This window comes from Halobacterium salinarum DSM 3754 (genome assembly GCF_008124605.1).
Taxonomy (GTDB): domain Archaea; phylum Halobacteriota; class Halobacteria; order Halobacteriales; family Halobacteriaceae; genus Halobacterium; species Halobacterium salinarum.
This window is the reverse complement of sequence record NZ_VRYN01000008.1, coordinates 1-47084: the sequence shown is the minus strand read 5'-3', so window position 1 is coordinate 47084 and position 47084 is coordinate 1. Positions and strand designations below refer to the sequence as shown.

General features: G+C 64.7%; 56 protein-coding genes and 3 pseudogenes. 30 read left to right on the top strand and 29 right to left on the bottom strand.

Annotated features, from left to right (window positions below):
- Positions 1-236 (bottom strand): annotated as a pseudogene (locus APQ99_RS10795) (IS5/IS1182 family transposase); the annotation flags it as partial.
- A 105-nt stretch (positions 237-341) separates the two neighbouring features.
- On the opposite strand from APQ99_RS10795, the gene APQ99_RS10790 reads away from it, so the two are divergent.
- Positions 342-674 carry an orc / cell division control protein 6 gene (locus tag APQ99_RS10790; protein WP_010904067.1) on the top strand — a complete coding sequence of 111 codons (333 nt, stop codon included), beginning with the start codon at positions 342-344 and terminating at the stop codon, positions 672-674.
- 491 nt (positions 675-1165) lie between these two features.
- Here the strand turns inward: APQ99_RS10790 and APQ99_RS10785 are convergent, their stop codons facing one another.
- A complete protein-coding gene (locus APQ99_RS10785; RefSeq protein ID WP_010904068.1) occupies positions 1166-1489 on the bottom strand; it encodes a hypothetical protein in 324 nt (107 codons plus the stop codon).
- 129 nt (positions 1490-1618) lie between these two features.
- On the opposite strand from APQ99_RS10785, the gene APQ99_RS10780 reads away from it, so the two are divergent.
- Positions 1619-2407, top strand: coding sequence for an outer membrane protein assembly factor BamB family protein (locus APQ99_RS10780; RefSeq protein ID WP_010904069.1), 789 nt, complete (start codon positions 1619-1621; stop codon positions 2405-2407).
- Here APQ99_RS10780 and APQ99_RS10775 read toward each other — a convergent pair whose 3' ends face one another.
- A complete protein-coding gene (locus tag APQ99_RS10775) occupies positions 2408-2677 on the bottom strand; it encodes a type II toxin-antitoxin system RelE family toxin (protein WP_010904070.1) in 270 nt (89 codons plus the stop codon).
- Positions 2670-2948, bottom strand: coding sequence for a ribbon-helix-helix domain-containing protein (locus APQ99_RS10770; protein WP_010904071.1), 279 nt, complete (start codon positions 2946-2948; stop codon positions 2670-2672). Before APQ99_RS10770 ends, APQ99_RS10775 begins: the two co-directional genes overlap by 8 nt.
- A gap of 122 nt (positions 2949-3070) precedes the next feature.
- Here APQ99_RS10770 and APQ99_RS12650 point away from each other — a divergent pair, with 122 nt between their 5' ends.
- The gene (locus tag APQ99_RS12650; RefSeq protein ID WP_010904072.1) at positions 3071-3223 is read left to right on the top strand and encodes a DUF7557 family protein; all 153 of its coding nucleotides are present in this window, start codon (positions 3071-3073) and stop codon (positions 3221-3223) included.
- On the opposite strand, the gene APQ99_RS13095 is transcribed toward APQ99_RS12650, so the two are convergent.
- The gene (locus APQ99_RS13095; RefSeq protein WP_010904073.1) at positions 3224-3505 is read right to left on the bottom strand and encodes a DUF7577 domain-containing protein; all 282 of its coding nucleotides are present in this window, start codon (positions 3503-3505) and stop codon (positions 3224-3226) included.
- A 96-nt stretch (positions 3506-3601) separates the two neighbouring features.
- On the opposite strand from APQ99_RS13095, the gene APQ99_RS10760 reads away from it, so the two are divergent.
- Together APQ99_RS10760 and APQ99_RS12645 are read left to right on the top strand one after the other, a co-directional pair.
- A complete protein-coding gene (locus APQ99_RS10760; protein WP_010904074.1) occupies positions 3602-4348 on the top strand; it encodes an inorganic phosphate transporter in 747 nt (248 codons plus the stop codon).
- A 594-nt stretch (positions 4349-4942) separates the two neighbouring features.
- Positions 4943-5110, top strand: a complete 168-nt coding sequence (locus APQ99_RS12645) for a hypothetical protein (protein ID WP_010904076.1) — start codon at positions 4943-4945, stop codon at positions 5108-5110.
- A gap of 16 nt (positions 5111-5126) precedes the next feature.
- Here the strand turns inward: APQ99_RS12645 and APQ99_RS10755 are convergent, their stop codons facing one another.
- The 4 genes and pseudogenes from APQ99_RS10755 to APQ99_RS13090 form a co-directional block, all read right to left on the bottom strand.
- A complete protein-coding gene (locus APQ99_RS10755) occupies positions 5127-7340 on the bottom strand; it encodes a CDC48 family AAA ATPase (protein WP_010904077.1) in 2214 nt (737 codons plus the stop codon).
- Between the two features lie 65 nt (positions 7341-7405).
- Positions 7406-7777, bottom strand: a complete 372-nt coding sequence (locus APQ99_RS10750; RefSeq protein WP_010904078.1) for an Hsp20/alpha crystallin family protein — start codon at positions 7775-7777, stop codon at positions 7406-7408.
- Between the two features lie 57 nt (positions 7778-7834).
- Complete coding sequence (locus APQ99_RS12865) at positions 7835-8185, bottom strand: DUF6166 domain-containing protein (protein WP_227970951.1); 351 nt, start codon at positions 8183-8185, stop codon at positions 7835-7837.
- Positions 8186-8521: 336 nt separating this feature from the next.
- A pseudogene (locus APQ99_RS13090) lies at positions 8522-8638 on the bottom strand (primase-associated protein); the annotation flags it as partial.
- 161 nt (positions 8639-8799) lie between these two features.
- Here APQ99_RS13090 and APQ99_RS10735 point away from each other — a divergent pair.
- The 10 genes from APQ99_RS10735 to APQ99_RS10695 all read left to right on the top strand — a co-directional run bounded on the left by APQ99_RS10735 (position 8800) and on the right by APQ99_RS10695 (position 20428).
- Positions 8800-9219 (top strand): universal stress protein, encoded by a 420-nt coding sequence (locus APQ99_RS10735; protein WP_010904081.1) that lies wholly within the window; start codon positions 8800-8802, stop codon positions 9217-9219.
- A 162-nt stretch (positions 9220-9381) separates the two neighbouring features.
- On the top strand, positions 9382-10155 hold the full coding sequence (locus APQ99_RS10730; protein WP_227970952.1) for a hypothetical protein: 774 nt from the start codon (positions 9382-9384) through the stop codon (positions 10153-10155).
- 261 nt (positions 10156-10416) lie between these two features.
- Complete coding sequence (locus APQ99_RS10725) at positions 10417-11256, top strand: prohibitin family protein (RefSeq protein ID WP_157849929.1); 840 nt, start codon at positions 10417-10419, stop codon at positions 11254-11256.
- Positions 11256-11399 (top strand): hypothetical protein, encoded by a 144-nt coding sequence (locus APQ99_RS12640; protein ID WP_010904084.1) that lies wholly within the window; start codon positions 11256-11258, stop codon positions 11397-11399. Before APQ99_RS10725 ends, APQ99_RS12640 begins: the two co-directional genes overlap by 1 nt.
- Positions 11400-11689: 290 nt before the next feature.
- Positions 11690-13048: a diaminobutyrate--2-oxoglutarate transaminase family protein gene (locus APQ99_RS10720; RefSeq protein ID WP_012289622.1), complete on the top strand. Its 1359-nt coding sequence runs from the start codon at positions 11690-11692 to the stop codon at positions 13046-13048.
- 110 nt (positions 13049-13158) lie between these two features.
- The gene (locus tag APQ99_RS10715; protein ID WP_010904086.1) at positions 13159-14619 is read left to right on the top strand and encodes a pyridoxal phosphate-dependent decarboxylase family protein; all 1461 of its coding nucleotides are present in this window, start codon (positions 13159-13161) and stop codon (positions 14617-14619) included.
- Positions 14616-16439, top strand: a complete 1824-nt coding sequence (locus APQ99_RS10710; protein ID WP_010904087.1) for an IucA/IucC family protein — start codon at positions 14616-14618, stop codon at positions 16437-16439. Before APQ99_RS10715 ends, APQ99_RS10710 begins: the two co-directional genes overlap by 4 nt.
- Positions 16436-17146: a GNAT family N-acetyltransferase gene (locus tag APQ99_RS10705; protein ID WP_010904088.1), complete on the top strand. Its 711-nt coding sequence runs from the start codon at positions 16436-16438 to the stop codon at positions 17144-17146. Before APQ99_RS10710 ends, APQ99_RS10705 begins: the two co-directional genes overlap by 4 nt.
- Positions 17143-18576 carry a lysine N(6)-hydroxylase/L-ornithine N(5)-oxygenase family protein gene (locus tag APQ99_RS10700; RefSeq protein WP_010904089.1) on the top strand — a complete coding sequence of 478 codons (1434 nt, stop codon included), beginning with the start codon at positions 17143-17145 and terminating at the stop codon, positions 18574-18576. Before APQ99_RS10705 ends, APQ99_RS10700 begins: the two co-directional genes overlap by 4 nt.
- Before the next feature lie 25 nt (positions 18577-18601).
- A complete protein-coding gene (locus APQ99_RS10695) occupies positions 18602-20428 on the top strand; it encodes an IucA/IucC family protein (protein WP_010904090.1) in 1827 nt (608 codons plus the stop codon).
- On the opposite strand, the gene APQ99_RS10690 is transcribed toward APQ99_RS10695, so the two are convergent.
- The 4 genes and pseudogenes from APQ99_RS10690 to tnpA all read right to left on the bottom strand — a co-directional run bounded on the left by APQ99_RS10690 (position 20429) and on the right by tnpA (position 24385).
- Positions 20429-21082: a potassium channel family protein gene (locus tag APQ99_RS10690; RefSeq protein ID WP_010904091.1), complete on the bottom strand. Its 654-nt coding sequence runs from the start codon at positions 21080-21082 to the stop codon at positions 20429-20431.
- On the bottom strand, positions 21072-22535 hold the full coding sequence (locus tag APQ99_RS10685) for an APC family permease (protein ID WP_010904092.1): 1464 nt from the start codon (positions 22533-22535) through the stop codon (positions 21072-21074). The genes APQ99_RS10690 and APQ99_RS10685 overlap by 11 nt, the downstream gene beginning before the upstream one ends.
- A 196-nt stretch (positions 22536-22731) precedes the next feature.
- Complete coding sequence (locus APQ99_RS10680; protein ID WP_012289623.1) at positions 22732-23991, bottom strand: RNA-guided endonuclease TnpB family protein; 1260 nt, start codon at positions 23989-23991, stop codon at positions 22732-22734.
- 1 nt (position 23992) lies between these two features.
- Positions 23993-24385: pseudogene (gene tnpA, locus APQ99_RS10675) on the bottom strand (IS200/IS605 family transposase).
- Positions 24386-24565: 180 nt separating this feature from the next.
- On the opposite strand from tnpA, the gene APQ99_RS10670 reads away from it, so the two are divergent.
- The 3 genes from APQ99_RS10670 to APQ99_RS10660 all read left to right on the top strand — a co-directional run bounded on the left by APQ99_RS10670 (position 24566) and on the right by APQ99_RS10660 (position 27038).
- Positions 24566-25219 (top strand): potassium channel family protein, encoded by a 654-nt coding sequence (locus APQ99_RS10670; protein WP_010904095.1) that lies wholly within the window; start codon positions 24566-24568, stop codon positions 25217-25219.
- 428 nt (positions 25220-25647) lie between these two features.
- Positions 25648-26640, top strand: a complete 993-nt coding sequence (locus APQ99_RS10665; protein WP_010904097.1) for a ParA family protein — start codon at positions 25648-25650, stop codon at positions 26638-26640.
- Positions 26640-27038, top strand: a complete 399-nt coding sequence (locus tag APQ99_RS10660) for a hypothetical protein (protein WP_010904098.1) — start codon at positions 26640-26642, stop codon at positions 27036-27038. The genes APQ99_RS10665 and APQ99_RS10660 overlap by 1 nt, the downstream gene beginning before the upstream one ends.
- Positions 27039-27044: 6 nt before the next feature.
- Here the strand turns inward: APQ99_RS10660 and gvpM are convergent, their stop codons facing one another.
- The 10 genes from gvpM to gvpD are packed head-to-tail and all read right to left on the bottom strand — an operon-like array spanning position 27045 to position 32530.
- On the bottom strand, positions 27045-27266 hold the full coding sequence (gene gvpM / locus APQ99_RS10655; protein WP_012289625.1) for a gas vesicle protein GvpM: 222 nt from the start codon (positions 27264-27266) through the stop codon (positions 27045-27047).
- The gene (gene gvpL / locus APQ99_RS10650; RefSeq protein ID WP_012289626.1) at positions 27247-28086 is read right to left on the bottom strand and encodes a gas vesicle protein GvpL; all 840 of its coding nucleotides are present in this window, start codon (positions 28084-28086) and stop codon (positions 27247-27249) included. The genes gvpM and gvpL overlap by 20 nt, the downstream gene beginning before the upstream one ends.
- Positions 28083-28442, bottom strand: coding sequence for a gas vesicle protein K (locus APQ99_RS10645; RefSeq protein ID WP_010904100.1), 360 nt, complete (start codon positions 28440-28442; stop codon positions 28083-28085). The genes gvpL and APQ99_RS10645 overlap by 4 nt, the downstream gene beginning before the upstream one ends.
- Before the next feature lies 1 nt (position 28443).
- On the bottom strand, positions 28444-28740 hold the full coding sequence (gvpJ, locus tag APQ99_RS10640) for a gas vesicle protein GvpJ (RefSeq protein WP_010904101.1): 297 nt from the start codon (positions 28738-28740) through the stop codon (positions 28444-28446).
- Positions 28737-29078, bottom strand: coding sequence for a gas vesicle protein GvpI (gene gvpI / locus APQ99_RS10635; protein ID WP_010904102.1), 342 nt, complete (start codon positions 29076-29078; stop codon positions 28737-28739). Before gvpI ends, gvpJ begins: the two co-directional genes overlap by 4 nt.
- Entirely contained in the window at positions 29075-29566 is a 492-nt protein-coding gene (gene gvpH, locus APQ99_RS10630; RefSeq protein ID WP_010904103.1) for a gas vesicle protein GvpH, read from the bottom strand. Before gvpH ends, gvpI begins: the two co-directional genes overlap by 4 nt.
- On the bottom strand, positions 29566-29817 hold the full coding sequence (gene gvpG, locus APQ99_RS10625; RefSeq protein ID WP_012289627.1) for a gas vesicle protein GvpG: 252 nt from the start codon (positions 29815-29817) through the stop codon (positions 29566-29568). The genes gvpH and gvpG overlap by 1 nt, the downstream gene beginning before the upstream one ends.
- A 2-nt stretch (positions 29818-29819) precedes the next feature.
- Positions 29820-30473, bottom strand: a complete 654-nt coding sequence (gene gvpF / locus APQ99_RS10620; protein ID WP_010904105.1) for a gas vesicle protein GvpF — start codon at positions 30471-30473, stop codon at positions 29820-29822.
- Positions 30466-31047: a gas vesicle transcriptional activator GvpE gene (gvpE, locus tag APQ99_RS10615; RefSeq protein WP_010904106.1), complete on the bottom strand. Its 582-nt coding sequence runs from the start codon at positions 31045-31047 to the stop codon at positions 30466-30468. Before gvpE ends, gvpF begins: the two co-directional genes overlap by 8 nt.
- Before the next feature lie 4 nt (positions 31048-31051).
- A complete protein-coding gene (gene gvpD, locus APQ99_RS10610) occupies positions 31052-32530 on the bottom strand; it encodes a gas vesicle protein GvpD (protein ID WP_010904107.1) in 1479 nt (492 codons plus the stop codon).
- A gap of 268 nt (positions 32531-32798) precedes the next feature.
- On the opposite strand from gvpD, the gene gvpA reads away from it, so the two are divergent.
- From gvpA to APQ99_RS10575, 7 genes are all read left to right on the top strand, one after another.
- A complete protein-coding gene (gvpA, locus tag APQ99_RS10605) occupies positions 32799-33038 on the top strand; it encodes a gas vesicle protein GvpA (RefSeq protein ID WP_010904108.1) in 240 nt (79 codons plus the stop codon).
- 84 nt (positions 33039-33122) lie between these two features.
- Positions 33123-33980, top strand: coding sequence for a gas vesicle protein GvpC (gene gvpC, locus APQ99_RS10600; protein WP_012289628.1), 858 nt, complete (start codon positions 33123-33125; stop codon positions 33978-33980).
- Positions 33977-35011: a gas vesicle protein GvpN gene (gvpN, locus tag APQ99_RS10595; RefSeq protein ID WP_010904110.1), complete on the top strand. Its 1035-nt coding sequence runs from the start codon at positions 33977-33979 to the stop codon at positions 35009-35011. Before gvpC ends, gvpN begins: the two co-directional genes overlap by 4 nt.
- Before the next feature lie 22 nt (positions 35012-35033).
- Positions 35034-35369: a gas vesicle protein GvpO gene (gene gvpO / locus APQ99_RS10590; protein WP_010904111.1), complete on the top strand. Its 336-nt coding sequence runs from the start codon at positions 35034-35036 to the stop codon at positions 35367-35369.
- A 90-nt stretch (positions 35370-35459) separates the two neighbouring features.
- Positions 35460-36158, top strand: a complete 699-nt coding sequence (locus tag APQ99_RS10585) for a potassium channel family protein (protein WP_010904112.1) — start codon at positions 35460-35462, stop codon at positions 36156-36158.
- A gap of 91 nt (positions 36159-36249) precedes the next feature.
- Entirely contained in the window at positions 36250-37443 is a 1194-nt protein-coding gene (locus tag APQ99_RS10580; RefSeq protein WP_010904113.1) for an inorganic phosphate transporter, read from the top strand.
- A gap of 113 nt (positions 37444-37556) precedes the next feature.
- Complete coding sequence (locus APQ99_RS10575) at positions 37557-37871, top strand: SHOCT domain-containing protein (RefSeq protein WP_010904114.1); 315 nt, start codon at positions 37557-37559, stop codon at positions 37869-37871.
- 34 nt (positions 37872-37905) lie between these two features.
- Here the strand turns inward: APQ99_RS10575 and APQ99_RS10570 are convergent, their stop codons facing one another.
- A complete protein-coding gene (locus APQ99_RS10570; protein WP_010904115.1) occupies positions 37906-38211 on the bottom strand; it encodes a putative quinol monooxygenase in 306 nt (101 codons plus the stop codon).
- Positions 38212-38323: 112 nt separating this feature from the next.
- On the opposite strand from APQ99_RS10570, the gene APQ99_RS10565 reads away from it, so the two are divergent.
- Both APQ99_RS10565 and APQ99_RS10560 read left to right on the top strand, forming a co-directional pair.
- Entirely contained in the window at positions 38324-38593 is a 270-nt protein-coding gene (locus APQ99_RS10565; RefSeq protein ID WP_010904116.1) for a hypothetical protein, read from the top strand.
- A complete protein-coding gene (locus tag APQ99_RS10560; RefSeq protein ID WP_012289629.1) occupies positions 38590-39336 on the top strand; it encodes a lipoate--protein ligase family protein in 747 nt (248 codons plus the stop codon). The genes APQ99_RS10565 and APQ99_RS10560 overlap by 4 nt, the downstream gene beginning before the upstream one ends.
- A 14-nt stretch (positions 39337-39350) precedes the next feature.
- On the opposite strand, the gene APQ99_RS10555 is transcribed toward APQ99_RS10560, so the two are convergent.
- Positions 39351-40370 (bottom strand): amidohydrolase family protein, encoded by a 1020-nt coding sequence (locus APQ99_RS10555; protein ID WP_012289630.1) that lies wholly within the window; start codon positions 40368-40370, stop codon positions 39351-39353.
- Positions 40371-40491: 121 nt separating this feature from the next.
- On the opposite strand from APQ99_RS10555, the gene APQ99_RS10550 reads away from it, so the two are divergent.
- Entirely contained in the window at positions 40492-41577 is a 1086-nt protein-coding gene (locus APQ99_RS10550) for a tubulin/FtsZ family protein (RefSeq protein WP_010904119.1), read from the top strand.
- Positions 41578-41650: 73 nt separating this feature from the next.
- Complete coding sequence (locus tag APQ99_RS10545; RefSeq protein ID WP_012289631.1) at positions 41651-43042, top strand: sodium-dependent transporter; 1392 nt, start codon at positions 41651-41653, stop codon at positions 43040-43042.
- 35 nt (positions 43043-43077) lie between these two features.
- On the opposite strand, the gene APQ99_RS10540 is transcribed toward APQ99_RS10545, so the two are convergent.
- From APQ99_RS10540 to APQ99_RS10525, 4 genes are all read right to left on the bottom strand, one after another.
- Positions 43078-44082, bottom strand: a complete 1005-nt coding sequence (locus tag APQ99_RS10540) for a metal ABC transporter permease (RefSeq protein ID WP_010904121.1) — start codon at positions 44080-44082, stop codon at positions 43078-43080.
- Positions 44082-44858 carry a metal ABC transporter ATP-binding protein gene (locus APQ99_RS10535; protein WP_010904122.1) on the bottom strand — a complete coding sequence of 259 codons (777 nt, stop codon included), beginning with the start codon at positions 44856-44858 and terminating at the stop codon, positions 44082-44084. Before APQ99_RS10535 ends, APQ99_RS10540 begins: the two co-directional genes overlap by 1 nt.
- Complete coding sequence (locus APQ99_RS10530; protein WP_010904123.1) at positions 44840-45889, bottom strand: metal ABC transporter substrate-binding protein; 1050 nt, start codon at positions 45887-45889, stop codon at positions 44840-44842. The genes APQ99_RS10535 and APQ99_RS10530 overlap by 19 nt, the downstream gene beginning before the upstream one ends.
- A 450-nt stretch (positions 45890-46339) precedes the next feature.
- Positions 46340-46720 carry a hypothetical protein gene (locus tag APQ99_RS10525; protein WP_136361701.1) on the bottom strand — a complete coding sequence of 127 codons (381 nt, stop codon included), beginning with the start codon at positions 46718-46720 and terminating at the stop codon, positions 46340-46342.
- 98 nt (positions 46721-46818) lie between these two features.
- Between APQ99_RS10525 and APQ99_RS12635 the strand changes: the two genes are divergently transcribed.
- On the top strand, positions 46819-46992 hold the full coding sequence (locus tag APQ99_RS12635) for a hypothetical protein (RefSeq protein ID WP_168731177.1): 174 nt from the start codon (positions 46819-46821) through the stop codon (positions 46990-46992).
- The last annotated feature ends 92 nt before the right edge of the window (positions 46993-47084 follow it).

Sequence of the window (47084 nt, the reverse complement as noted above, 5' to 3'; positions counted from 1 at the left end):
CTGTAGTGTGGTGCTTCGTCAAGTCCAAACACGGCAAGAACACCGGGCATCTCGTTGAGGTAGTCCTCGGATTCACGGAGGCTCTTTTCCAGTTCGACACGGTACAGAATCAACGCGATCTGCACCCACTCGGCGTACCCGCCCGCGCCGGACGGCGCGGCGGGTACGTCCGGATCGTCAACGTGCTGTTTGGCAAGGTTTCGACACATCCAAGCAAGCCGTCTGAGCGATGCCATATCGCCAGACGGCGTCCAATTCCTGGTTAGCTTGACGGAATCTTCCCGGGAGAGAGTCTGAAACTTCCCTCAATCGGTGGCAAAACAAGGCAACTCTTTATCGAGATGGTGAAAGGGACTCCGCTGTCAGGGAAATCACTCCTGTTTGCTCTCACGCGTCTTGACCGGAATAACCCGGAGAAAGAATGGTTCCGGACGTCAGAGATTCACGAGGTTTACCAAACAGTAGCACGGGACGTCGAAGTAGAGCCCAAGGGGTACAATCGTGCGCTTGAGCTTCTGAACAAGCACGTAACGACAGGAGTTCTCGAATCGAAAAAGAAGGAACGCGGAGATCAGGGGAAGTTCAGATCGTATTCGCTCCAAGGAGACGTTGAGAGCACACGAACTGGACTGATCAACTCGACGCCGGAACTCCAGACGTTGATGGGATGGTGACACCCTCACCCCTCGGTGTGAATGGTCCCCCATAGAATACGACGGTTGTAGTGATAGAGCGAGAGTTGAAGAACCTAGTGCGGCACGGAGAGCGGCTTACACGTTCTGCCACGGTGGCTGACCCGACCCGCTACTGCACCGCACCTGTAGTTATCTTTATTATACCTCAGTCTAAACAGTCCTTTGAGCAAGTACATTTTGAAAGGCAAGGCCTTGTGCCGAAGGTTCGCCACTGAGTCGACAGCTTCCCTACGGCATGAGGACTTCTGCTGTTAAGGGCTTCTTAATCACGGTACCCTGGGTGGTGGACCATTCACACTGAGGGGTGTGGGGGTAAACGAGGCGTAATCTATCCGCGTGTTGCTCTGTCTTCTCTCGGTGTGAAGTCTCGTCAGAGAGTGGCGGTTGGTAGCCATTCACACGCTGGGGGGTGTCATCTGCTGCGCTCCGAATCACGTTGAAACGAATATCAGGCTACAGTTCCATCTCGTCTACTCGTCGGGATTCACCGGCTCTCTGTACTTCGACGTCACCGAATCACCTTCCCGCCACTGCCAGTAGTAGTAGCGATTGTCGTTGATCTCCTTGATCGTGATCGCCGCCTTCGCCGGCACGTCGTCTGGGAGGTCATCGGGGCGTTCCTCGACGTCGGCATCGTCCGCTTCCTCCTCGAGACGAGCTTCACGCTCCTTGTATTCGGCCAACGCCTCGGCGTAGCTGGCAGCGTCCCGAAGATGCTCCGATGTGGCTTCGTTGAGCGTGTTGACGATCTCCGTTGGGAGGTTCGCCGGTGGGGACGGTGGTTCGGAGGACATCGACTCTCTCTGTGTTAACCAACACGGACTCTCTATCCATAGTTTTGTTGGTTAAGGCGGTGGGGCAAGCTCTTGTCCCTCTCGGTCTGTAACATTACTCGAAGCTTCTTTATACACAAGTTTCGTTCTATGTTACACTGTGCTCCGGCGCATCGAACTCGAGGTCCTCACCACGGTCGACCCCTAACCACCGTACAACTCGATGACGGGTCCTCCGATACGACCCACGAACTCAATCGGCGTCCAACTGGGCCACCAGCCCTCGCGGATCCGATCGCCGTTACGCCCGTACTTGGCGACTATACCGAGCCATCGACCGACGGGCTCGTCGCACTCGACACCGATAGCTGGACGACGACTTGGACACACAATACAGCTGGCAGACCCAATCCACCGACTGTCGCTGACGACCTCCTTGTCGCCACGAGCGATCAGGGCGATGTAACTGCGCTTGCGGCGTCCACTGGTGACACGCCGTGGATGCGGACGTTTAGTGACGATCATCAGCGTGCAAGTATCCCTGCCCCGCCAGCCATCGATGCCGATTCCGTGTATATCACCGCAGATGGCGCTGCCGCTCAGGGAATCTACGCGCTGGACCGTGAGACGGGTGAGACACAGTGGGAAATTCCTGGGCCAAATATTCCGGGTCCGTTAGTTCGGACGGAGGATGTCGTCCTCGCGAGCTACGACCGCTATGAACTCGTGGCGTTCGATGCTGGGAGTGGAGACCGGCAGTGGTCAAAGGAGATGTATGATGGTGGTCCGTTCTCACCAGCAATCGGAGATAGCCGCGTTTTCAGTGCAGATACCAACACCGCGTCCGAGGCCATCGTTCCCTTCCTAGTGATGGTTGTCGGTGGCTATGCGGGAATCACACTTGCAGACATCCTGTGGGAACAGTTCTTCACTAACTGATCAGCGACTCTCCCTCTGGAATAGCGCTCTCATCGGACTCGACGGAAACCTTCTGCTCGTGGAGGACGTGGTCGACACGGCATTCGATCCTGTCGTCGCTCGGTAGTCGCCGGCGCGGAGCTTGTAGTACGGGTAGCCGGTGAGCTTTTCGAGGCGGTGAGAGGTCCAGTCTTTCGCCTCGTCGAGTTTCTTGACCAGTCGCTCTTGGGCTTCGATGTCGAGTCCGTCTAGCAAATCGAGTGCTTTTGATGTCCACTCGACTTTAGTCATCGATGCGCAGGCGGTCCTTCACGTCGTCTTGGGACACCGTCTCACCCTGCTCTCGCTGTTCGCGGCTCTCTGCCAGGTGCTTGAGCGCTTCCTCGGACAGCTGCGTGGGGGGATTGACCGCATCCCGGAGGGCATCGCGGATGAATTCGGACTTGGTCGCGTAGCCACGCTCTTCCCATACTTCGTCGACCTGTGCCAGCAGCGACTGCGGTACCCGGACGTTGATCTTCTCCATCTCGCCGTCGCCACCGCCGTCGCTGTCAGTGCTCATACGATGTGATACGCTTGTATCACGTAGGTAGCTTCGGTTGAGTGACTGGGCTGTGCTCCCCAGCACTTCTTCAGTCAATCCGCTTCGTGAGTTTTACGAACAACAGACCCCAGACTCCGAATATGCCGGAGATTGATCTTAATGAGGAGACAGTCAACCGACTCGACAATCTACGAGTCGACGACGAATCCTATGACGAAATCACCAATGAACTCATCAATATCTACGAGGCAGAAGAACTGACTCTTTCGTTTGCCGGAGATCGGCTGGAGTAATCAGAGAATCTGTCGACCGACAGGCGCGGTTGGCATTCTGCCGATATTGCCTCCGCCAGGGAGTTCTGACACGCAGTTCGCACAGTACCTGTATTCCCGTTCGTTGGTTGTCCCACACTCCGGGCAATCGACTTCTTTTGTCTGTACTGATTTTTTAGTGCTGTCCGCAGGTTCCACGCCACCGTCGGAGCTCTGCTTGGACCAATACGCATAGAGGACAGCCAGCACGTGGAACCCTCCGACGACTACGACGAGCGTGTACAGCCAAGGCTGGAGGGTCATGCCTATCAGGACATAGTGTCGGCGTTCACTTAGCCCTTACTCGTCGGTTCAGGAAATCAATATTCTTTTGCGGAATTATGTCCGGTATCCGATTGTATGGCGCTGTCGGTGGTGTTCGTCGTCGGCGTAGCAGCGGCCATCTTCGTCGGCGTGAATATCGGGGGCTCATCGACCGGCGTGGCATTCGGCCCCGCGACTGGAAGCGACGCTCTGTCGATGCGACAGGCATCCGGGTTGATGGCCGTGTTCGTGCTGCTCGGTGGATTCACCATCGGCACGAATGTCGTCGACGCCCTGGGGGCGGATTTCATCCCAGCGGAGTATTTCACGCTGGGCGCGTCGATCGGCGTCCTCCTGTTCATCGGGCTCGGCATCCTGATCGGAAACGTCCTCAACGTGTCGACCAGCACCAGCCAGACGGCGGTTGCCGCTGTCGTCGCGATGGGCGCGGCGCTCGGTGTCCTCGACTGGCGCACCGTCGGTGTCGTCGGTATGTGGTGGGTACTCTCGACGACCCTCGCCTTCTGGATCTGTGCGTTTGTTGGGCGGTACTTCTACGACGCGATCGTGAATCTGCTCAGTTTCGAATCCGACGACACCGGCCGCTTCGCGGAGCTCGTCGTGATCGGGATCGGCTGTTACATGGGGTTCTCGACAGGGGCCTCCAACGTCGCCAGCGCCGTCGCGCCCCTCGTTGGTTCCAGGCAGCTCGAGATGACATCTGGGGTGGCTATCGGCGGCGTGGCGATCGGGGTCGGTGCCTTCGCTATCGGTCCCCGGACGATGGAGACCGTCGGTGAAGATATCACGGACCTATCGCTGGAAGCGTCCCCTGATCGCTGAGACGATCGCGGCCTCGATCCTCACCGGTCTGAGCTGAGCCGGAATCCCCGCGAGTCTCGCCGTCGTGCTCACCGCGTGCGTCATCGGACTCGGGTGGGGCGGGAGAGCCGTCGGGTGCCTCTTCACGCAATCGTCCGACCTGACGGGCTTTCAACTGCTGAACGGTCGGACTGGGCCGCTGACCAGCTCGATCTGTTCAATCCCTCGGCGACGAAACGGATCGTGACGACGTGGATCGCTACCCCGACTGTTGCCGGTGTTATCGCCTTCGTTACGTTCGAGGCAGCCGAGCGATTCCACCGTCTCACCTGAGCAGGTCACACCAGGATGTTATCGGAGCGGAAGCCGTGCCTCTACTCAGACGAACTCCCAAGTCAGGCTTTTCGATACGAGACTCGAAGATAAGAAACAACGATGTCGCTGAGTTCGCTCAGTGGTCGCTTCCGAGGAAGACAGACGCAATTTCACATCGAACTCGTGTACGGCATCCTCTTTATTGCCGGCTTTGCTTTTCTCGTCTTCCGCGTCGATCCCCGGGTGGCAGCGTTCGAAGGAGGTCTCGTCATTGGTTACTTATTGAGAATTTAGGGGAAAATGTCAATCTACGAGTGGATCCTTGAAGAGACGATTTCAAGCGAGGCCGAACGACAGGTCGAGGCCGAGGTCGTGGATATAGATGAACAGATTGACCAACGTGTGACCGAACAACTCGAAGAAGCCGGTGAACCTCGATCGGATCAAGCCGACGATTCAACTACGTAAGGGAGAGTCACCAGTGCTACACGGCTTCAGCTGGCTTTTCGAACGCCTGCGTTTCGGATCCAGCGTTTGAGTCGACCTCTTCGAGCGCCTGCTCGAAGTGCTCTATTGACAGCTCGATTTCGTCGACGTTGGCCGATTCGGCACTCGCAGTCGCACGGACGTATTCGCGGACGGCGACCGTCGCAGCCTCGCGGCAGACCGCCTCGATATCGGCACCGACGTAGCCGTCAGTCCGCTCGACGAGTTCGTCGACGTCGACATCTTCGGCCAGCGGCTTGTCCTCGGTGTGGATCTCGAAGATCTCACGCCGTGCCGCTTCGTCGGGCTCGTCGACTGCGACGTGACGGTCGAGCCGTCCCGGTCGGAGCAAGGCATCGTCGATGAGGTCTGGGCGGTTCGTCGTGGCGATCACTACGATGTCCTCGAGTTCTTCGAGACCGTCGAGTTCGGTCAGCAGCTGTGAGACCACGCGTTCGCCGACGTTCGAGTCGCCAACGCCCTGGCCACGTTCCGAGGCGATCGCGTCGATCTCGTCGAAGAACACCACCGTGGGGGCGTTCTCGCGGGCCTTCGAGAACACTTCACGAACGCCCCTCTCGGACTCGCCGACGTACTTGTTGAACAGCTCAGGCCCCTTGATCGAGATGAAGTTCGAGTTCGCCTCGTTAGCAACGGCCTTCGCAAGCAGCGTCTTCCCGGTGCCGGGCGGCCCGTAGAGCAAGACGCCCTTCGCCGGTTCGAGTGCGACTTGCTCGTAGGCGTCGGCGTGTTCGAGGGGCCACTGGACGGTCTCCTGGAGGCGTTCCTTCGCATCATCGAGACCACCGACGTGGTCCCAGGTGACATCGGGGACCTCGACGAATACCTCTCGCAGCGCGGAGGGTTCGATGCCCCTCAGCGCCTCTTTGAAGTCGTTCTCGGTCACCTCTATCGAGTCGAGGATGTCGGCGGGGATCTCTTCTTCGTCGAGATCCAGATCGGGCCGAATCCGGCGAAGCGCGTGCATCGCGCTCTCTTTCACGAGGTTCTCGAGATCTGCGCCGACGAAACCTTGAGTATTCTCAGCGTACCGGTCGAGATCGACGCCGTCGCCGAGAGGCATCCCGCGCGTGTGGATCTGAAGGATCTTTTCGCGCCCGTCATGGTCGGGGACGCCGATCTCGATTTCACGATCGAACCGACCGGGACGGCGGAGCGCCGGATCCACGGCATCGACGCGGTTGGTCGTGCCGATAACCGTGAGCTGGCCGCGCTCTTCGAGGCCGTCCATCAGCGAGAGCAACTGGGCGACGACCCGGCGTTCGACATCGCCACTGACGTCTTCGCGCTTGGGCGCGATGGAGTCGAGTTCGTCAATGAAGACGATCGCGGGCGCGTTCTCCTCGGCCTCCTCGAACACGTCGCGAAGCTGCTCTTCGCTCTCGCCGTAGTACTTGCTCATGATCTCCGGGCCAGAGATCGTCTGGAAGTGAGCGTCGATTTCGTTGGCGACGGCCTTGGCGATCAGGGTCTTCCCCGTCCCGGGAGGACCGTGGAGGAGAACGCCCTTCGGCGGTTCGATGCCGAGCGTCCCGAACAGCTCGGGGTGGCGCATCGGCAACTCGATCATCTCCCGAACCTGCTCGAGTTCGTCGTCGAGGCCGCCGATGTCCTCGTACGTGAGGGCTGGAGCGGTCGTATTTTCCGGTTCTCCCGATTCGACGGAGACCTCCTGGGCGCTCTGGTCGGCGATCTCGATCTCGGTCGTGTTCTGCACGACGACCGTCCCGCTGGGCTGCGTATCGACCACCCGTAGGGGAATGCGTCGACCAGACCGACCGGAGAACATACCAAACCCGATCGGGAACGCGACCGTCTGTCCTGCCCTCACCGCCTGGTCGACGAGATGTTCGCGGAGGTGCGAGCCGAGATCTCCTCTGATCTGAAGATTCTGTGGTAGGGAGACGGTAACTCGGTCCGCCGGCTCGACCTCCGTTTTCTCGACCTCGACGCGGTCGTCGATGCTGACGTTCGCTGCCTGTCGGAGCTGGCCGTCGATTCGGATGATACCGCGACCCGCGTCGCTCGTGTTACTAGGCCAGACGCGGGCGACCGTTCGTCCGCCGTTGCGGCCCTCGATCGCGACGAAGTCGCCACTGCTGACGCCGATCTCCTGAAGCGCATCGCGGTCGATGACGGCCATACCGCTCCCTGGATCGCGGTTCTTGAGTTGTTTGACCGTAAGTCGCATGGCTCTCACCTCGATTACTCACGGAAGAAAGCGGCTGTCGGTCAGTACTCCTGTCCGAGGCGATGTCAGGCCTGGACCTCGATCTGCTTGCCGCGGGTGGTGGCACCCGTCAGTACCGGCAGCCGGACTTCGAGGATCCCGTTATTGTACTGGGCCTCGATATCGTCGTCCTCGACGTTCTTTGGGAAGCGGAAGCGACGGTGGTAGGTCTTGCGCTGGCTCCGCGTCTCATCCTCGTGTTCGGCGGCGATGTTGAGGACACCCTCGTCCCAGGAAACGGTGATCTCCTCGGGATCGAAGCCCGGCATCTCGACGCTCAGGACGAACTCGTCGTCCTCCTCGTACAGTTCGTAGTCGTTGCGACCGGTTTCGAACAGTCGGCTCGGGAATCCGGAGTTCTGTAGCCACGAACTGGTTGAACCTGTCGGAAGGGGCATGGCTAATCACCTTGACTCCAGCCAAAACTATGTCCGCATTTCGTAAAAAATTTTCTATCAAAACACAAATATGTATGTATTATTACATTGGTGTGGCGTGGCATAAACGGGGTGATTTGTTGTCGGAATCGAAAGGAATCGATGGATCGAGCAGCGTAGAATATATTTTGAAACAACCTGTAGTTTACTCGTATAGTGCTCGAGCGCGATGTTCTTCGTCGACGAATCGGCCAGTAGTGCAATTGCGAGCTGATCGATACGGGCCTCATCGGTCTCCGATCCCCAGTCGAACCCACCAGGGACGCGGCGCAGGACGTGGAGATGCCTGTCTAGGAGGTCGCCGTCGGGCGTGTAGACCAGCTGTCCACCCATGCAGCGTTCACCACGGTACGCTTGGCCGCTGGTCATCGGTACTCTTCCTCCCGATGGCCCCAGCCCCGTGATCGCGCCGGGGGCTGGCAGGGCGGGGAATTCGACGGTCGACAGGCTGTGTCTGGACTGCGCCCAGTCCCCCACTCGCTCGTGCTCGCGGCCTGCTGGTCGAGGACCGACGTACATCGGCTTTCGTGCTTGACTCCGCTCCGTGACGACCTCCCGATGGAGCATCGTACAGAGCTCCATGACACTCTCTGCGAGGGTGAACGCCGCGGCTCGCGACCGCAGGTCGTGCTGGCTGAAGAGGATCGTCTCATCGGCCCGGTCGACCCGGGCCAGCCACTCCGAGGTCTGCTGGACGTGGCAAAGAACGGTCTTCGAGAACTCGTAGCGAACCTGGTACTCGGTCTCTTGCTCGTCGTACCACGGCCACCGGGAGAAGACCTCCTTGAGGTCCGCAACGATTTCGTCGAGGCCGCTGTCCTGATCTTCAGCGTCGTACGCCGCACCCGCTCGGTGTCGCTCACGAGGGCCGCCGGTTTGTTCTCGCCGGGAACTGCCTGGTCGTCAGGCCCCCACAACGCGGAGTGACTGGGCGCTGGTCACACAACAGCGCGTTTTATGTGGAGTGCTCGGCGAGGGTGCGTATGGCAGTTCTTGTCCCCTACGACGGATCGAGTCCCGCACACGACGCCGTCGAACACGCCGTTGAGACGCACGACACCGACGAACTCGTGCTCCTGCACGTCACCGAGCTCGCGGACGGGATGCTCGACGCCGGCGTGGACATCGTCCAAGAGCAGCTGAAAGGCCTCCAGAATCCGGCCAGCAGCGAGGGACTCACCGAGGAGACCCAGGCCCTCCTGGAGGACGCGGCGCTCTCGTTCCGGATGGAGACGACAGTGGGGAACCCGGCGCGTGAGATCGTCTCGTTCGCGGAGGACAACGACATCACCGAGATCGTCATGGGGAGCCACGGGCGGCGTGGTGTCTCCCGTGTGCTGCTTGGGAGCGTCGCCGAAACGGTGGTGCGGCGCGCCCCGACGACCGTGACAGTCGTTCGGTGAGGGCGGCTCACAGGTGAGAGGGGATCCGTGCTGTGGGGTCGGATGTAGCCGGACGCCCCACCATCGATGTGTAACGGCGGGTCCATCGGTCAAGCACTGGCAGCCGTTGTGGCGAGAGGTTTTTATGCAGCGATCTCTGATTCCACAGTGTCGTGTGAGACAATGTCACGCAATAAAATCGCGCTGACGGGCCCCTACGACGGGCTAGAGGAGGCACGACGGGCGTGCACAGCGGACCTCAAAGAAACGTCCCCGGAGCTATACGACGCCTGCAACGGGTACACTGAATCACTTATCGCGGAGGTTTCAGCGTCAGGGAACGCGATTCCCGGAAGCGCACTCACAGACGACAAAGACCTCGCCGTGTTCCGCCAGTTCATCAAGCAACAACACACCGAGTACTGGTTCGCGGACCTCAACGGCCGCGGCAGCACCGCCGACCTCGGGTGGGATGCATTCCGGTCGCTGGTCGTGCGATACGCCGAACACGCGTACCTGAATGCGTTCGGCGCGTACCGGGCTGCGACCGAGCAGCTGTCACAGATAGAGCGCAGCCGCCAGGAGGTGAGCGAGTTACTCGCGGAGATCGAGGGACGACTTGATGGAGACAGCGCGGCAGTCATCGCCGACGGGGAGGCCACGCCACAGGAGCTGCTGACAAGCGCGAAACGAACGGTGGCAACGGCGACCCAACAGCTCGACACGGCACAGACGGAGATCAGCAACGCGCACGCCTACCACGCAGTCGGGGACTGTTATCAGACCGAGTACGACATCGAGTCGGAGTCGTTTAGCGACGTTTCGCTGGCGGACGACGCCGACTGGTTCCTGCAGGACCTGCGGCACCGGCGGGACCGGTTGCGGACGCGGGCCCGGTGGATGCGAAACGATGTCTCGGCTCTGAAGTCGAGACCCGCGGTCCGCGACAGTGCGTGAGTGGGCCATGGGTAGCCGGCAGGGCGTTGTCGACGGGAGTCCGTGCGGAGCGAAGACGCGCCGCCGGGGATTACACGTCACACGGACCAGTATTTTTAATACCGTGGTGTGGCACAGTGGGGTACAGCATACAGAGGTCGCGCTCCGAGGTGCTCCGGCTGGTCGTGCGAGACGTCGCCGTGAGCGTGCCTCGCGGGTCGGACTGCGGTCTGCGTGCTAAACACAACGGTTATGAAATCGTTACAACTCAAAGTCGGCGCAGTGGTCGGTGCATTCGTTTTGGTGACCGTGCTCGTTGGCGGTGGACTGGCGTGGAATCCAGTCCAGGAGGGGAACATCGAGGTGGTGAAAGAGTGGGGTGCAAGCACCGGTGAAACCCTGGAACCGGGTGCAAACGTGATCGTGCCGATCAAACAGTCGACGGCGGTCGTGCCGGTCCGGCCCCAGGAGTACACGATGGCGAACGAAAAACAGGAGGGCGCCGAAGCGCGCGACGATTCCGTTGAGGTGCTCACGAACGACGGGGTGAGCGTCAACGTTGACGTGACGATCCGGTATCGTGTGAACAAGACGGAGGCCGCGACGTTCTACGACGAGTACAAGGACGTGAGCCAGGCCGAGGCGCGGTTGATTCGGCCGACCACCCAGGACGTGTTGCGGACGGAGGGTGGGGACATCGACACGACCGAGATCTACACCGGCGCGGGCCAAAAGCAGATGGCGGCCGCGGTAAAGAAGGCGCTCGAGACGGAGGCCGTGGGCAGCGGGCTGATCATCGAGGCCGTCCAGATCCGGAACATCAAACTCCCGGGCCAGTACGCTGACGCCGTCGAGAAGAAGGAAGTCGAGAAGCAGAACATCGAGAAAAAGCAGAACTCCATCCAGGTCGCGAAGGCTGAGGCGGAGCGCAAGCGCGTGCAGGCCAAGGGTGAGGCAGAGGCCAACGAGATCGTTGCGGAGTCACTCAAGGACAACCCGGAGCTCATCAAGATCCGGTATATCGAGGCGCTGAACCAGGACAACAGCACGATCTACGTCGGCGCTGGCTCGCAGGCCGGGATCACGTTGACCAAGGACGTCGACGAGGAGAACAAGAGCTGATGGCTGGGCGCCTGATCGTGTTCGGGTTGTTGTGGTTGGGGGCGATCGCGTTGGTGACGGTCGGCGCGTTCAGGTATTTCAGCGAGCGCCAGCGGCTCAGCCACGAGGAGAGAATGTACGACAAGCGCCACGACGACGAGTAGGCTGTCAGCTGGAGGCGTCGTGGAGCGAGCGGTGGGTCGTCGAGTGTGAGTGGTCGATGAAGGCATGGGTCGAGAACTGAAACCGCCGGATGTTTTATTTCGTGTGGTCGTGTACGAAAGCGACGAGGAGAGAGTGTGTATCCACACACTGCGGCCGACGAGCCGTTGCAACGTCACCCCCAGTTTTAGGCCAGCCTAATAGCGGTAGTTTTATTTATTTTTAGGCTAGCCTAAAAATTGCGTATGTCAGAAGAAACCCAAGACGGAGACACCCGGAGAGGCCGGTCATCGTGACTGACCACGACGACACGTCGAACGCTGCCCTCCTCGAAAGCCAACGCCGACGCGAATCGAACGCACGCACCTACCCGCGCTCGCTGCCGATGGCGGTGACACACGCCGAGGGCATCGAGGTGACCGACGCCGGCGGCACCACCTACCTCGACTGCCTGGCCGGCGCGGGCACGCTCGCGCTCGGCCACAACCATCCCGCAGTGACCGCGGAGCTGGAGCGATTGCTCGCCGAGGACCGCCCGCTGCACACGCTCGACATCACCACACCCGAGAAGGAGGCGTTCGTCGACGCGTTGTTCGACAGTCTGCCGGCCTCGTTCGCGAACACGGCGAAGGTGCAGTTCTGCTCGCCGGCCGGCACCGACGCCATCGAAGCCGCGCTGAAGCTCACGAAGACCGCCACCGGGAACCGGAGCGTGCTCGCGTTCCACGGCGGCTACCACGGCATGACCGCGGGCGCGCTCAGCCTCATGGGCGACATCGACGCCAAAGAGCCGGTTTCGGGGCTGATGCCGAACGTCCACCACCTCCCGTATCCCGACCAGTACCGCCACCCGTTCGGCCTGCCGGCGGGCGAACACGAATCCATCCACACGTACATCGAGCACGCCATTAGCAGCCCCGAGCGCGGGTTCACGGAGCCCGCTGCGGTCGTGCTCGAACTCGTACAGGGAGAAGGAGGGGTCAATCCCGCACCGGACGCCTGGGTGCAGGAGCTCAGGCGCATCACTCGGGAACACGACATCCCGCTGGTCGTCGACGAGATCCAGACCGGCCTCGGACGCACCGGTGAGACGTGGTCGTTCGAGCACGCCGGCATCGAGCCCGATGTCGTCACGTGCTCGAAGGCTGTCGGCGGCGGTCTCCCGCTGGCGGTCGTCCTCTACAACGAGGGCCTCGACGTCTGGGAGCCGGGCGCACACGCCGGCACCTTCCGCGGGAACCAGCTCGCGATGGCGGCTGGCCGCGTCACCATCGAGCACGTTATCGAACAAGACCTCCCCGCCCACGCCGACAAAACGGGGGCGCGGCTCCGCAGCGCGCTCACCGACCTCGAAGCCGACTTCGACGTCGTCGGCGACGTTCGCGGCCGCGGGCTCATGCTCGGCGTGGAGTTCGTCGCTCCGGACGCAGCGGGCGACGAACGCCCGCCGCCGGACGGCGACCTCGCGGCGGCGGTGAAACAGGCGTGCTTCGAGCGCGGACTCATCATCGAGACCGGCGGCCGGGATTCCGCGGTCGCGCGGTTCCTGCCGCCGTTGATCGTCTCCAGCCACCAGATCGACGAGATCGCGGCCCGGTTCAGCGACGCGGTCACGGCCGTGCTCTCGTCGTCAGCCGAGGTGTCGGCGTGAGCCCGCCGCGCAGCGCCGGCGCGAACGCGTCCACGGACACTGACCCTGTGGCGCTCGCCGACCGGCTGTTCCTCGGGAGCGACGCCGGCAACGATGCATACGCCGACGCCATGGAAGCCGCCTGCGACGCCGTCCTGGACGTGATCGGGGGCGCTCACGGGCCGTACTCGGGAGCGAGTTACGACCGCCTCCGCGACCGGCTTGCGGACACCACGGCGCTGCCCGCGGAGGGACACCCGCTTGAGGACGTGCTCGCGGCCGTTCGGGAGGACGTGCTTGCCAACGCGGTGCATCCGAGCGACGAGACCTGTGTCGCGCACCTCCAGTGTCCGCCCATGGTGCCGGCGCTCGCTGCCGAGGCGCTGCTCACCGCGAGCAACCAGTCGCTTGACTCCTTCGACCAAGCCCCCGCGGCGACTGTCGTCGAGGAGCGGTTGATCGCCGACCTCACGGCGCTCTACGAGCTTGGCCCGGCCGCCGACGGCGTGGTCACCGGCGGCGGGACGGAGTCCAACCACCAAGCGCTCCTGCTCGCGCGCGACGACTACGTGGAGACCGTGTTCGGGCAGTCGGTTCGTGAACACGGCCTCCCGCCGGCGGCCCAAGACCTGCGAATCCTGTGTTCGGCCGACGCGCACTTCACGGCCGCGCAGTCGGCTGCTCTGCTTGGGTTGGGCGAGGACGCCGTCGTCACGATCCCGACGGACGGCCGCCACCGCATGGACGCCACCGCGCTCAGGGAGACCGTCGAGCGCCTCAACGACGCCGGCAAACACCCGTTCGCGGTCGTCGGAACCGCGGGCACGACCGACTTCGGGAGTATCGATCCCCTGTCGGCGGTGGCCGACGTGGCGGCGACCCATGACCTCTGGGTCCACGTGGACGCCGCGTTCGGCGGTGCCCTCGCAGTCAGCGACCAGCACAGCGAGCGCCTGTCGGGCATCGACCGCGCGGACTCGGTGGCCGTGGACTTCCACAAACTGTTCTTCCAGCCGATCGCCTGCGGGGCGCTCCTGGTCGCTGACGGGGAATCTTTCGAGCTCATGAGCCGCAACGCGGCGTACCTCAATCCGGCGGGCGACGCCGTCCCCAATCTCGTGGCGAAGTCCACGCGCACGACCCGGCGGTTCGACGCGCTGAAGCCGTACGTCGCGTTCCGGACGCTCGGTCGGGACGGACTCGGGGCGCTCGTGGATCGAACGCTCGCGCTCGCCGACGACGTGGCGGGCCTGCTGCGTGCTGACCCGGCGTTCGAGCTGGCGTGCGAGCCGACACTGAACGCGGTGACGTTTCGCTACCGGCCGGTCCGCGAGCACGCCCACTGTGATCCCGGCCCGTGGGCCGATCACGTCACCGAGGCCGCCCGCGAACAGCTGTTCGACGCCGGCACCGCCGTGGTCGCGCGAACGACCGTCGACGACCGCGCGCACGTGAAATTCACGCTCATGAACCCGCGCACAACCGTCGCCGACATCCAGTCGGTACTCGTTGCGTTCAAAGGACACGCCGCGACGATCGAGGCGGCCGACCGGACCGCTCCGATCACGACCGCCGCCGGGGGCGACCAATGACCGGTGTCGGTGCGGTGGCGGACACGCCGGCCGCGCACGCCGAGTCCGCCACCCTGCACGCGTTCCTCAACTGCTACCTCAGGGAGACCGACGCCGGCGAGGTCGTCTCCCCGAGGGCTGTCCCCGACGGCGTGCCGGCCGGCGCACAGCGGGCCGACCGCCGGGTCGTCCGCGTGCCGTTCCCAGCCCAGTCGACGACCGTGTTCGCCCCGTTGCGGTACGCGTCGGCCACTGGCCGCCACCTGTTCGCGGTGCCGGCGTACGCCCGCCCCGGCGTGCCTGACGCGCCGGCCGGGACGCCGTCCCCGATCGACGCGGCGGGCGTCGCGTCGCTGGCGCGCCGCGAGCTCGCGCTCGATGGCGACGACCCGACCGCGGGCCGGGACCTCTTGGAGCGCGTGTTGGCCTCACAGACCGCGACCGAGCGCTTCGTTGCCGCCCGGGATACGCCACGCGACCACGAGCGGCTGTACGACACGACGGTGTCGTTCCGGGACGCCGAGCAGTCGCTGGTGTACGGCCACCACATGCATCCGACGCCGAACAGCCGTACCGGGATCCCGCCACACGAGCAGTCGCGGTACGCGCCGGAGCTGCGAGCCGGCTTCCAGTTGCGGGTTTTCGCCGCTGATCCGGCGCTCGTGGAGACGTGGGCCGCCGGGGACGCGTCCGCGACGGAGTGGCTCCGGTCGGTGGTGGCCGACGCCACCACCGTGCCCCCCGAGTCGGAGGCCACGCTGGTGCCTGTCCATCCGTGGCAGGCCGACTACCTGCACGCACAGCCACACGTCGCGGCGGCGATAGCGCGCGACGAACTCCGTGACCTGGGCGCGTTCGGCCCGACGTTCTACCCCACGTCGTCGGTGCGGACGCTGTGGAGCCCGGACGCCCCGTTCATGTACAAGGGGTCACTGGCGGTGGAGATCACCAACGCCGAGCGAACCAACAAGCGCCCGGAGCTGGCGCGCGGGGTCGCCGTCTCGGAGCTGCTCGCGACCGGGTTCGGGGACGCCTTCGCCGACCGGTTCCCCGCGTTCTCGATCATCGAGGACCCCGCCGCGATCACGCTCACACTGGGCGACGGCGCTGAGTCCGGGTTCGAGGCCGTGCTGCGCGAGAACCCCTTCGCCGGCGATGACACGGACAACGTCACCCCGGTCGCGGCGCTCTGCCAGGACGGCCTGGACGGCCCCGCACGGGCGGCCCGCATCGTGTCGCGGATCGCCACGCGTGAGGGGCGCACCGAGAGCGCGGTCGCCCGCGAGTGGTTCGAGCAGTACCTCGCGCACACGGTCCGGCCGGTCGTCTGGCTGTACTTCCAGCAGGGCGTCGGCTTGGAAGCCCACCAGCAGAACACGCTCGTTCGGCTCGACGACGACGGCCGCCCGACGGCCGGGTTCTACCGGGACAACCAGGGGTACTACTTCCCGGCGTCCCAGGCGGCCGACGTCGACGACTGGCTGCCCGGCGTCTGCGAGCGCGCCGACACCGTCTGCCCGGACGCCATCGCGGACGAACGCCTCCGGTACTACATCGTGTTCAACAACGCCTTCGGCGTCGTGAACGCGCTCGGCGCGGGCGGCGTCGTGGACGAGCGCGCGTTGCTCGCGGTGCTGCGCACGGAACTGGAGTCGTTGGCGGAGCACGAACCCGCCGACTCGACGCTGGTGTCGGCGCTGCTGACCGAGCGCCGCGTGCCCTGCAAGGCGAACCTGCTCACGCGGTTCGAGGAGCGCGACGAACTCGAAGCCGACCTCGAAACGCAGTCCGTCTACACGGCCATCGAGAACCCGCTGGTCACGCGGGTGGACACACAATGACAGCGCCACTGCCCCGAATCACGAGCGACTACGCGTATCGCCGCCCTGACCCCCAGATCGACCGCACCGTCGCGTTCCGGCGGGTGGCACTCGACCGCGACCTGGGCCGCCTGCACGCGTGGCTCACCAGCGACCACGTCACCCCCTACTGGAGCCTGGGTGCGCCGCTGCCGGCGTTCCATCAGGCGATCGGTGACCACCTTGAGGACGACCACGTCACCGCGTACGTCGGCTGCATCGACGGCGTGCCGATGAGTTACGTGGAGCGCTACTGGGTGGCCGCCGACCCGCTGGCCGACCACTACGACGCCGACGACAACGACCAGGGCATCCACATCCTCATCGGGCCGCCGGAGTACCTCGGCCAGGGCTGTGGCACCGCGCTGTTGCGCGCGATGACCGCGCTTGCGTTCCGGCACGCCGCCACCGACCGGGTGGTCGCGGAACCCGACGCCACCAACGACGCCGCCATCGCCGCCTTCGAACGCGCCGGGTTCGAGCCACGGGAGACGTTTCGTTTCCCGCACGAGGACAAGGACGCAACCCGCGTCGTCTGTGACCGCGAGCGCTTCGTGGGGGCGTTCTCACCGGGTGCGATCGCCGCCAACGGGCCGCCCGCAGACGGCCCAGCGGTCAACCACGACGACGCAACGCACCGGTGTCCGTCCGGGGAACACGGCAACAGCACTCTGGAGGCGGACCGATGACGGAGTCGGTTCACGACCTCGTCGGCGTCGGCCTCGGGCCGTTCAACCTCGGGCTGGCCGCCCTGATCGAGGGCAGCGACGACGTGCCACTGGACGCTGCGTTCCTCGAACAGAAACCCGAGTTCGTCTGGCACGACGGCATGCTCATCGAGGGCACAACCCTGGAGGTGCCGTTCCTCGCGGACCTGGTGACGCTGGCGGACCCGACGAACCCCTACAGCTATCTCAACTACCTGCGCGAGCACGACCGGCTCTACGAGTTCTACTTCTACGAGACGTTCCAGATCCCGCGCCGGGAGTACAACGACTACTGCCAGTGGGTCGCCGAGTCGCTGGCTGCGCCCCGGTTCTCGCGGCGCGTCGTCGACATCACGGCGATCGACGACGACGCGACGCCCGCGAACTTCCGCGTCACCGCTGTCGAGCCGGCCGACGAAGCGCGGTCGGCGACCGATGACGACGCACCCACACACCAGTACCGCGCCCGCGACCTGGTTGTCGGGGTCGGGTCACGGCCCTACGTGCCGCCGGCGTTCCGCGATCTACCCGCTCCGGACGTGTTCCACACCGCGGCCTACCGCGAGCACCGGGCGGCCGTGTGTGACGCCGACAGCGTCGCCGTGATCGGCTCCGGACAGAGCGCGGCGGAAGTCGTCCACGACCTGCTCACGCGGCGCTCGACATCCGACCGCAGCCCGCGGGTCGACTGGGTCACGCGATCTGCGGGGTTCTTCCCCATGGAGTACTCGAAACTCGGGCTCCAGCATTTCACGCCGGAGTACACCGACTACGTGTACGACCTGCCACAGCCAGTGAAAGACGAGCTGATCCCCAACCAGGACATCCTCTACAAGGGGATCGACCCCGAGACCAGCACCCGCATCTACGACACGCTGTACGAGCAGTCGATCGGCGGCCGGGACCCCAACGTGGGGATGATCGCCGCCACCGAAGTCGGGGCGGTCGAACCGACCGGAGGTGGGCGCTACCGCGTCGACTGCCGACACCGCCAGACGGACACCGGGTTCGCCTTCGAGACGGACGCCGTGATCCTGGGCACGGGCTACCACCGGCCCACGCCGGGGTTCCTCAGCAGCCTGGAGCCCCGGCTCGCCCGGGACGATCAGGACCGTCTCGCCGTCGACCGGGAGTACGGCGTCGGGGGCGACCTGCCCGGAGGACTGTTCGTGCAGAACGCCGAACTCCACACCCACGGCGTTGGCGCGCCCGACCTCGGACTGGGCGCGTACCGGAACGCCGTGATCCTCGACCGCCTGCTCGCGGACGCCCCGTACCCGGTCGACCGGGACACCGTCTTCCAGGATTTCGCCCCGGAAGCGTACGCCAGCCACGCGCCCGGCGGCCGCGTCCGCGACGACGACCCGACCACACCGCCAGCCGCCGGCCAGCCGAACGATCACCACCAATGACAGACCGCACCAATCCACCCAACCCATGAACACGTACGAAGACACACTCCAGGACGCTGTGACGGCCGACACGTGGGCGACAGTCGAGCGCAGCCTGCTCGCGAAGCTGTTGCGTGAGTTCACCTACGAGGAACTGCTCGCCCCCGAACGCACCACGGACACCGACCGCGGCGGCCGATACCGGCTCGTGTTGCCCGCGGCAGACGACGCGGACACCGTCCGGTATCGCTTCGAGGCTGAGGAGCGCCTCATGGACACGCTGCGCGTGTTCCCGGACACCATCGAACGCGCGCCGGCCGACGCCGACTCGTGGGCGACCGCCACCGACCCCATTCGGTTCCTCCTAGACGCCCGTGAAACGCTCGACGCCACGGAACTCACCACGGGCCACTTGATCCGCGAGTACCGCAACACCCTGCTGGCGGACGCCCACATCGAAGCACGAAGCGCGCCGGAGTCGTTTGCGGACTGCTCGTACGCCGAGTACGAAAGCGAAATGACCGGTCATCCATGGATCACGTTCAACAAGGGACGTCTCGGATGGGATTACGAGGACTACCGGGATTACGCGCCCGAGCGCCGCCAGACCACAACCATCGGCTGGCTGGCAGTGCGCACCGACCGCGTGACCTTCGAAACTGTCAGCGGGCTCACCCCCACGGGGTTGCTCCGCGGAGAGCTCGGCGACCAGTACGACGATTTCATGGCGACGCTGGCGGACCGGGGTCTCGATCCCCAGGAGTACACACTCCTCCCCGTCCACAACTACCAATGGGAGACCACGATCACGTCGCTGTACGCGAGCGAGCTCGCCGCGGACGCGATCGTGCCGCTTGGTAACGGGGCCGACAGCTATCTGCCGGGACAGTCGGTTCGAACGCTGTTCAACGTCGACGCCCCCGAGAAACACAACGTGAAGCTCCCGATGAAGATCCGGAACACGCTGGTGTGGCGCGGGCTGCCGGGCGACCGCACCGAGGCCGCGCCCCGGGTCACCGAGTACATCACGGACATCCGCGACGGCGACCCGTTCCTGCGGGACGACTGCGAGCTCGTGTTGCCAGGGGAGGTCGCGGGCGTCAACTACGATCACCCCGCGTTCAGCGAGCTTGAGGACAACGCCTACCAGTACGACGAGCTGTTGGGGGCCGTCTGGCGGGAGTCCATCACCGACGCCATCCCGGACTCACAGCAGGCGGTCACGCTGGCGGCGCTCCTCCACGAGGCCGACGGCACGGCCGTGATCTCCGAGTTCGTCGAGCGCTCGCCGCTGGAGCTGTCGGCGTGGCTGACGGAGCTGTTCGACACGCTGTTGCCGCCGCTGTTGCATTACCTCTACCGGTACGGCACCGTGTTCTCCCCGCACGGCGAGAACACCATCGTCATCCTCGACGAGGAGTTCGTGCCGACGCGGCTCGGCGTGAAGGACTTCGTCGACGACGTGAACATCTCCGACCAACCTCTCCCGGAGTTGGCGGATCTGGACGCCGACCTGCGGCGCGTGCTGCGCTCGGAGCCCCCGAACGGGCTGTGCCAGTTCTACTTCTGTGGGCTGTTCGTGGGGGTGTTCCGATACCTCTCGGACGTGCTGACGGCCCACCACGGCTACGACGAAACCGAGTTCTGGACGCAAGTGCGGGACGCGATCACGGCGTACCAGGCGGAGTTCCCGGAGCTGTCCGACCGCTTCGAGACGTTCGATCTCCTCCAGCCCACGTTCACGAAGCTCTGCCTCAACCGGAACCGGCTCACCGAAGAGGGGTACAGCGACACCGCGAGCAGGCCACACGCCGCCGAACACGGGACGGTCACGAACGCCCTGCATGAGGTCGCGGGCGACGCCGACGAGTAGTCAGCCCTGGATCAGGTCCATGGCCTCCCCGGCGACGTCGGGCTCAACGGCGATGATGTATCGGCTGCCCGGCGTGAGCGTCGTGTCCGGGCGTGCGATCCGTTGGCCGTCCGCGCCGGAGATGATCACTGTCCCAGCCGGGAACCGAACGTCGCGCAGCTGCTTGCCGGCGGCGGGCGCGCCGTCGGCGACCCGGACGAGCATGAGCTCCAGGTCGCCGGTGATGTCGGCCAGCGTCTGGACGTCATCGCCGATGATCTCGTTGGCCGCGACGCGTGCGCCGGCGCGTTCGGGGAACACCACGGCGTCGACGAACCGGGTGTACGAATCACGCACCCCGTGGTCGATGCGCGCGATGGTGCGGATCGACGGCGTGAGCTCGGCGGCAGCCAGGCAGACCGCGAGGTTCAACCCGGTTTCGCCGGTGAGCGCCGCGATCCCGTCCGCCCGGTCGACGCCCGCCTGTTCGATGATCGCGGGGTTGGTGGCGTCGCCTTCGATGACGGTCGCCATCCACTGATCGGCGATGTCGTCGACGACGCGGGTGTCGCGCTCGATGATCGTCACGTCGTGGCCGCGGTCGGCGAGGAGTTCAGCCGTCTGGAAGCCGACGCGCCCGCCGCCCGCGATGATGAGGTCTCGGTTAGTGGTCATGTGGCGTGTGTTCGGCGTCCGCCGAAATAGTCGTGGTGTCCTCGTCGTCGCCGGCGGCCGACTGCCGGCTGGCGTGTGCGTAGTAGGCAGCCGTCCCCAGAACGATCCAGGCCGCGCTGAGCGCCAACGCAAGCGGATCCGTGCGCACGAGGTAGTCGACCAGCACGACGGACAACACGAGATTGAGCGCGATGCCGATGAGTGGCGGCGCAGGATAGAACGGCATCTCGTAAGGCCGGTTCATGTCGGGGCGCTCGCGGCGCAGTCTGATGACGGCGACGTTGACGATGATGAACGACAGCAGGAAGAACAGACTGGACATGTTGCCGGCGCTCTGCGTGGGCAACGCGACCGACGCCAACATCACCACCGCGCTGGCGATGATCGCGACGAACGGCGTCCCGTAGCGGTGGTGGATCTGGCCGAACGACGGGAGCAGTTGCCCCTCACGGCCCATCGAGAATGCGACCCGTGAGGACGCGATCACGACCGCGTTCAGCGCCGTGAGCGTCGAGAACACCGCGCCGAAGACGATGAGTGCGCCGCCGTTCTGGATGATCGGCAGTCCGGTGGGCATGAACGACGTGGCTGCCTCCGCGATGCCCGCTTCGCCGGCCGCCGCCAGGCCGTCAGCGCCGAGCGTGCCGACGGCGACGGTGACGACTGCCAGGTAGACGATCACGGTCGCGATCAGGCTCACGAAGATCGCCTTCGGGATGTTCTCGCGGGGGTTTTTGACTTCCTCCGTGACGGTGGTGATGAGGTCGTAGCCCTCGAAGGCGATGAACGTCAGTCCCATGGCGGGCAGGATCGCCGCCGGGCCGCCACCCACTCCGAACAGCGGCTGGAATTCGGCCCCGGAGAACAGCGGGGACGTCGCGCCGAACGCCACGAACACCACCAGGATGCTCACTTTGATGATCGTGAAGATGGTTTCAGCGCTCCCGCTTGCCGCTGTGGACACGGCGTTAAGCGCCACCAGTCCGAGCACTGCGATGAACGCCAGCACGAACGCGGCGGGCACTGAGGCGTCGAGCAGCGGGACGGCGATCGCGCCGACCTGGTCCGGTGGGGCCACCAGGCCGTAGACGTGCAGCAGTTCGAGGAAGTTGGGCGCGAACCCGAGTGCGTACAGCGCGCCCGCGATCATGTACGCGAACCACAGCATCCACCCCATGATGAACGAGGAGAAATCGCCGAAGATCTCGCGCACGAACGCGTAGCCGCCGCCGCTTTTCGGGATCGAGGCCGCGAGTTCGGCGTACGAGAGTCCGGTGAACGCGGTGACGACGCCGTTCAGCGCGAACACGAGGATAGCGGCCGGCCCAGCGATTTCGGCCGCGAGGCCGGTCAAAACGAAGATCCCGGCACCGATCATCGCCCCCATGCCGATCATCGTGGCGTCGAGCAATCCGAGTTCGGCGTCGGGGGATCGCGTTTGGCTGCTGCTCATCAGATACTACTGTGGAGGTGTAGTGTATCCATCGTGTGAACGGGACAACTCAGCCGACACACTTGATTTCTTGCATACGAGCGGTGATAGGTGTGGCGACGTGGCTCCGGGACCAGGTGGGGCGGTGACACCAACGCCCACGACGTGACATCCTCCGCGCCGTGAACGGCGCGGCTTCCCTGCATGAGAATACCGGCTAACTACCGGCAGGGGGTTCCGACCCGACCTCTCCGAGCGTCATCTGCCGAGGTTGGCTCTGCTCGGTGGGGGTCGCGGCGCTGTCACAGGCGCTCCCATCCCGTGAAATGTCATCGCCCGCCGGTTTCAGCGGCAGGCTCTCACCCCACGGGTCGTGGCGGTCAGCGATGTTGACCGCCGCGTTAATGTCTGCGTGATACTCCGACACCCAACACTCCTCGTTCTGGCACCGGAACTCGTCGCCGTTCCGATACCCGATGTGACCGCACTCGTGGCACGTCTGACTCGTGTAGTCCGGTCGCACGTATCTGACCGGGATACCAGCCTCTCGTGCTTTGTCCCTGATGCGCTGTTGAACGCGAGCGAACGCCCATGCGTGGAGGCGTCGGTTCATCCACTCGCCGTAGTCCAGCGACTCGCGGATGTGGGCCAAATCTTCGAGGACGATAAGCGGCTTCTCGAATTGCTGGGCGTACTCGACGGCTTCCCGGCTGGCCTTCTCGATAATGTCCGTGAGCGCGTTCTGGGAGTGGTCAAATCGCTCGTCTATTCGCCATTGGGCGGCGTCACGCTCTTGCAGGCGGCAGAGCATCGTGAACATCGCTTTGCGGAGGTGTCGCGCTCGACCGCGGTTGATGAGTAGTGGGTCAGTCGGAGTGCCCTGCTCGTAGGCACAGCCCGCGAGCAGGTGTGCTTCGCCAATATCGAAGCCAACTGGTGTTACGTCGTCGTCGTCTGTCGCGTCGTAGTCAGGTTCTTCGACCGGATACTCGACGGTGACGTGGAGTGTCCACGATGTGCGGTGGCGTTGCAGGCGGAGTTGCCCTGCCGACGCCTCACCGTCACCGAGGTCGTGCCACAGCCCTTCTTGGGCGGGATTGATGCGAAGCGGAATCCAGAAGTTCGTCCCTCGGCCCGGCTGTGGCACCCACCACGTAAACTCGTAGTCCCGCTCCGGCGAGTGGTCGAACTCGGCGGCTTGGTTGGTGAGTCGAACCGGATGGTCGTCGTCTAACTCCTGTGCGTCGTAGGTGCCGTGCAGTTGCGGGACGTAGTTGCACAGGGCCGCTTTTGCCTGATACGGTAGGTCGTAGGGCGTCACCACGTCGCTGGTGGCGGTCATCGTCTCGCACCCGGCGTCGAACGCTTCGTGGAGTCCTGCCCGGTAGGTATCGAGCAGGTCACACAGTTTGCGCTTTTTGTGGGTTGTCGGTGGGGCGAGCGTGGCCTCCAGCGTTTTCGTGGTCGTGGTGGTCATGCTACTGATTTTCAACGTAATCCATCAACACGTCGATGCTGACCTGCCCGGTCGTGGTGAGGAAGTACCCCGGTTGCCAGAAAGCATCTTCGAGGCGGTCTTTAACATTGGGGTACTCTTTGCGAATCCGGCGCGAGGTGACGCCCTTCAGGGAGTTGATGAACTTTGTGAGGTTGGTGGTGGGTTTGGTCGTGAACTGGATGTGAACGTGGTCGGTGCCACCGTCGACGTTCTGTATATCGGTCTCGAAGTCCTCTGCAATCTCGTGGGCAACTTCGGCCACGCGTCCCAGCCGCTCATCGGTGAGAATGTCGGCCCGGTACTTCGTGACGGTTACAAAGTGAGATTAGAGCGCGTAGACTGTGTGCGACCCGGACTGCAGGTTGTACTCTATTTGGCCTCACGAAAAACAATTCACCCAAGTCGCACAATTCTTGTGCCGGTGGGTATTCCCTCAGGCAGACCCGCGTGGACTGTGGCACCGGGCTTACGCGGTTCACGCCCGCCGTGGAACGGCGGGATTCTCTCGCTGAATCAAGATAGTTTGAAGACCGTTGGCTGTGAATGAGAATATATGCCACAACTGAAGCGCTTCGTGATCGCCGGCGGCGGTCAGGTCGGCCTCCAAGCAGCCGGCAACCTCTCGTCGCTTGGCCATGACGTGGTGCTCATCGAACCCGATGAGCAGCGCGTCGCGGAGCTCTCCGACGCCTACGTCGGCCCCGTCATTCACGGCGACGCGACCCGGCCGTCGATTCTCACCCAGGCCGATCTCGACGACGCCGACGCCATCGCCGCGCTCACCGACGACACCAGCGCGAACCTCGCGATCTGCATGGAAGCCCAACACCTCAACCCCGCGATTCAGACGCTCGCCCGCGCGGACACGCAGTGCAACGAGGAGTACGAGGAGGTCGTCGACGCCACCCTCCTTCCGAAATACCTCGGTGGCGACTACGCGGCGGATATGCTCACCGGCGAGGACGTTCGCACGCTCGTCTACCCCACGAGTGATCTGGACATCATCGAGATCTCGGTCGCCGAGTCGGCACCTGTTGCCGGCCGCCGCCTCGATGAGATCGCGCTCCCGGAGGGGAGCCTCCTGATCTCGACCGCCGACCGCGAGCACCTGGCTGGCCCGGAGATGGTCTTAGAACCCGAGCGCCGATACGTGCTCGCCGTCGAAGCGGACGTGGCGGACGAGGTCAGGGACCTCATGCGGGGGTGACGCCGTCGTGGGCGGCACACGACTGACGACCAGTCGCTTCCAATCAGCCCGAGACGGCAGTAGTCAGGTGAGAACTGGGTCTGTAGCGGGTAGTCGAGGTGGGAAAGCCACCACACCCGTGTCGCTGTGACAGTGGGCCGGAACAGTAGGCTGTTACAGACAGTAGGTACAGAGATCTGTTACAGAACGCTGTAACAACTACCTGTGACAGACAGGTAGGTCGTCCGAGCGGGCAGTGGCCAGGTGTCGGTGATACGGGATTGCTGCGAAAACGCGGCTGCAGCCGCGACAGTGCGGTTCCGGGCGTTCCCTGTGACCGATGGCCCTCCAGATTTCTGTTACAGATAGTCGTTACAGATATCTGTTCCAGAAAACTGTCAAGACAGTCTGACACAGATATATGTAACCGGGTGCTCGTAGGGACACACATGATCACGGCGGTTGTCTACGCCGAGTCCGGAGGAACGTTCAAAACCACGATGACCGCGAACCTCGCGGTCGCGCTCAGCCGAATGGACCTCGATGTGCTGGTGCTTGACCTCGACCCGCAGACTGGCAACCTCACGTCACTGTTCGACGTGGGTGAGGACCGCAGCGATCCGAACGCGGACAACCTTGTCAAGCACATCCTCGAGATGCCGGACGGCGACTTCGCATCGCTCATCGAGACGTCCCCAGAGGGCGTCGACATCGTGCCGAGCCACGACATGCTGAGTGACTTCACGTCCAACCTCGAACAGAAGATCACGTACGAGACCGGCGTGAAAGACGTGTCCCGCGAGGAGTACCCGCGCTACGAGCTGCTGTACCGGCTGCTGTGGGAGCGCGAACAGGTGAACGAGCAGTACGACGTGGTGCTCATCGACCCCAACGCACGCGCCGAAGACCTCCTGTACAACGCGATGTACGCGCTTCGCACGCTCGTCGCGCCGGTCAAACCGGCTGGCAAGGGCAGCCTCAGCCTGGACGGCCTCGAAGAGATGGTCGGGAACATGGAGACCGAACTCGACATCGGCGTCGGCTTGTCGTGTGTGGTCCCCTGTGGGGTGGGGCAGACGAACGCCCACAAGCAGTACCGCGACCGGTTCGAGACCACGGACGCGTTCGCGACACCGGTCTCGATCGGCTCCCGAGAGAGCCTGATGGACGCCATGTGGGAGGCCCACGGATCTGCGTTCAAAGTCATCGAGGAGCGCTGGAAGACCTACGAGGGCGACGACGGGATGGTGAGCGAGCGCGGAAAGCGACGGGTGCCTGACCGCGAACTCGAAACCCTGGAGACGATTTGGCGACTCGCCGGGTTCATCGCCACCGACACCTTCGACGCCACGGTCCCCGAAGAGTTGGTCCTGGACATCGTTGACGACGGGACCGAGACCCTGCAGATGGCGGGCAACGGACACCCGGAGGTGGCCGACTGATGGGGAACTCGTTCAAGCAGGGCGCTGGCGACCTGGACTTCGGCGGCGACAGCACCGCCGACGAGGACGAAGCCGACGACGCGACGGAATCCGGTCCGGACGCAGCCGACCCAACCCCAACCGAACAGGGCGCGACGTCGGAGACGGACGGACACACGTACCCCTACTTCGTGCGCCGAAACACGGTTGGTGACGAGCGCGACAACCGCTTGGAGGTGTTCGCCCGCGACAGGGTGGTCGCCCAGGAGGCCGAGTTCCGGCGGCAGCTGGCCGCCCGCCTCGACACTGACGCGGTGTCGAAGACCGACGCCCGCGAGTACGCGCTGTTGGCGGCGTTCGACAATGTGGATGCCGTCGCCGACCGGATGGCCAACGACGGCTACGGCGAGACGGAGTAGTTGAACTCAGGGCTGGGCGTTCCGGCGGCGGTGGTCGGCGTCCCAGCCGTCGAATATGCCGTATTCGGTCATGGTGGTCATGCCCGCGATCGCGGCGCGAAGGCTGATCCCGAGCAGGGGGACGCCGGCAACCGTGACGATCGCGTCCGCCTGGATCACGGCCCCGTCGCGCAACAGTACGTCGACGAATTCAACGATGGCGTGGGAGTTACGCTTGGTTGGGTTCATCGGTACAGATGTCGGGCGCGAACGTGTACGGCGGCCAGGGGCCGGTGAATCGGATCGTCACGCCGTCGCGTGCGGCGATGTCGTCCAGTTGCGATCCCAGCGCGGATTCGTCGGTTTCGGGCGCGAGCACGGCGAGTCGCGCGATCGGCGTATGACGCTCGGATACCGACTCGTCCCGCAGAGACGTTGTGGTGTCTTGGGACGCCACCTGGGTGGCGACCGGTTCGACGGCTGCGGACAGGTCACTGGCGAGCGCCGACCGACGTGCCCGGCGGCGCTCCGCCAGCCGGGCGTCGTACTGCTTTTCGAGCAGGAACGTCGTGCCTGCGTCAGCCTCGGCCTGGCGCGCTTCGAGAGCCTGGAGCGTGTCGTCGGTGGCGGTTACGTGCGCCTCGAAGGGCTGTGGGTCCCACAGCAGGGTGACGCGATACTCCCAGCAGCCGGCAAACCCGTCCAGTTCAGTGCGGAGACGGGGATGCGTGTCAGCAAGCCAGTCGGTGAGCGCACTGTCGCCGCCGGCGAAGACGGTGTCGAACCGCATCGGGAGTGGCGTGCCGAACACGTCACTGACATCGTCGACGACCTGCTGGTGGGTGACCAGCCACCGCTTCACCTGATCGATGTCGTCGGCGTCGTACACCGACGTGCAGTCGTGGACGACAGCGCCGACGCCGTCGACGGAGACCACGCGAACGGTCTCGTCGTCGATTCCCGTCGTCTCCCCGACGGAAGCTGATGGCACGGACGTGGTGTCGACGACGCAGTAGACGTACCGCCCGTCCGAAAGCTGTGCGCGAGCCTGCGACTGTGCGGGCGTCACGCTGACCCACCACCGGAGTCGCCGTCAGCGCTGTGCTGGGGTTCGAACCCCGGTGTGGAGTCGGCCTCCGACATCTGTGTGATGGCGTCCCGGAGCACGTGGTCCAAGTCGTCTTTGAACTCGTCGACGGCCGCCTCGATGTCCTGGTCGGCCTGCAGGCGGTCTAGTTCCGCCTCGAGCGCCTGGAGTTGGCTCCCGAGTCGCTCGATCTCCGCGTCCGACAGGGAGCCCGACTCCATGCGCCGCACGGCCTCCCCTTCGAGTGCCTCGACCAGGAGTTCGACGACTGTCACGACGAGCGCCGTGAGCCCGCTCTGGAGGTCCTCGTCGTCGTGGTCGTCAAGCGCGATCTCCATGTTACTCCGACCCCTCCGTTGTGGGTGGGTCAGGGCGCTCAAGCACCGACTTGCTGTCGTCGGCGTCCACGCCCGCGGCGGCAGTCACGCGCTCCATGTCGGTTCCCGTCGGGAAGTCAAGCCCGTACTCCGCGGCCGTCTCGAAGGACGCAATGGCTGCACGAAGCTCGACCCCGAGGAGCTCCGTGTCGCCGACGCTGACCGCGATGTCGGCGTTGACCACCACTCCCTTGTCGAGCAGCAGCTCCAGGGTTTCGGCGAGATCACCCTGTGAGCGCGTTGGTTTGGGGTCGCTCATTTGTCGGTGGTCGCCGTGTTGTGGAGACGCAGCCCATACAGCCGCGCTCGGGCCGCGGTCGTGGCGTGCGTGGGCTGTTCCGGGACGGTCGAGTGGGCGTTTCGGGCTGCGTTTTGGGCGTTCGTTCGTTGTGCCGGCAGCGTCGAATGTGCGGCCGGGTTGGTGGTGTCGCTGGTGGGCTGCTCGGTGTCGCTGCGGCGGCGGTTGCGCGCCCGCTGCTCGGCGAGCGCCGCGTGTTGGGCGATGAGTTTGCGCCGCGCGGCGTCCCGGCTCTGTTGGGCGTTCCGGCGGGCGTGCTGTGCGTTCTGGCCGTGGGTGTGTCGGTTCGTGGGTGTCATGTGTCGGTGGCTGATGGCTCGCTGGGGGTGACCCGCAGCTCGAGGATCTGGTTGGTGACCGTCAGCGACGTGATCGTCATCCCTGGGTCGTCGAGGGTGAGTCGCTCGACAACGTCGTCGCCGACGCTGATCGTGAGTGCGCCTGTGTCCTCAACGGCTGCATCGACGGCTGTCTCGTCGGTGACGCCCGGCAGGTCGGCGACCACCACGAGGTCGTCGCTGTCGTCGGACGCGCGGGTTTCGATGTGCGCCGTCTCCGCATCGCCTGCGTCGTCGGCGTTCCCGGCGGGCGTCGACGGCGAACGGGCGTCGGAACCCAGACCGATCGAAACGGCGTAATCGTAGTCGATTCGTGTGCGACCGCGGTCGATCGTGGAGTGGCCGTGCTGTTCGCCGTTGTCGTCGTCGAGTTCTGCGAGCGTCTCGATGAGGCGACTGAGCTGGTCGAGGAGCCCGCTCGGCCGGTCGGACGGATCGTCGGTGGGCATCAGTTCTTGATCTCCATGCGGTCGCGCATCTGGTCGCGGATCTGTTCGGCCGTCCGCAGTTGGGCTTCCAGCTCCTGTTTGCGGCGCTCGTACTCGTCCGCGGGCCGGTCGCCGATCTCGTACAGCAGCTGGTTTTCCTTGATCTGGTCGCGGATCTCGCTGGTGTCGTACAGTTCGTCGAGGGCCATCGTCTGGAGGATATCCACCAGCGAGAGGAACGGGTTCACGAACAGGTCATCGAGGACGAACACGGCTATCTACCCCCCTGTTGGGCCTGCTCAGCGCCGATATGGATGTCCACGAAGTTGTACGGGGGCCACGGGCCCGTGTACCGAACCGTGAGGTCGTCGTGGGCGGCGTCGATCTCGTCGATGGCGGCGTCGAAGGCGTCCCTGGTGTCGTGCTCGACCAGATACGACTTGTTGATGATCAGTCGGTCCGTGAAGCAGTCGTTTTCCGTTTCCCCGACGCTCAACGCACTCAGCCGGGCGGTGACGTCTGACCGAACCGCGGCCGTGTCGACGGCGGTGTCGTCACCGGGCGCAAGCACCTTCACGCCGAGCTCGACTGTGCCGGCGATCTCGGTGAGCGTGCTCCGGAGTGCCCGGCGTGCCCCCCGGAGCACGCCTTTCAGTGTGCGCGCGTTCTTGAACGCCATTCCGAAGCTCATTGGGACGACAGCGCGCGTGGCGTCGTGTTCGAGCACCGCCTGCAGGACGGTGTTGTGCGCTTCAACGGCCGCGTCGGTTCGCTCGGGGTCGGTCGTCTCGATGTCGGAGACGACCGCCGACAGCGATCTGTACGAGACGGTGTACGCGCGGGTCGCGCCGGCGACGCCGTCGACGTTCAGGGCGAGCGATTCGTTGTCGTCGATGATGCCGTACGTGTAGAGGTGTGACTCACTCATCCTGGGGCTGTGGGTCCGCTGATTGGTTCACGATGCAGTCTGCCATGATGGTCTGTAATCCGACAGCGAACGTGAGCAACTGCAGGACGACGCTGTCGACGTGCTCGATGGCGGCTTGGGCGTCCGCGACGCGGTACACCTTCCGCTTGGTGAGTTCGCTCATTTCGAGGAGGCCGGCATCGGCGAGCTGCTTGAGGTGTGGGTACATCGTGCCCGGGCTGACATCCGCGCCGAACAACCGCCGCACGTCCTGTAGCAACTCCTTGCCACAGGCACCGCCACGCACGGTGATCAACACCAGCAACACTTCGTCGATGTATTCGGCGATGATGTCGTCGCCGACGCCGTGGAGCTGGGCGTCGTCCAGCCAGGCCTCGAGCAGCGGGAGGTCGTCGCCGGTCAGCGGCGTGTCCGTGTAATGGTGTGGCGGATCATCGGTGTAGAGCTGGGACGTGTCGTCGATGGTGGCGTCGAGCGCCGCCGTGAGCTCCAGGGTCGGCAGCGAGAACTCCACGTCGGCGTCGACGCCGGCCGCATCCATCTCGGATTTGAGCTCCGCTAAGAGGTCGTCCATGCGGTCACACCATCTCCGTGAGCGTGATTTCCGGGATCGTGCCGGACTGGTCGACGCCGATTCCGAGCAGCGGCGTGAGCGGGGTTTCGCCGTACAGCACGATGGCGTCGCCGGCACACTCCAGTCGGAAGTGCATGTCCGCGACGCGGTCTGCTCGCGTGCGGAGGGCGGTCCCTGGCTTGGTGATGAGAACGCTTGCGTCGTTGTGCAGGGCGACGTAGTTCGCGAAGTCGCCCAGGCGGGTTTCGAAGGCGTGGTAGGCTGTATCCATGCTAATGACGTGTAGCAGCGGCCCGTCACTGTGCTCTCGGATCCGTTCGGCGCGGGCGATATACGGGTCGTAGGACAGCGTCCCGTGTTCGGTCGGCGTGGTGTCGTGGCCGGGCAGTCGGTCGGGATCCACTGCGTCGTCGTGGTCTCGCGTGGGGCCGGCGTACGTCTCGAAGACGTGGCAGTGCGTGTCGAACACCGCCTTGGAGAGGACCGCGCTGAGGTCGTTGTGCAGCAACCCCGGGCTGCCCTCCTTGGGGGGGACGACGGCGACCCCCATCTCGTTTGCGAGGAAGTTCCGGATCGCCGGCAACACCAGCACGCTCCAGGCATCGCGGGACAGGTCGGCCCCCAGATCGAGGTGGACGACCCCGCCGCGATTGAACCCCCCCGAGAGGATGGTATCGAGGTCTCGGATCCCCGTGGAGAATCGCGCCGTCGGGTTCGCCAACGGCTCCCAGGTCGCCTCGTCGGGGACCGACTGCGTGGTCGACAGCTCGACCGGTGTGATGGCTTTGAACTGTCCGTCGGCCAGCGTGAACGGCTGTAGGCGGTTCTCGATGCGGACGCCACGGAGCTTCTCTAACCGCAGCTGGCGTCTGGTGCGGCCGCGCTCGTTGTCCGTCACGTGGAGTGTCACGACGCCGTCGACGATGTACTCCAGTGGCGACTGGGTGGCCGTCTCGGACACCAACACGAGGCGCACGCCGGCGTCGCGGGCGAGCGCCACGAGTTGGTTGGTGACGGTTTCGATGCTGGGTGGGGAGTCGTGGCGGGCGGCTAGATACTCGTAGACCAGCCGCCAGCTGTCGAAGGCGAGTGTGAGCTTGGTGGCCGGGGCGCTGATGGCGTCGACCCACGAGAGCAACGACTCCAGGTTCAGCGTCTCGAAGGGAACGTCGACATCCATCGGCAACCCGAACGGGTCCTGTGAAAGGTCGAGCAGTGCTGTTCTGTCCAGTGCGGCGTGCCCTTCGACGTACATCTCGTAGACGGTCTCCTGATCAACGCGCGTGGACACGTAGAGCACGTCTCCCTCTCGGCTCAGCACGTCGAGGCCGCGGATCGTGAACAGCGTTTTGCCCGTGCCTGGGGCACCGTTGACCAGCAGCGTCTGGCCCGGCTCGCCGGTGAAAAACCGCCGGATCTCGCGGGGGAAGTGTGCGATCCCCTCGTGGGATGGGGGTGCGTGGAGTGGCGTGCGTGCGCTCATTGGTCGGTCTGTGTGGTCGTCGGTCGTGTGGTGCCGGTGGTCACCTCGCGGCGTGACTGTCTCAACGCTCTGTTACCTGGAGTTTCGACCCGTAATATTCAGTTCGACTACCATTACAAGTGTTGAAACAATCCGAACGCATTTTTATCTTGTTCAAGATTTTGTACAAATCAGCGAACTATTACGAGCGCCGAAACGGGGGTTGAACTCACAACGGCGGTTTTCCGGACACTCCCTGTAGTTGCGGGTGGGTACCACCCAGATCACTATGGCGCAACCAGACTCCTCAAGCTTGGCGGAGGTTCTCGACCGTGTACTGGACAAAGGCGTTGTCGTCGACGTGTGGGCTCGCATCTCGCTTGTCGGGATCGAGATCCTGACCGTCGAGGCCCGCGTCGTGGCCGCATCGGTCGACACGTTCCTCCACTACGCCGAGGAAATCGCGAAAATCGAACAGGCAGAACTCACTGCGGGTGCCGAGGCCCCCGAACCGGCACCCGAGGCGTAGCGAGAGCACTCCGGTGAGCAACCAGGGAGATGCATCGAACACAACCACACCACGCCGCTTTCTTAGCCCCATTCCACCCAGACAATGACGGTTACAGACCACCGAGAGGCGATGATCGAAGCCCGGGCGGCAGTCACCGACGTCCGCGAGGCGATGGACGCGTACGCCGAGGAGTTCGCCGCGGACGTCAACAGCATCCGTACGGACAGCCGGCACCGGGAGAACATCCGTGACATGCGGGCGGCCGTGGACGCGTACTGTGAGTCGTTCGCCACTGCTGTCAGCACTCACCACGACGAGACCGCCGCGCTCCGGGCGGACCTCGAAGCCACGGCAGCGGCGTTCGACGCCTACACCACCGCGTTCGCTGCCGACGCCGCCGCTATGCACGACGTTTCGGCGCTGCACCGCGACATCGAAGCGCTGCGCGAGGAGTTCCGTGCCGTCACGACCGACTTCGAGGACTACACCACCGACGAGTTCGCCCCCGCCGTCGGGGCGTTGCACGCGGACGCCGCTGAGACGGCGGCGTCGTTCACCGCCAAACAGGAGGGGTTCGAGGCGTACCGGCACGACGTGCACGAGAGTGCCGTCCCCGCGCTGACCGCTGACATCGCGGCAACGCGGGCTGACTTCGACGACACTGCGGCGTCGTTTGCTGCGTACGCACGTGCGTTCTACGGACACACCGACGACGCCACTGCCCAGACGGACGCCGACGACACCACTGCCCAGACGGACGTGCTGTCGGGCCAGGCCACAGTCACCAGGGCACAGCCCGAAGAGGACGACACGCCCGAGGACATGGTGCAGTGTCGGGTGTGCGAGGAGTACTACCAGGCGATCACTGAGCCCCACCTCCAGACCCATGAGATGACCATCGACGGCTACCGCGACGAGTACGGCGAGGACGTTCCGCTCCGGCCGGATGATCACGCATGACCGACACCTCACGGAACCGCAAGGTCAGAGGGTCGAAAATCCGGTCCTCGCGCAGCGATAAGCGTCAGTCACGGGGCAGCGAGGACAAGGAACTCAAGCGGCTCGCGGACGCGCGGGACACCGATTCCGAGCAGGCAGGCGACCGCGTCGGCGACGCGTTCATTCCCGACGAGCAGTCGTTCATCGAGACCGACGCGGTGGCGCGGGTCACCGACCGCATGCGGCGGTGGCTCAGCGTCGACCGACCGGTTCACTTGATCGGACCGACTGGCTGCGGGAAGACCGCAGTGGCGATGCACGTCGCTCGGACGCGTGACCGGCCGGTGGTCTGGGTCAACGGGGACGCCGACCTCACGACGAGTGATCTGGTCGGGGAGTACGCCGAGACCGAGCGCATCTCGGAGCACGACCAGTTCATCCACAACGTCGTCAAGCGCAAGGACATCGTCCGTGACCGCTGGGTTGACAACCCGCTGACGCTGGCCGTCCAGGAGGGCGCGACGCTCGTGTACAACGAGTTCTCGCGCACCAAACCAGTGGCCAACAACGTGTTGCTGTCGGTGTTCGAGGAGGGCGTCCTCGAGCTCCCCGGCAAACGCGGGGCGTCGCGGTACGTCGACGTGCATCCGGCGTTCCGAACGATCCTGACCTCGAACTCCGTCGAGTACGCCGGCGTTCACGAGCCACAGGACGCGTTGCTCGACCGGCTGGTCGGGCTGCACATGGACTTCTACGATGCCGAGACCGAGACCGCCATCGTTCGTGCGCACGTCGAGGCGGCCGACGTGCCGGTCGCGGCCATCGTGGGGATGATGCGCGAACTCCGGGAGCGCCTGGAGATCACCGTCGGCACCCGCGCCGCGATCATGGCGGCCGAAGGGCTGACTGCGGCCGACGACCCGGACGCCGACACCGTCGTGGACGTGTGTACGGACGTGCTGGCGTCGAAGGTGAGCCAGCGAAGCGACGTCGAGGCGCTCCGGGACGTGATCGAGGAGACGCTGGCTGACCGCGGAGTAACGCTTTCGTGATGGCACCCGACTACGCACACGCATGGACGATCCAGTAGCCGACCAACCGGACGGCACGGATGAGACCCCCGACGGCGACACAGCGGGATCGTCGCCGATCGGGCTCGCTGACGCCCAGGCGCGTGCTCGGGAGGCCGTTGCCGAGCTGCTCGAACACCCCTTCGACGGCATCATCACCGCCGAGTCGGGGGCCGACGGCGGGTGGCGAATCCTCGCCGAAGTGGTCGAGCGGAGCGCCGTCCCCGACACCCAGGACATCATCGGCCGATACGAGATCACGCTCGACGACGGCGGCCGCGTCACCGGGTACGAGCTGCGTGAGCGCTACCGGCGCGGCGAGATGAAAGAGGAGCTGTGAGGCGGGGCGGGAGCCGGCACCCCCACGCCGTGGCGGTCAGTGGGTGAACAACCGAAGCGAGGATTTATCCGCGTTGTGAACGCGACAGTGATGCAGGTCATCATCGTCGGAGCGGGGACGGTCGGAGCGCCGCTGGTGGACGTTGCGACTGGATCCGGGAACGAGGTCGTCGTCGTCGAGCAGGACGGGGGGCGCGCGAACGAGATCGCCGACGCCTACGACTGTGCGGTGTTGCACGCCGACGCCACGGACGAGTCGACGATCCAGGACGCAGGGGCCGACCGCGCCGACGCCCTGATCACCACCACTGGGCGGGATCCGACGAATCTCTTCGTGTGTCTGCTCGGGGCCGAACACGACATCCCCACGGTTGTGTCGCTGCTACAGCGCCCGGCGCACCGCCACCTGTTTGCGGAGTTGGGCGTCTACACGGTTGCCGGGCTGCACGATCTCGCCGCCGAATCACTGTACCGGGTTGCCAGACAGCCCGCCGTATCGGAGTCCATGCCGGTTGCTGGTGACGCGGCCGTGTTCCGGATCACGGTGGGCGCTGACGCGCCGATCGCGGACACGATGCTCGTGGATGCGCGGTCGACGGGGGTGTTGCCCGACGACGTCCTGGTTGTCGCGGTCCGGACGGGCGACGGGGAGGCGGAGATCGCGCGCTCGGAGACGACGATCACCCCCGGTGACGAAGTAACGGTGTATTCGAGCCGTGGCACCACGGCGGACGTGACAGCTGTGTTCAGCACTGACGTTCGCGAGGACGGCGCCCGCGGGCGGTTCTGAGTGGATGGCGGGCGTGGTTGCGTCCGCGATCGACGCATCCATACGGACGGACTCGTGAGAACAGCCCAGCACGGGGAGACGGATTTCATTCATGGCTTCGCTTCTCGCACTCGTGGCGCTCGTTGCATCGATGTTCATGGCGTTCACCGTCGGCGCGAACAGCAACTCCGCACCGATCGCGCCGGCGGTGGGCGCGAACGCGCTGTCGACGCTGCGTGGGGCGTTGCTGGTCGGGATCGTGGCCGGGCTGGGCGCGATCTCCCAGGGCGGCAGCATCTCCGAAACCATCGGGCATGGACTCGTCACCGGTGTCACGATCACACCCCTGGCCGCCGCGGCGACGCTGCTGACCGCCGCCACCCTCATCACGATCGGGAACTCACGGGGATACCCGATCCCGTCGGCGTTCACCGTCACCGGCGCTGCGGTCGGGGCGGGCGTCGCACTCGGGGGCGGGTTCGCGGTCGGCACGTATCTCAACATTCTGGGGTTCTGGTTCGCGATCCCGATCGTCGAGGGCGTGCTCGCGTACGCGCTCGCTCGGGTGCTGATCGGTGACCGTGTTCCGGACCACGTGACAGTGCCCGTGCTCGCGGGCGGTGTCGGGTATGCGTTGGCGATGATTCGGCTGTCGGTGCTGCCCGCGCCACAGGGCGCGCGGGCCACGGTCGCCGGCGTCGTCGCGCGCCACCTCCCTGCGGGGGTGGTGCCCACCACCGCACTGGGCGTCGCCGGCGCTATTGCGGTGGTGCTCGCGGGCGCGATGTACTGGCAGTTGCGGCGGGACGTGACGACCGGCATCCACCGGCTGCTGGTGGGGCTTGCGCTGGCCGTCCTGTTCACCAGCGGCGGATCCCAGGTGGGGCTTGCCACGGGGCCCCTGGAGCCAGTGTTCGAGTCCGCGCTGGATCTGCCGGCGATATACCTGCTGGTTCTCGGCGGCGTTGGCATCCTGGTTGGCGGCTGGGTGCGGTCGCCGCGACTGATCCAGGCGGTCGCCAGGGAGTACGCGTCGCTTGGCCCGAAGCGGTCGATCGCGGCGTTCATCCCGGCGTTTCTGACCGCACAGGCGGCGATCATGTTCGGCTACCCGATCTCGTTCAATAAGGTGATGATCTCAAGCATCATCGGGGCCGGGCTCGTCGGTGGAGCGGCCGACACTGGCGGCGTGTCGGTCACGAAGACGGGCTACACGGTGGCGGCGTGGGTCGGGTCGATGGTGGGCGGGGCGGTGCTCAGTTTCGGACTCTACCGGCTGCTGGCGGCGATACCGGGATTACAGTAGGCACCGGGAGTCGGCGTATGAATGTGCGTTCGGCTGTGTTCCCGGAGTGCGAGAACGGCCCCCTTGGTTAACTGTGGGGCTGGCGTACACACACACGAGGAGGTGTCCAACGAATGATTCGACACACTGGGCTCGCACAAATGGGGCCACACCATGGTGCGCACGGGCCGATGGGGGGCGGCATGGCCGGGGGGCTGATCTCGACTGTCCTGTGGCTGGTCGTCCTGGCTGCACTCGTGGTAGCGATGGGGTATCTCGTGGTCCGTGTCCGCCGTGCCATGGACGATGATGGGGCGACCGGCGGCGACACCGCCATGGCAGTGCTGCGGGAGCGCTACGCGGCCGGCGACATTGACGACGAGGAGTTCACGGCTCGACGGCGCACTCTCGAACGGGAGCGCGATGAGACGCCCCCGAAACACCAGTGAGACGGGGCCAGTCGGCAGGAGCGCGGCGGCCGGGTTACAGGGGTGGCTCGGTGACGGAATCGACATCGAACCGGCGGATCTCCGGCTCGCCCGCGAGCAACTCCGGAAGCTGCTGTTCGAACGCCTGGAAGTGGTCGGTCTGCGAGTGGGCGTCGAACGCGGCGGCGTCCTCGTACTGCTCGAAGAACCGAACCACGTTGGGGTCCGAAACGTCGACCGCGGCGCGGTAGTCGATCAGTCCGTCCTCGGTCTGTGACTGCTCGACGAGGTCCGCGATCAGTTCGAGGGCGTCGTCGCGCGCGTCGGGGTCGAATCGGAACGTTGCGTGTACGACGATCATGGGGTGACCGAGGAGGGCCGCGGGGAAACGTGTGATGGATGGATAGTGTCGTGCCGGTTCCGGGTCCGAGACCACCCAGGGAACTTACGGCCGGTCGCGCACACGGACTGATATGGCGCAGCACGGAACAGTCAAGGTCCCGGACGGCAAGCTCGTTAGCGTGTCGCTGACAGCCAACGATCGCATCACGTCGGTGCGCGTGACTGGCGATTTCTTCCTCGAACCGCCGGAGGCGCGCCCACACCTGGAGCGCGCGATCGAAGGGCACCCGGTGGACGTCGACGCCGCCACGCTCCGGGAGGCGATCGCGGACGTGGACGCCCGTCTGATCGGGTTCGAGGCGCGCGATCTGGCCGCCGCCACCATGGAGGCGATCGCGTGACGCTTCGCGTCATCACCGACGGCACGTACAGCGAGCCGGTCCAGCAGGCCCTCGAACGTGTGCTTGCGGACAAGGTTGCGGCTGGCGACATCGGGCCAACACTCCGGGTGTGGTACCGGGACGCCCCCGCGGTCCCGATCGGGCGGTTCCAGTCCTACGAGGACGAGGTCGCCACCGACTACGTGGAGCGCCACGACATCGACGTGGTGCGGCGCGCGACCGGTGGCGGGGCGATGTACGTCGAACCCGGTGCGGTGCTGACGTACTCGCTGTACCTCCCGCCCGAGGACGTTCCCGACGACGTTGCCGACAGCTACGTGTACCTCGACCAGTGGGCCATCGACGCCCTGCAGGCTGTCGGCATCGACGCCAGCTACGAGCCGCTGAACGACATTGTGCACGCCGACGGCAAGCTCGGCGGGGCGGCGCAGCTGCGGACTGACGGGGCGGTGTTGCACCACACGACGATGAGCTACGATCTGGACATCGAGCGGATGCTTCGCGTGCTCCGGATCGGGGAAGAGAAACTCTCGGATAAGGCCGTGGCGTCCGCCGAAAAGCGGGTTGCAGTGATGACTGATCACACTGACGCGTCGCGTGCCACGATCGTCGATGCACTCGTTGCGGCGATCGGGGACACGTTCGAAACGCGGCGGGGATCGCTGTCGGCGGCGACTCGGGAGGCGGCGCGCACGCTCGCAGCCGAACAGTTCGACACGGCGGCGTGGACGCGGAAGCTGTAGGGTGCCCGGAATCGCTACGTGAGCACGCGCTTGACGTCGAGGCCGGTCGCGCGCCGCACGACCGCCTGCACGGGATCGACGGCGTTGCGGAGGTTGTGTGAATCGCCGTCCAGCACCACGAGGGCGGCGCGCCGCCCGGGTTCGATGACGCCGCAGTCGAGGCCGGCGATCTCGGCACCGGCGGTGGTCGCCATTCGCAGGACATCGGTGGCGGAGACGTCGAAGCGCTTGGCGGTGGTGGCCATCTCCCGGAACATCGACGGCGGGTTCAACATCACGTTGTCAGTGCCGAGCGCAACGGTGGTGTGATCGAGGAGGGCGGGGATCGGTGCGTCGCCGACATCGAGCACCGTGTTTGCTCGTGGACAGACCGCGATCGGGACCGACTGGTCAGCGACACGCGTGAGGTGGGTGTCCTCGGCATGCACCATGTGCACGAGGAGGTCGGGCTCCAGGTCCAGGGCCGGATGGATGTCGGTGGCGTCGGGTTCGCCGGCGTGGATCGCGAACGGGGCGTCGCGACGCGTGCAGGCGGCGCGTTCGTCGGCGAAGTCGTTGTCGTTGGCACCGGACGCGCCGTAGCCGTCGGCGATGTCGAGCACGTCCGGGTCCCCGCTGCCGAAGATGAACGGCGTCACGTCGACGGTGTCGGCGGCGGCGCGCAGTGCCTCCGTGCCGGGGCGGCCGGACTCCCGGAAGTCCAGGCAGGCAACGGTGCCGGTCTGGTGCATGAACGTGAGCGTGTGGCGCATCGCTGCCACCAGGTCGTCGTCGTCGGCGGCCGCCAGACGCCGATGTTTCAGGCTGTTCGGCGGCGCTACGGCGTCGTCCAGGGAGAGCCCCACGGCCGCTTCTTTCGCGATGGAGTCGCCGAGATGGGTGTGGGCGTTCACGAACGCGGGGAGAATGATGTCTTCGGAATCGACGTGGGTGTCTTCCTCGACGGCGTCGATGCGGCCGTCATCGATCACGACACGTCCCCGGGTCGGCTCGAAGGCGTCGCCGGCGAGAACGGTCCCTGCGAGTTCAGTCATACCCGCACTCGGCACTGGGGACCGATATGCGTTTTCGAATGCGCGAGTCCCGACTGATTGTGGGGGAGTGGCGCACGCACGTTCCTGAGTGCTTTTACGTGTCGTGGCTGAATACGGTGGTATGCGCGTTGTCGCCATTGGAGTCGGCGGTGCCGGCGGACGCATCGTCGATGCGCTCCACGAAGATGACAGCACACGAGAGGCGTCGTACCTGGCCGGCGGGTCGGTGCTTGAGACCGACCGCGGTGCGCTGGCTGCGCTCGACGCCGTCTCCGAGGAGGATCGCCACCACTTCGGGCACAGCGGGTTCGGGGGTGATGCCGACAGTCCCCGGGAGCGCATCGAGGCGCTCGCCGAGGACGATCACGTCGAGATGCGGCGGGCGGTCGACTCGGCGATCACCTCGGATGCGGCCGCGATCATCGTGATCGCAGGGGTTGGCGGGGCGACCGGGTCAGTGATCGCGCCGAAACTCACCGACGCGTTGCAGCGCATCTACGACCGGCCGGTGTACGCGGTGTCGGTGCTGCCGGCGACCCACGAGGAGGTTCCGCCGGAGAACCCGGCACGCGCGATTGCGGCCTTCGAGAGCGCGGCGAACGCACAGCTCGTGTTCGACAACGACGCCTGGGTTGACGACAGAAACGACGTGGAAGACGTGACCGACGGGCTAAACGCGGAGTTAGCGATGCGACTCGGGGCGCTGTTCAGCGCCGGGGAGGCCGTGACTGCGGAGTCCGTGGGGCAACGCGTGGTCGACGCCAGTGAGGTCATTTCGACGCTCGACGAGGGCGGGCTGGCGACGATCGGGTTCGCCCGCCAGCCGCTCGGGACCGACGGGGACGACGGCTCGCTGCTGGATCGCGCCCGAGAGCTGGTTGGGATGGATGAGACGACCGTCGACGAGGTGGAGTCGATCAAGGCGGTGGAGACGACCCTGCGGCAGGCGACAAACGGCCGGTTGACGTTCGACTGCCCGCGGGACGCGGCCAGGAGCGGGTTGCTCGTGGTGTCCGGGCCGCCGGAGTGGCTCCACCAGACGGCGGTGTCCGACGGCCAGAGTTGGCTGGCCGACGAGATCGGGTCCGTACAGCTTCGCACCGGTGACAACCCGATGCCCGGCGGGGACGAGCTCACGATCCTCGTACTGCTCGGTGGGATTCGGGGTGCACCCCGCATCAAAGAGATCCAGGCGGCCACCGATTGAACCGCCGTCGAACCCGCCGTGACGGTCCGAAACGACACAAACTTCACCCTACAGTGTCCAGTGTTGTGCACTGATGGTTGATCGTGATTCGTGGGTGTCGAACGTCGGGTTCGTGCTTGCAGCCGTCGGCAGTGCGGCAGGCCTCGGGAACATCTGGCGGTTCCCCTGGCTGACCGCCGACAACGGCGGGAGCGCGTTCCTCGCGATGTACCTGTTGCTCGTGGTTGGCATCGGGGTCCCGGGACTGCTCGCGGAGTTCGTGCTCGGGCGGCGTGGCCGCCAAACACCCATCGGCGCGCTCCGCTCGCTGATCGGTTCCCGATGGGGGACCGCAGTGGGGACGTTCAACGTCATCACCACCGTGGTGATGCTGTCGTTCTACTCGGTTGTCGGCGGCTGGATCCTCCGGTACACACTGCTCTCACCGACGGGCGCGTACTTCGCACAGCCACAACAGTACTTCAGCCACGCGAGCCACGGCCTCCCTGCAGTCGGATTCCATCTGCTGTTCCTCGGGATCATCGCTTTGATCGTCTTCTTCGGCGTGAGCCAGGGGATCGAACGCGTCTCGAAAGTCATGCTCCCCGCGGTCGTCGTGTTGCTCGGCGGGCTGGCTGTCTGGACGGCCACCCAACCCAACACCGCCGCCGGCTACGCGTTCTACCTCGGCTTCGACCCCGACTACCTCGCTGCGAATTTCTTTTCGGTGCTTGGTCCCGCCGCGGGGCAGGCACTGTTCACGCTCTCACTGGGCGCTGGCGCGATGCTCACGTACGCCTCCTACCTCGACGACGACGCCTCGCTGCCACGAGATACGGTCGTGATCGCGATCTCCAACACGGCGATCGGCGTGCTCGCCGGGCTGGTCGTCCTCCCGTTGTTGATCTCCCAGGGCATCACCCCGGGACAGGGCGGCCCCGGCGCACTGTTCGTTGCCCTCGCAACCGCGTTCGGTGCACTCCCGGGTGGCAACGTTGTCGCCACGGTCTTCTTTTTCACCGTGCTGTTGGCGGCCGTGACCAGCGGCATCAACCTCCTCGAAACCCCCGTGGCGACGCTTGTCGACAACTACAACGCCTCCCGGCGGGTCGCGACGGCGGCAGTGACACTGCTGCTCGCGGCCACCGGCAGCGGGCTGGCGCTCGCCGGGCCGGCGTTCCGGTTCGTCTCCGGCCCCGTCGTTGATGTCATGCTGACCCTAGGCTTGCTTGCGTTCCTCGGGATCGTCGGTTGGGTGCTGCGCGAGGAGGCAGCAGCTGAGTTCCGGGCCGGTGCCGGCCGCCTCAGCGGGCTGGCGACCCCGTGGGTGGTGGCGGTTGGCTGGGTGCTTCCGGTGGTCGTCGTGTTTTCGTTGACGACGACAGTGGCGTCCATTACCGGCGTCTCGCTGACGAACACCACGCGTGCGGCGATCGCCGTTGGCGTGGCGGTCGCGTGCCGCACTGCCGTCACGCGAACAGCGTGACGGAGACTGTCTCGTCGCCGGCGAGTAGCAGTGGCTCAGTCGTCGGTCGTCGTCGGGTCCGAGTTCGGGGAGATCGCCCCCATCTCCGGCGTTTCAGTGCCGGTGAGGGCGGTCTGTAGCTTCCCCGCCAGGACTGCGAGCACGTAGACTCCAACGGCGAGCAACACGATCACTCCCCCGGCAGTCGCTTCCCCGTAGTAGGAGACGGCGATGCCCAACACCACGGCGATTTCCGCGAGCACGACTGACACGAGCAGTGATTCGTTGAAACTGCGAGCGACCTGTGACGCTCCCGCCACGGGGACGACGAGCATCGCCGCCACGAGGATGACGCCCATGATCTGCATGGCACCGACGACGACCATGGCGGTCAGCATCACCATGATGCGGTTGTACCAGTTCACGGACAGCCCGGAAACCGCAGCGGCGGTCTCATCGAAGGTCACGTACAGCAGTTGGTTGCGGGTCACTCCGACAACGCCGATGATGATCGTGAACAACACCAGGAGGATGGCGGCGCTGTCGGTGGAGACCGTCGAGAGGTTCCCGAACAGGAACTGATTGACGCCGACGGCCAGCCCACCAGCGTTGATGCTGATGAGCGTGGTGCCGAGCGCGAACCCAGTGGACAACACGATCGCCATCGAGACGTCGTTGTACGCGTCGGTCGTCTCCGAGATCACCTCGATCAGTAGCGCCGCGACCATCGCCACGATCACCGCCGTCAGGTACGGCGAGATCCCGAACTCAAAGACGGCGTTCAAGAACAGGCCGATGGCAACGCCGGCGAACCCAGTGTGGGCGAGGGCGTCCCCTATGAGGGCGAGTTGCCGGTGGACTAGGAACGTCCCGATGAGCGGGGCCATCACGCCGATGCAGAGCCCAACCAGGATCGCGCGGTGCATGAACCCGTATTGGAGGACCTCCAGGCCGGTTGCACGCGCAACCCCGGTCATGAGCTGCGACCAGACGCCAAGCAGCCAGTACAGCGGGCCGAGCAGCGGTTCGATGACTGCCGGCTGGACGATCACGTCCGTCATCAGTCGTCACCGAGCACGGCGGTCGTGGTGCCGAACGCGCGTGCGAGCGCGTCGCTGTCGACGAACTCCGCCGTGGGGCCGTCGAAATGTAGTTCTCGGTTGAGACAGATGACGCGCTCGGCGTGCTCGGTGACCGCACCCAGGTCGTGTTCGATGAGCACGACCGTGATACCGTCGTCGTGCAGCACGTCCAACAGGTCGTAGAACGCAGCCACGGACTCGATGTCGACGCCGACCGTGGGTTCGTCGAACACGAGCAGTTCGGCCTCACCGGCGAGCGCGCGAGCGATGAACGCGCGCTGTCGCTGTCCGCCGGATAACTCGGTGACGCGGCGGTCGGCGAACGCCGACATGCCGACCGTGTCCAGCGCCTCGTCGACGACGGCCCAGTCGTCGGCCGACAGCTGGCCGAAGCCGACGTGTGGGAACCGCCCCATCTTGACCACCTCCCGGACGGTGATCGGCATCTCCTTGGAAGCGCTCGCGTGTTGGGCGACGTAGCCGATGCGCGAACCGGTGTCGAACTGGTGTGCTGGAACCCCGAACAGGCGGGCACGACCACGGTCGGGCCGCAACAGCCCGAGCATGAGCTTCATGAGCGTGGACTTCCCGGAGCCGTTGGGCCCGACGACGCCGATGTACTCACCGGGTGAGACCGCAAGGGAGATGTCTTCGACGACCGGGGTGGCTGTGTACCCGAACGCGACATCGGCGAGCTCGATGGCGGGCGTGTCGGCAGTGTTGTCGTGGTGTGGTGTCATTCGAAGTTCCTCCATGTGGCGTTCCACTCGGCGCCCCCGACGTCGTCCGGAGCCGCGTTCCCGAGCAGGAGCTTGAACGTGGGCATGTTGATGTTACGCGCGATCTCCTCGTAGCCCCAGCCCTGCTGGACCCAGTCCTCGCGAACGCCCGCGTAGGGCGTGACTGGGTAATAGGCTTCCACGTCGGTTTCACTGAGCAGCTGTTCGGCGGGGCGGCGGGTTTCGAACACGGCCGCACCGATGTACGTGATGTCGTTGTCGTCGATCGTTTGCTTGGCGTCCATGATGTCGGATGCCTTGACCGTCCCGCTGGCGGCCAAGTTCACCACCAGCGGCCGCATTTCGATGTCGTAAGCCGTCCCGAGGTATTGGAACGCGTTGTGCGCGGCCAACTGAACGACGTCACGGTCGGCGCGGTCGAAGATGGCGGCGTATGCGTCGTCGAGCTCGTCCAGGACCCCGGATTTGTACGCGGCGGCGTTCGTTCGGAGTGTGTTTTCGTGGGAGGGTGCGAGCTGAACGAACCCCTCGGTGAGGTTGTCGATGGACTGCTTGGCTCGGTTCGGATCGAGCCAGAAGTGAGGGTCTTTGCCGCGGTTCTGGCCGATGCCCTCCTCGTCGCGGTCGAGGCTCGCAGCGAGGTCAACGAGTTCGACGCCATCCCGAACGTTGATGCGGCGAGTATCGGCGTCGTCGTCGTCCAGTGATTCGATTGCGCGGTCAACCCAGGGTTGAAAATCCGGGCCGACGTGAATGAGCGCGTCGGCGTCGAGGATCTCCTTGGTGATGCTTGCGTTCGGCTCCCAGCCGTGGCCGTGGAGCCCCGTGGGAATGAGATTGCGGACGGTGATCGGCGTGTCGGCGACGATCTTCCGCGCGAAGTCATAGAAGCTGAAAAACGACGCGACTGCGACGGTCGGTCCCGATTCCGGGTCTCCGTCGGTGTCGCCGCTCGTTATGCAACCGGCGAGGCCAGCGCTGAGAACGCCGGCGCTGGCAGTGAGTGTGCGTCTGCGTGAGAGGTGCGTGTGTGTCTGCTCGTCCATCGGTACTGGGAACGTGACGGATAGAATTATAAAGTAGTTTCTATCTAAATCTAAATTTAGATGTATCAAATCCTTGGACGGGCGTTCCCACCAGAGACCACGCGATTCCCACGATCGTGCAACTGACGCCCGGCTAAAGGCCCGAGAGAAGATCTAATATCGGCATGCCGATCGAAGGGGTAAGTACAGACACAGGCAACGCGATGGCCACACAGGGTAGGTTCTCGTTTTGGGTAGGGATAGCGAGGCGACAGGAGTTCACTTGCGCTAACTGGAAGCCGGTGCTCGGGAACCGATTACCAATGGCGAGTTCGTCTTTGGCCGCGGTGTGACACCAATAGACGTGAATAAGAACGCAGAGCTCGGATCGTTCGAGGTCCGCACAACGACTCCAGACCGGATCGTCTGCTGTTGGCGAGCAGAGGTGGAATAGTTGTGCGGGGCGGTCGTCTACTGAAGCGTTTCGCTGCCCGAAGGTGTGTCTAGAGTGACATCGACCCCAGGATCCGCAGACCACCAATCGTCGCCTGGAGGCCGTTCGCCGTCGTCAGTGTCGAACTTTATTTCGTCTTCTTTGTCGGGTTTGACCTTCCCCTGAACGATAGTTTTTGAGTCGTACCGTTTGACTGTGTCATTACCTAGGAACCCGGTATCGACAGTTTCACAGGTTGCATCGCTGTCTGGGACTTCCGCCCTGTAACCGCCTGTTCCGCCGTTTGAAGCGACTTCAAACGTGATCGAGAAGGATTTCGTGGAGGTGGGCTGAACCGACTCCGACTGGGCTGTATTTTCACTAGCTACAGCGCTTCCGGAGACAACTGAGGGTGTCATAGAACAGTTCCCATACTGCTGCTACGCTCTCGTTGAATCGCTAAGTACAGACTGACGCTCTATCAATATTTAACATGGCTCCTTTTTATTGTTTTTCTGTGCCGAAGTCTGATGCCGATATCAACCGTCTCGGGACGCAGATGATGATTTTGGGTACACAGGTCAGTTTACTTGGTCTCGCTATTGCTCACTACTTCAATCCAGTTGTCGGGCTCACGGTTTTCGCGTCCGGATTCCTCGGAACTATTGGTGTATTCATGGATACTGAGTAGGCGAATTCGCTCAATCCGCAATCCCACTTAGCGGGTGATTCGATACATATGGCCTGAAACTAACCCTTGTGAATCGTTCTATGACACCCTAG

What these genes read in the sequence shown, in the direction of transcription:
- APQ99_RS10790 (WP_010904067.1), top strand. Translation starts at nt 342, where the DNA reads ATGGTGAAAGGGACTCCGCTGTCAGGGAAATCACTCCTGTTTGCTCTC.
- APQ99_RS10785 (WP_010904068.1), bottom strand. Translation starts at nt 1,489, where the DNA reads ATGTCCTCCGAACCACCGTCCCCACCGGCGAACCTCCCAACGGAGATC.
- APQ99_RS10780 (WP_010904069.1), top strand. Translation starts at nt 1,619, where the DNA reads ATGTTACACTGTGCTCCGGCGCATCGAACTCGAGGTCCTCACCACGGT.
- APQ99_RS10775 (WP_010904070.1), bottom strand. Translation starts at nt 2,677, where the DNA reads ATGACTAAAGTCGAGTGGACATCAAAAGCACTCGATTTGCTAGACGGA.
- APQ99_RS10770 (WP_010904071.1), bottom strand. Translation starts at nt 2,948, where the DNA reads ATGAGCACTGACAGCGACGGCGGTGGCGACGGCGAGATGGAGAAGATC.
- APQ99_RS12650 (WP_010904072.1), top strand. Translation starts at nt 3,071, where the DNA reads ATGCCGGAGATTGATCTTAATGAGGAGACAGTCAACCGACTCGACAAT.
- APQ99_RS13095 (WP_010904073.1), bottom strand. Translation starts at nt 3,505, where the DNA reads ATGACCCTCCAGCCTTGGCTGTACACGCTCGTCGTAGTCGTCGGAGGG.
- APQ99_RS10760 (WP_010904074.1), top strand. Translation starts at nt 3,602, where the DNA reads ATGGCGCTGTCGGTGGTGTTCGTCGTCGGCGTAGCAGCGGCCATCTTC.
- APQ99_RS12645 (WP_010904076.1), top strand. Translation starts at nt 4,943, where the DNA reads ATGTCAATCTACGAGTGGATCCTTGAAGAGACGATTTCAAGCGAGGCC.
- APQ99_RS10755 (WP_010904077.1), bottom strand. Translation starts at nt 7,340, where the DNA reads ATGCGACTTACGGTCAAACAACTCAAGAACCGCGATCCAGGGAGCGGT.
- APQ99_RS10750 (WP_010904078.1), bottom strand. Translation starts at nt 7,777, where the DNA reads ATGCCCCTTCCGACAGGTTCAACCAGTTCGTGGCTACAGAACTCCGGA.
- APQ99_RS12865 (WP_227970951.1), bottom strand. Translation starts at nt 8,185, where the DNA reads ATGACCAGCGGCCAAGCGTACCGTGGTGAACGCTGCATGGGTGGACAG.
- APQ99_RS10735 (WP_010904081.1), top strand. Translation starts at nt 8,800, where the DNA reads ATGGCAGTTCTTGTCCCCTACGACGGATCGAGTCCCGCACACGACGCC.
- APQ99_RS10730 (WP_227970952.1), top strand. Translation starts at nt 9,382, where the DNA reads ATGTCACGCAATAAAATCGCGCTGACGGGCCCCTACGACGGGCTAGAG.
- APQ99_RS12640 (WP_010904084.1), top strand. Translation starts at nt 11,256, where the DNA reads ATGGCTGGGCGCCTGATCGTGTTCGGGTTGTTGTGGTTGGGGGCGATC.
- APQ99_RS10715 (WP_010904086.1), top strand. Translation starts at nt 13,159, where the DNA reads ATGGAAGCCGCCTGCGACGCCGTCCTGGACGTGATCGGGGGCGCTCAC.
- APQ99_RS10710 (WP_010904087.1), top strand. Translation starts at nt 14,616, where the DNA reads ATGACCGGTGTCGGTGCGGTGGCGGACACGCCGGCCGCGCACGCCGAG.
- APQ99_RS10705 (WP_010904088.1), top strand. Translation starts at nt 16,436, where the DNA reads ATGACAGCGCCACTGCCCCGAATCACGAGCGACTACGCGTATCGCCGC.
- APQ99_RS10700 (WP_010904089.1), top strand. Translation starts at nt 17,143, where the DNA reads ATGACGGAGTCGGTTCACGACCTCGTCGGCGTCGGCCTCGGGCCGTTC.
- APQ99_RS10695 (WP_010904090.1), top strand. Translation starts at nt 18,602, where the DNA reads ATGAACACGTACGAAGACACACTCCAGGACGCTGTGACGGCCGACACG.
- APQ99_RS10690 (WP_010904091.1), bottom strand. Translation starts at nt 21,082, where the DNA reads ATGACCACTAACCGAGACCTCATCATCGCGGGCGGCGGGCGCGTCGGC.
- APQ99_RS10685 (WP_010904092.1), bottom strand. Translation starts at nt 22,535, where the DNA reads ATGAGCAGCAGCCAAACGCGATCCCCCGACGCCGAACTCGGATTGCTC.
- APQ99_RS10680 (WP_012289623.1), bottom strand. Translation starts at nt 23,991, where the DNA reads ATGACCACCACGACCACGAAAACGCTGGAGGCCACGCTCGCCCCACCG.
- APQ99_RS10670 (WP_010904095.1), top strand. Translation starts at nt 24,566, where the DNA reads ATGCCACAACTGAAGCGCTTCGTGATCGCCGGCGGCGGTCAGGTCGGC.
- APQ99_RS10665 (WP_010904097.1), top strand. Translation starts at nt 25,648, where the DNA reads ATGATCACGGCGGTTGTCTACGCCGAGTCCGGAGGAACGTTCAAAACC.
- APQ99_RS10660 (WP_010904098.1), top strand. Translation starts at nt 26,640, where the DNA reads ATGGGGAACTCGTTCAAGCAGGGCGCTGGCGACCTGGACTTCGGCGGC.
- gvpM (WP_012289625.1), bottom strand. Translation starts at nt 27,266, where the DNA reads ATGAACCCAACCAAGCGTAACTCCCACGCCATCGTTGAATTCGTCGAC.
- APQ99_RS10645 (WP_010904100.1), bottom strand. Translation starts at nt 28,442, where the DNA reads ATGGAGATCGCGCTTGACGACCACGACGACGAGGACCTCCAGAGCGGG.
- gvpJ (WP_010904101.1), bottom strand. Translation starts at nt 28,740, where the DNA reads ATGAGCGACCCCAAACCAACGCGCTCACAGGGTGATCTCGCCGAAACC.
- gvpI (WP_010904102.1), bottom strand. Translation starts at nt 29,078, where the DNA reads ATGACACCCACGAACCGACACACCCACGGCCAGAACGCACAGCACGCC.
- gvpH (WP_010904103.1), bottom strand. Translation starts at nt 29,566, where the DNA reads ATGCCCACCGACGATCCGTCCGACCGGCCGAGCGGGCTCCTCGACCAG.
- gvpF (WP_010904105.1), bottom strand. Translation starts at nt 30,473, where the DNA reads ATGAGTGAGTCACACCTCTACACGTACGGCATCATCGACGACAACGAA.
- gvpE (WP_010904106.1), bottom strand. Translation starts at nt 31,047, where the DNA reads ATGGACGACCTCTTAGCGGAGCTCAAATCCGAGATGGATGCGGCCGGC.
- gvpD (WP_010904107.1), bottom strand. Translation starts at nt 32,530, where the DNA reads ATGAGCGCACGCACGCCACTCCACGCACCCCCATCCCACGAGGGGATC.
- gvpA (WP_010904108.1), top strand. Translation starts at nt 32,799, where the DNA reads ATGGCGCAACCAGACTCCTCAAGCTTGGCGGAGGTTCTCGACCGTGTA.
- gvpC (WP_012289628.1), top strand. Translation starts at nt 33,123, where the DNA reads ATGACGGTTACAGACCACCGAGAGGCGATGATCGAAGCCCGGGCGGCA.
- gvpN (WP_010904110.1), top strand. Translation starts at nt 33,977, where the DNA reads ATGACCGACACCTCACGGAACCGCAAGGTCAGAGGGTCGAAAATCCGG.
- gvpO (WP_010904111.1), top strand. Translation starts at nt 35,034, where the DNA reads ATGGACGATCCAGTAGCCGACCAACCGGACGGCACGGATGAGACCCCC.
- APQ99_RS10585 (WP_010904112.1), top strand. Translation starts at nt 35,460, where the DNA reads ATGCAGGTCATCATCGTCGGAGCGGGGACGGTCGGAGCGCCGCTGGTG.
- APQ99_RS10580 (WP_010904113.1), top strand. Translation starts at nt 36,250, where the DNA reads ATGGCTTCGCTTCTCGCACTCGTGGCGCTCGTTGCATCGATGTTCATG.
- APQ99_RS10575 (WP_010904114.1), top strand. Translation starts at nt 37,557, where the DNA reads ATGATTCGACACACTGGGCTCGCACAAATGGGGCCACACCATGGTGCG.
- APQ99_RS10570 (WP_010904115.1), bottom strand. Translation starts at nt 38,211, where the DNA reads ATGATCGTCGTACACGCAACGTTCCGATTCGACCCCGACGCGCGCGAC.
- APQ99_RS10565 (WP_010904116.1), top strand. Translation starts at nt 38,324, where the DNA reads ATGGCGCAGCACGGAACAGTCAAGGTCCCGGACGGCAAGCTCGTTAGC.
- APQ99_RS10555 (WP_012289630.1), bottom strand. Translation starts at nt 40,370, where the DNA reads ATGACTGAACTCGCAGGGACCGTTCTCGCCGGCGACGCCTTCGAGCCG.
- APQ99_RS10550 (WP_010904119.1), top strand. Translation starts at nt 40,492, where the DNA reads ATGCGCGTTGTCGCCATTGGAGTCGGCGGTGCCGGCGGACGCATCGTC.
- APQ99_RS10545 (WP_012289631.1), top strand. Translation starts at nt 41,651, where the DNA reads ATGGTTGATCGTGATTCGTGGGTGTCGAACGTCGGGTTCGTGCTTGCA.
- APQ99_RS10540 (WP_010904121.1), bottom strand. Translation starts at nt 44,082, where the DNA reads ATGACGGACGTGATCGTCCAGCCGGCAGTCATCGAACCGCTGCTCGGC.
- APQ99_RS10535 (WP_010904122.1), bottom strand. Translation starts at nt 44,858, where the DNA reads ATGGAGGAACTTCGAATGACACCACACCACGACAACACTGCCGACACG.
- APQ99_RS10530 (WP_010904123.1), bottom strand. Translation starts at nt 45,889, where the DNA reads ATGGACGAGCAGACACACACGCACCTCTCACGCAGACGCACACTCACT.
- APQ99_RS10525 (WP_136361701.1), bottom strand. Translation starts at nt 46,720, where the DNA reads ATGACACCCTCAGTTGTCTCCGGAAGCGCTGTAGCTAGTGAAAATACA.